This window comes from Bacillus sp. FMQ74 (assembly GCF_001875785.1).
Classification (GTDB): Bacteria; Bacillota; Bacilli; order Bacillales; family Bacillaceae; genus Bacillus; species Bacillus stercoris.
Window position 1 is genome coordinate 1 of the sequence record NZ_MOEO01000009.1, and the last position, 57671, is coordinate 57671.

Below are 57671 nucleotides of genomic sequence, written 5' to 3' on the forward strand. Positions count from 1 at the left end.
CAGAAAGCTGGGCGAGCTGGACTTCGATTTCTGAAAGCTCGATTCGGTAGCCGCGGACCTTGACCTGCTGGTCGATCCGGCCGATGTATTCGATGCCGCCGTTCACCCACTTCACCAAGTCGCCGGTGCGGTACATGCGCTCACCCGGCACAAACGGATCAGCGACAAACCGCTTCGCGGTTTCGTCTTCTCGATTCAGATAGCCTCGCGCCAATCCGCGTCCCGCCACGCAAAGCTCTCCGGCTACGCCTTCCGGCTGCACCTGATTGCCTTCGCCAAGAATGTACACTCTCGTATTGGCGATCGCCCGTCCGATGGAAAGCGAGCCTTCCTCCGGATGGATTTCCGTGCTTGTGGCAACAACCGTGTTTTCTGTCGGCCCGTAGTTGTTGACGAGTGTGTATGGCTGTTTGACTGCGCGCTTCAGCTTGTCTCCGCCTGTGAGCAATACGCGTAGTGATGTGTTCTCAAGCTCCATGAACTGTTCCGCAAGCTGTGTCGGCAGGAACGTGATCGTTACGCCGTTCGTTTCGAAGTAATCATTTAGGCGGACGATATCGAGGCGGATCGCTTCATCAATGACATGAAGCTCGGCGCCGATCGTCCAGGTCGGGAACATCTCCCAAATGGAAGCGTCGAATCCAAAGCCCGCATACTTCGCACTGCGGTCCTCCGCTGTCATGCTGAACGCGTCGTGGTGCCAGAAGCACAGGTTCACAAGCGCACGGTGCTCGACCATGACACCCTTCGGCTGTCCGGTCGTTCCAGACGTGTAAATCATGTACGCCAAGTTCTCCGCGGTTACAGCGGTCTCTGGATTTTCCTCGTCGTTTTCATCAAGCGGCAGGCTTAGAATCGTGCGGTTTCCGTCGAGAAGAATGACATCTCCCGTATAGCTGTCCGGCACTGAAATGCCTTCCTGTTTCAAGAGAAGCTTCGTGCCGCTGTCCTGTAAAATATATTCAATCCGCTGATCAGGGTAGTCAGGATCAATCGGCACAAACGCCGCTCCCGCCTTTAAGACGCCGAGCACCGCGGCGGACATTTCAAGCGACGGCTTCGTGAGAACGCCGACGCGCTCATCCGGGCTGATGCCGCAGTCCATCAGAATCCGCGCGAGACGGTTTGCCTTCGCATTCAGCTCGCCGTACGTCCAAGATTGGCCGTTGTATGTGACAGCCGGGCGGTCTTTGTGGCGCTGAGCAGTTTCTTCAAATAGCTGATGAACCGTTTTGTCTGTCGGCACAGGCAGCGTCTTGCCCTTCCACGCCTCGAGAAGCGCTTGTTTTTCTGTTTCAGTGACGAGTGACAGGCTGGAAAGCGGCTGGTTCGGGTTGCCAATAACAGCATCTAAAAGCTGCATCCAGTATTGCTTCCATCGTTCAATCGTTTTCTGCTTAAACAGAGCTGTATTGTATTCGAGTACGAATGTAAGCCCGCCGTCGGTTTCGTCAGCCGTCAGCGTGAGGTCAAACTTGGCTGTTTTCCGTTCAAACGGATGCGGCTCAAGCTGAATCCCTTTCATTGTTAAATCCTTTATGTTCGCATTTTGCATTGAAAAAACTGCATCGAATAACGGATTTCTGCTTGTGTCACGCTGAACCTGAACATTTCCGATCAAGTCCTCAAGCGGGTAATCCTGCGCATCAAAAGCGCTGAGTGCCGTTTCTTTCACTTCGTTAAGATAGTTGGCAAACGTCTTTTCACCCTTCGGATACGTGCGCAGCGCCAATGTATTGACGAACATTCCGATGACGCGGCTGACGTCCGCTTGAGATCGTCCGGCGACAGGTGAACCGACGATGATATCGTCTTGCCCGCTAAGTTTTGATAAAAACGCACTGTATGAAGCTAGAAGCACCATGTAAAGCGTGGAATCCATTTCTTTTGCAAGCCTGCGCAGAGCATCAGCTTTGCCTGCTTCTAATGAAAATGCAATGCGGTCTCCCTCAAATGTTTGAACGGCAGGCCGGCTGTAATCAGTCGGAAGCGTCAGTACCGGCAGCTCTCCATTCAACTCCTTCAGCCAATGTTCCTCTTGCTTTTTGTAAAGCTCAGACTGAATAAACTGCTGCTGCCACACAGCATAATCCTTATATTGAATACGAAGCGGCTCAAGGTCTTCTCCGTCGTACAGCTTTGAAAGCTCTTCAATCAGCACACCGACAGACGCACCGTCAGAAATAATGTGATGCATATCGAACAGCAGCACATGCTCAGTTTCTGAATGCTTGATCAGCCCTATTCTGAACAGTGGAAGTTGGTCGATTTTGAAAGGCTTAATAAACTCAGAAACGATCCGCTCTGTCTCTTCTTTCGGGGCTTCGAAATAGGCCATCTCACACTCAGCCTCTTCCCAGATCCGCTGCACCGTTTCTCCATCTTTTATTTCAAACGTGGTTCTCAAGGCTTCATGACGCTGCATTAACTGCTGCATGACGCTGTTAAGCCTTTCAATATCAAGCTCACCTGTAAGGCGCAGAACCGCCGGCATGTTATAGCTCGTTTGCGCATCTTCAAGCTGCTGAAGGACATACATCCGTTTTTGCGGTGAAGAAACAGGATACGTATCTTGTTTCTCTGCCGGGCTGATACTGGCGGCTGTCCCTTTTTCAGCAGAGGCAATCACCTGTGCTAAGCCCTCAACCGTCGGTGACTGGAAGAGATCCTTGAGTGACAGCTCAACGCCCAGCTCCTGATGAACCAAGGCAAGCATCTTCATGCCTGCTAATGAATGTCCGCCAATGTCAAAGAAGTGGTCATAAACACCAACTTGTTCAGCCTGAAGCACCTGCGCCCAAATGTCTGCGACTTTTTGTTCCGTTTCATTGCGTGGCGGAACATATGAAACACCTCTTGAAACGTTGGCATCAGGAATCGGCAGCGCTCTCCGGTCAATTTTTCCGTTCCCTGTCAGCGGCAGCTCATCCATTTGGATAAACACCGCAGGAACCATATATGCCGGCAAGTCCTTCGCAGCATGCTCTCTCAGCTCCTGTGATGAGATGTCTCCCTCTCCGACATAGTAAGCGCAAAGCAATTGATCTCCTGCTCCTTGTTCAACAGCAAGCACAACACTCTCCTGAACACGATCATGGGTTTGCAGCTGATGTTCGATTTCTCCAAGCTCGATGCGCTGTCCGCGAATCTTCACCTGATGGTCGATTCGCCCGATAAATTCGATGTCGCCATTCGGCAGCCATCGGGCAAGGTCTCCCGTTTTATACATGCGTTCACCGGATGCAAACGGATGGGGAACAAATTTCTCCTCAGTCAGCTCTGGACGGTTGTAATAGCCTTTCACGAGTCCTTCGCCGCTGACGCAAAGCTCTCCGGCAATCCCGGCAGGCTGCACGTGTCCCGTACGGTCAAGAATATATACTTCCGTATTGCTGACCGGTTTACCAATCGGAACAGACAGCGTGTGCTCCTCTAACTCATCAACCGGATGATACGTCGCGAAAACCGTGCTTTCAGACGGCCCATACATGTGAAGGAGCTTCCCCTTTCCAACCGTTTGCAAAGCTTTTCTGACATGCTCAACCGAAGCCCGTTCCCCGCCAAACATAATCTTGCGCAGCGTTGACAAGCACGCCGGATTCAAGTCCACAAGCAAGTGGAACAAAGCGGTTGTAATCATGAGAATGCTGATGTTCTCTTGTTCAATGACGCGAGACAGGCGAGCCATATCCAAGACGGTTTCCTTCGGTATCAGCACCAGCTTGGCACCGTTTAACAAAGAGCCGAACATATCGAACATAAACGCGTCAAACACGTAATTGGAAAGTCCGAGAATCGTATCCTGTTCTGTAATGCTGAGAAAATTCGTTTTCTTCACCGTACGGAGAATATTGGCATGTGTCACGATATTCCCCTTTGGTGTTCCTGTCGTTCCGGAAGTATACGTCAGGTTGGCCATTGCCGCAGAATCAAGAGGCAGTGCGAGATTTCGCGCTTCGTCATGATAGCTTTCTTCCTCATCTGCGAGCACGATAACGCCGCCAAATTCCGCTTCTTCCGCTAAAGTCTTTAATTTCCTCTGTGTGAGAAGCACCTTTGCGCCGCTGTCACGGAAGAAATGCTGGATTCGCTGAATCGGGTGTTCCGGATCAATCGGAACATAAGCCGAACCTGATTTTAATACTGCCAAGATCGACACAATCATCTCCATTGACCGCTCGCATAAGACAGCCGCAGTTCTGCCTTCGCCAGCTCCAAGAGAAAGAATGCCGTGGGCTAAACGATTGGCCCGTTCATTCAGCTCACGATAAGTGAGTGTTTCACCTTCATATTGAAGCGCCGGATGGTCTGGTGTTTTCACCGCTTGCTCTTCAAACAGCTGAACAATTGTTTTGTCTTTCGGATAAAGTGTTCTGCCCGGGTTAAACTGCTGAATTTGCAAAGCAGCCTCCTCTTCAGAAAGAAGCTTAAACTCGGAAATCCGCTGTTCCGGCTCAGCCGCAGCATCTTCAAGCAAACGCGCAAAATGCGTAAGCAGCCTGTTTGCCGTGCTTTGTTTAAATAGTTTCGTGCTGTAATCCAAATCAAGCTCAATGCCTTCATCGGTTTCTCTCGCCTGCACCGTCAAATCAAATTTGGCAATCTTGAAATTGGTCTCATGAAGAGACAAGGACAGATCGCCGACAGCCGGAATGCCCTCTGTCGCGTTTTGAAGGCTGAACATCGTGTCAAACAGCGGATGCCTGCTTACATCACGCGGGATGTTCAAATCTTCAACAAGCCACTCAAACGGATAGTCCTGATGAGAAAAGGCATCCAGCACCCGTTTGCGGACACGCGAGATCAATTGGGTAAACGTCTCATCCTGCTTGACCTCACTGCGAATCGCAAGCGTATTGACGAACATCCCGACAATGCCCTCTGTATCGGAGTGGTTTCTGCCGGCTGACGGCGTCCCGACAATGATGTCGTCCTGTCCCGTATACTTTGACAAAAGCGTATAGTAAGCGGAAAGCATCACCATATACAAAGTGGCGCCGTTTTGTTCAGCCAAACGATTGAGGCGATCCTTTACCCCCGCATCCAGCTTGATTGACACCCGATCCCCTTCAAAGCTTTGAACAGGCGGTCTCGGGTAATCGGACAGAAGCTGAAGCACCGGGAGTTCGCCTGCAAAGACTTCCTTCCAATAAGCTTGGTCTTTCTTGTACCCTTCAGCAGCCTGCCTGCTTTGCCATACGGCGTAGTCCTTATACTGGAGACGAAGCTCAGGAAGCTGTTCGCCTTTATAAATGCGTGCTAATTCCTCCAATATAATGCCAATGGATACACCGTCAGAAATCAAGTGGTGCATGTCAAACAGCAGCATATGACGGTTCTCTTCAAGCTCCAGCAAACCGATTCTGAACAACGGTGCTTTCGCCAAGTCAAATCTCCGAACGAATGAAGCCATAATTGCCTCATCTGAGCGGCCGCCTCTTTCAATCATCTCAATGTTGAATTCAACGCTGTCGTGAATGTTCTGTCTCGGCGTGCTGTTTTCAAGAACAAATGATGTTCTCAACGACTCGTGGCGTCGGATTAACCCCTGAAATGCGCGCTCCAGCTTTTGAATATCTAAGGGCCCTTCCAGAATTGCTGCTGCCGGCATGTTGTAGCCGACTCCCGCATCCTCGAACTGGCTGACGATATATGTTCGCTGCTGTGCCAGAGAAAGCGGATAATGCTCCTGTTTTTCAGCAGGTTCAATCACCGCAAAAGCTTTGCTTTCTCTGTGATCGGCTTCCTGTGCAAGAGCCGCAATCGTCGGATGCTCAAACAAATATTGAAGCGGAATCTCGGCGCCTGTTTCCTTATGAATCTTCGTTAAAAGGGTCATGGCCTTCAATGAATGTCCGCCCGTTTCAAAGAAATTGTCAAAGATTCCCGCCTTCTCAACGTTCAGCACATCCTGCCAAATGGCTGCGATTGCTTTTTCAGTCTCATTTCGCGGCGCTGTATAGGCCGTGCTGCTGACAGCCTTCACTTCTAGCGCAAACAGCTTGCGGCGGTCGACTTTGCCGCTTGGCGTAAGCGGAATTTCTGTCACGTCTGTAAAGTAAACCGGCACCATATAGTCAGGAAGCTGTCTGGCCGCCTGCTCCCGTAGGCTGGCAGGTGCAAATTCGCTTCCAGGCTTCTGCACAACATATGCGCAAACCTCAAGATTTCTCTGTTCGTCAGGGCGTGCCAAAACAACGGCTTTCGCAACGTCGGGCGCCTGCTGAATCACAGCTTCAATTTCCCCAAGCTCAATCCGGTAGCCGCGGACTTTGACCTGGTCATCCTCTCTGCCTAAATATTCGATTGTTCCATCTGGAAGCCAGCGCACCACATCCCCGGTTCGGTACATGCGCTCGCCCGGCATGAACGGATCTTGTAAAAACTTCTCATCCGTCAATTCAGGCAAATGCAAATAGCCTCGACCCACACCGTCTCCCGCGATATAAAGCTCGCCAGCCACGCCTTCAGGCTGCAGCCGGCCTTTTTGATCCAAAATATATAAGCGATTATTTCCCAGCGCTTTCCCGATCGGCACATACGCTGATTGAACGGGACTCTCCGGGATAACCGGATGAACAGAGGCGTCAACACACGTTTCAGTCGGCCCGTACACATTGGTCAAACGCGGTGCCGCGCCTGTTTCTTTAAACAGCTTCAGCAGTTTATCTGCAACGACAGAGGATAGGCCTTCTCCGCCGATCAGCATATGCTTCAGCTTAAGTCCGCCAAGATCGCCCGCCGCTATCAGCATTTGCAGATGGGCAGGTGTACCATCCGTCGCCTCAATGCTATTTCTCCGATAATACGCAGCAAGGGCGGCCCCGTTCGTCACTGTTTTCTTCGGTACGATATAAAGGGTTTGTCCCAAAAGAAGCGACGCGAAAATCTGCTTCACCGACGCATCAAAGTGGAACGGCGCAAGCAATGCCATCCGCAGGGTTTGGCAGCCGCTTTGATAAATCGTCTGCTGCAGAGATTCAACCAAGTGATGAACCTGGCGATGCTCGATCATAACGCCTTTCGGACGTCCGGTTGTTCCCGATGTGTAAATAATGTAGGCAAGATTCCGTGCGTCCACATCTGCATTCAGGCTTTCTTCTGCACCTTCTGCAATTGCCTGATCTAAGTCAATCAGCTCAGCATCGACTTCAGGCGCCGCAACCTTCGATTCAGTCAGGATGAAGTCCGCCCCGCAATCCTCCAAAATATATTGAATCCGCTCAGCAGGAAAAGCGGGATCAATCGGCACATAGGCTCCACCGGCTTTTAAAATCCCCATGATAGATGTAATCATCCGTTCAGAGCGTTCAATCAGTACCGCGACAGGACTGTCCGGGCCAACCCCTTTTTGTTTCAGCACATTGGCGATGCGTGCAGATTGCTCATGTAACGTTCGATAGGACAATGTGCGATCCTCAAATACAACCGCTGGATGATCTGAAAGCAGCTCAGCCTTTTCTTGGAACAGCTCCGGGATCGTCATGTCCTTGCGGTAGCTGACGGATTTACCGCCAGCCCTCGCAAGTAGCTTCTCTTTCTCCGCTTCAGAAATCATCGTTAATTCATCAATTGTATGTTCTGGATGCGTTAACGCGTTCTCCAGCATGGTAATCATGCGCTCACAAATCATGTTGATTTCTTCACGTGAAAATAAATCAGTGCGGTAATCAAAATCTATGGTGAGTTTCCCAGTATCCCATCGATCCTTTACATGAATCGAGACATCATTTAATCCGCTGCCGCTGAAAATCGGCTCAGTCAAAAAGGCAAGATCCTCTTCTTTCTGCCACTGCATCACTTGATATTCAAGAGAAACCGTGAACAGCTTGGTCAAAGAGCTCTTTGTTTCACGCAAATCGTTGATCAGGAGATTATACGGATACTTTTGGTGGCGAAGTGTCTTCATGAGATCCTTCATCCGGTCTTTGACAAATTCTAAAAACGCTTGCCCGCCGTCAATTTTTGTCCGAAGCGGAACCGTAGAAACAAACATGCCTAACATCTGCTTCTCTTTCGCATTCGTCCGGTTGCCCATAAAGGTTCCCGTCACAACATCATTCTGGCCACTGACCCTGTACAAATAGGCGGCAAGCAACGATTGAAACACCGAAAGAACACTGACTTTGTTTGCCTCACAAAACGATAGAATCTGTTGATGAAGCGCTTCAGACACATCTTTAGAGTACCTCTCAGCATCTAAACTCCCTCCTGCGGAAGCATTCCGTTTCAGGGAAACAAGTTCAGGCACCGATTCAAATTGCTTGTTCCAAAACGCCTTGTCCTTTTCAAACCGCTTCGATTGAGCATAGTCCTGTTCAGATAAAACATGATCGATAAATGAATGCGAGATTCCTTCTTCTGTCTCTGAGCCGCTGGCTAATTCTAAATAAATGTGCATGATCGCATTCCCGAGAATATTCATGGAGATACCATCAGAAATCACGTGATGAACATTTGCGTAAAACCACACTTCATTTTCCTTTATGGTGAACAAGGAAAAACGGAACAAATCACAATCGTACAGCGGCAAAGGTTTCTTCGTTTCCTCCCGGCTCCATTGTGAAATAAACTCTATCGCATTCGGATCTTCAGTAGTGTCAGTATGTTTTATATCAACAGGCCGATACTCGCTAATATATTGAATAGGCTCCCCGTTTTCATCTAGCCGCAACCGAAGGCGCATGGCGTCATTTCTGCGAATAAACTCTTGAATCGCCTGCTCAACAAGCACATAATCAATCGCATCAGCTGAAACCAGCTTACCAATCCCCGCAAGATTTGAAATGCTCGTGTGAGGATAAAATTTTTCTGTGTACCAAATTCGTTTTTGTGCATCCGTTAAAGGGTAAAAAGTTATTTCCATATTGTCATACCTCCCCTAATCTTTATAAGCAGTGAACATGTGCAACGCATTTTCTCTTTCTTATCCATACCAGTTTTTAATTCTTATGAACTAACAACCGAAATAGCCCAAAGTACTACACTTAAAAAGCAGTGCTTCCAATCACTTCCAATCTACCGCTATTAAAACAGGCTGCCGTCAGTCAGCATTGCGGGGTTTAACACAAGCGGATAAAGACCGCAAGACTCTCACCCTAATAAGAAACAATTTTGGCTATTTATTCATTGTTTTCAATATTTTTTATCTTGCTACCGTTCACTTTAAATGAAAAAAATGTTTTTATCACCGAAAAATGGGTGAAAAGTTTCATGCGGGATGCCGAAAGATTCCAGTTTATTTACAGGGATATTTTTGCGGGATGCCGCAATTATTTCCACTAAACATTATTTACAGAAAAATAAAAATTTTTAAAACGAATTACTGCGTTCAATCTTATTTATTGTTGACTGCGATTTACAATCTTTACATGATATATGTTTACCGCGCAAAAACCGAAAAACAGGCAAAAAAAAAGACACCCTTGCGAAGAGCGCCTTACAACGATTCTTTCATGACATTTTTGTCGATATCAATCAATTCCATATAGCCTTTCCCCCACTCATACATGGCATCAAGAATAGGCATGAGGCTTTCTCCTTGCGAGGTCAGAGAATATTCAACCCTCGGCGGGACAACCGGATACACTTCCCTGTGAACAATCATATCCTGCTCAAGCTCTCTCAGCTGATTCGCGAGGATCTTCTGCGTAATATCAGGAATCAATGTTTTTAATTCATTGAACCGTTTTGTTCCCTCTTTTCCCAAATGCCACAAAATGAGCATTTTCCATTTACCGCCAATCACTGCAAGCGTTAATTCCTTCTCACAATTAAACCTTTTTCCGTCCATCCGGCTCAAAAGAAATCCCCCCTTAGTAACCTTTTTATATGTTAGATACGTATCGTCACTTACTTACTTTTTTGCAGACTATTTTTTCATTATACTCACTCATAATACTAAGAGAAAGAAATCTGATTGCCTCTCCTCACAGTATCCTCCAAGTAACTTGTTGACTTCAAAGTGCCTACTTCTCATCAAAAGAGGGAACCTATAGAATGAAAAATAATTCGAAAAAGGGAGTGGATCAACAATGGAATTACAGCTTGCATTAGACCTCGTCAACATCCCAGAAGCCATTGAGCTTGTCAAAGAAGTGGAGCAATATATCGACGTGGTTGAAATCGGAACACCGGTCGTCATTAATGAAGGCCTAAGAGCGGTTAAAGAAATAAAAGACACATTTCCGCAATTGAAAGTTCTTGCAGACCTGAAAATCATGGATGCCGGGGGCTACGAAATCATGAAAGCGTCGGAAGCGGGCGCTGACATCATCACCGTTTTAGGGGCTACAGACGATGCAACGATTAAAGGCGCAGTAGAAGAAGCCAAAAAACAAAAGAAGAAAATCCTAGTGGACATGATTAACGTGAAAGACATCGAATCCCGCGCGAAAGAAATCGACGCACTCGGTGTTGACTACATCTGCGTCCATACTGGCTATGATCTTCAAGCAGAGGGCAAAAACTCTTTCGAAGAATTAACGACAATCAAAAATACCGTAAAAAACGCAAAAACCGCAATCGCGGGCGGCATCAAACTTGATACACTGCCAGAAGTAATTAAACAAAAGCCTGACCTTGTCATTGTTGGAGGCGGAATTACAAGCGCGGCAGACAAAGCCGAAACAGCTTCAAAAATGAAACAGCTAATTGCCCAAGGATAAATCAGATGAAAACGACTGAATACGTAACGGAAATTCTCAATGAGTTACACCGTTCAGCAGCCTATATTTCTGATGAAGAAGCTGACCAGCTTGCCGATCACATTATTTCGTCTAATCAAATTTTCACCGCGGGTGCGGGGCGGTCTGGCCTGATGGCAAAATCCTTCGCGATGAGATTGATGCACATGGGCTTTAACGCCCATATAGTCGGTGAAGTTCTCACTCCGCCGCTCGCCGAAGGAGATCTAGTTATTATCGGCTCAGGCTCAGGCGAGACAAAGAGCTTGATTCATACCGCAGCAAAAGCGAAAAGCTTACACGGAATTGTTGCAACTTTAACTATCAATCCGGAATCAAGTATCGGAAAACAAGCAGACCTGATCATTAGAATGCCTGGTTCTCCTAAAGACCAGTCAAACGGAAGCTATAAAACCATTCAGCCAATGGGATCATTATTTGAACAAACGTTGCTGCTATTCTACGATGCAGTAATTTTAAAACTCATGGAGAAAAAAGATCTCGATTCTGAAACCATGTTCACCCACCACGCGAACCTTGAATAGCCTCACCAACCGGCCTGAAGATCAGGCCGGTTTTATTTTTTCTAAAATAAAACTTTAAACCCAAAAACCCGATAAGTAATATGACCTACTAATCACAAAAGGAGGAGTTATGTTGATAAAACGACTAAAAATGAAGCTAGGAACTAAAATTCTTTTCCTGGTTTTTGTGGTGATTCTTTTATTTTCTGCATCAGTCGGCACTGTGATGCTTAAGGAAATTACAGAAAACATGAAACAAATGGCAACTGAAAAAGCGAAAGGTGATCTCGCATTAAGCAGTGCTTATATTGATGATGCCATTTCAGGGGACTGGCAGGTGAAAAACAATAAGCTCTATAAAGGGCAAACACAAATCAATGGAAATGAAGACATTGTTGATTTGCTTGGCGAAAAAACAGGTGACACCATTACCATTTTCCAAGGCGATACTCGTGTTGCAACCAATGTCATGAAGAATGGAGAAAGAGCTGTTGGCACCCAGGCTTCTTCTGAAGTTACTGACACTGTATTAAAGAACGGAAAACGGTTCTACGGACAAGCAGATGTTGCAGGCTCTTCTTATCAGACGGCATACATGCCGCTAAAAGATCAAAACGGAAACATCATCGGCATGCTTTATACCGGGGCCAATCAAAACATTTTAGCATCACTTACACATTCGCTTTTCACTCAATTCGCTATCGTTCTTGTTATCGTCATTATTGTATCAGTCATCCTTGTCCTGGTTTTCACCAAAAAAATCAATAAGCGGCTGAACGCTTTAAAAAGCGCGTTTGAAAGTGCCGGAAACGGAGACATGACAATAGAGGTGTCAGATAAAACCGGTGACGAGCTATCAGAACTAAGCGTCTATTATAATAAGATGAGACTGAAGCTGAACGATACCATCCAAACCGTACAACAATCAGCCCTTCAGCTTGCATCAGCCTCTCAGCAGCTCTCTGCCGGAGCTGAAGAAACAAATCAAGCTTCAGAAAAGATTACAGAAGCTGTACAGCAGATTGCAAATGGAGCCCAAGATCAGATCACCCGAATTGAAAACAGTGAAAGCTCATTAAAACAAGCTTCAGCAGACATCCGGGATATTTCTGCAAATACTGCCGCTATCGCTGACAAAGGGCAGCTCGCGCAATCAAAAGCAGACATTGGGCAAAAGGAAATTGCAAATGTACAGGCGCAAATGGATGCGATTCACCAGTCAATTCAGAAAAGCGGAGAAATCATACACCAGTTAGACGGCCGCTCTAAACAAATTGAGCAAATTTTATCGGTCATCACCCAAATTGCCGATCAGACAAACTTGCTTGCGCTGAATGCAGCGATCGAAGCTGCCAGAGCCGGTGAACATGGAAAAGGCTTTGCTGTTGTTGCCGATGAGGTACGCAAATTAGCGGAAGAGTCTCAACAGTCTGCTGGACAGATTTCAAAACTGATCAAAGAAATACAAAATGATATGAACCAATCTGCAAGATCTGTTGAGCATGTGAAAACAGAAGCTGCAGAAGGGGTCACCATGATCCAGCGCACCAGAGATGCATTTAAGGAAATTGCAACTGCAACAGGTGAAATCAGCGCCGAGATTAGTGATTTATCAGCATCCGTAACAAACATTTCAGCCAGTGCACATCAAATAAATGATTCCTTTGCAGCCAATACGGCCGACATTAAAGAATCTACTAAAAATACCCGGCAAGCGGCTGCATTAACAGAGGAGCAATTTGCTGCAATGGAGGAGATTACCGCAGCTTCTGAAACGCTTTCTCAATTAGCTGAGGAGCTTACCGGTATCATAAGCCAATTTAAAATGATTAATCAAGCCGAAAAAGGCTGATGACTTACTATCATTATTGTAAATTGGCAATCGTATTTTAATGAAAACAAATATTTCGACCTGCTAAAATTACGATTTCTGCAATAAACTGAACGGAAAACATAAAATTTAAACCTTTACACCAAATGCTTTCTGGATTACTCTTGTGTCAGTTTTAAAAGCGGGAGGTGAACATCACGACGGACATCATAAAAACGATACTTCTCGTCATCGTCGTCATAGCAGCTGCAGCTGTCGGCCTGATAAAAGGAGACTTTTTCTCAGCTGATCAAAAAACGTCTCAAACGAAAGAATATGATGAAACAATCGCCTTCCCTTCTGACCGTTATCCCGAAACAGCCAAGCATATTAAGGATGCGATAAATGAGGGGCACTCAGAGGTGTGCACTATCGACAGAGACGGAGCTGAGGAACGCCGCGAGCAATCATTAAAGGACGTACCTTCCAAAAAGGGGTATGACAGAGATGAATGGCCAATGGCCATGTGCAAAGAAGGCGGTGAGGGAGCTTCTGTAGAATACATTTCTCCCGCTGACAACCGCGGAGCAGGCTCTTGGGTCGGGCATCAGCTTACCGATTACCCAGACGGCACAAAGGTTTTATTCACAATTCAGTAAACAGTACATAGAGGAGGAACAGCACATTGATCAAATCATGGAAGCCGCAAGAACTTTCGATTTCATATCATCAATTTACTGTATTTCAAAAGGATTCTACACCTCCTGTAATGGATTGGACTAACGAAGCAATTGAAAAAGGATATGCTGCGGCAGACGGAGCCATTTCCTTTGAGGCACAACGAAATACAAAGGCCTTTATTCTTTTGCGCCTGAACAGTTCAGAAACAGTAAACTCCTTCGAAAAAAAAGTGACTGTTCCTTTTCATGTCACAGAAAACGGAATTCAAATTGAAAGCATCATGTCTAAAAGACTGTCCTTTGATCTGCCTAAAGGAGACTATCAATTGACATGCTGGACGGTGCCGGCTGAAATGTCAGATTTGCACGCCGACACTTATATTATTGATGCTGTTTCTGTGTAATGAAAAAACCCCTGAGAGAATAACTCTCAGGGACTCTTTATAAACTTTCTCCGTTCGTCTTGATGACATCCTGATACCAATAAAAGCTTTTTTTCTTCAAACGTTTTAAATCATGTGTATTTTCTTCATCGCGATTGACATATACAAATCCGTATCTTTTTTGGTAGCCATTCAGCCAGCTTAACAGATCAGTAAACGACCAGCTGCAATAGCCTATCAAATCGACACCGTCGCTGATGGCTTGTCTGCATTGCTCAAGATGCGAACGCAAATATTCAATTCGATAATCATCCTGTACAGTGCCGTCTTCAACCTTATCAAACTCACCCAAACCGTTTTCTGTGATAAACACTGGAAGCTGATAGCGGCTTGTAATTCGTCGAAGGCCGATACGCAATCCAATTGGGTCAATTGTCCAATCCCAGTTGCTCGTTGTCAGATGCGGATTTTTTTTCGTTTTAAATACTCCGGGTATCCCTGTTTCCTGGTTGGTCCCCTTTTGGCCTGTTGTATTCATTTTTCCTTCTGACACACCATCAAGCGGATTTCGTTCGTAGGTGATGGTCTGATAATAATTGACACCTACAAAATCAGGCTTCCCTTTGGCAAGCAGCTCCATATCTCCCGCTTTGATTGTCGGCGCCCAGCCCTGTTTTTCTAAATAGCGGAAAGGAATTTGCGGGTAGGTTCCCCAGCAATACATGTCAAGCCACCAATTGTTCATAAACTCTTCAGCATTTTCAAAAGCCAGTATGTCTTCTGGATGGCTAGATAAAGGATATGCCGGAGAATAAGCAAAGCTTGGACCTATTTTGCCTTCAGGCACATATTCCCTAAAAGATTCAATGGCCTTCGCATTAGCCAGGAACGCTATATGGTTTGCTTCGTAAAATCGTTTTCTGTCTTTCACTCCAGGCGGATGCATGGCTGTAATAAAGCCGTGATTAGTATTGTAGTTCTGTTCGTTTAACGTAACCCAATATTTCACCCTGTCTCCAAAACGTTTATAAAGAGTAATACAGTAATGATTAAAATCCTCTATGATTTTTCTTGATTCAAACCCGCCGTACTCGTCCATAAGCGCTTGAGGCAAATCCCAGTGATATAAAGTCAAAACCGGCTCGATGTCATGAGAAAGCAATTCATCAATCAGGTTGTCGTAAAACGCTAGACCTGCTTCATTGATCTCTCCTTTTCCTTTTGGAAAAATCCGCGGCCAGCTGACGGAAAATCGATACGCTTTTAATCCCATCTCAGCCATCAGAGCGACATCTTCTTTATATCGGTGATAATGGTCAACCGCAATGTCTCCATTGGTTCCTTTAAACGTTTTGCCCGGTATTTTCGTAAACACATCCCAAACAGAAGGGCCTTTGCCATCTTCATTCCAAGCGCCTTCAATCTGGTACGCTGCAGAAGCAGAGCCCCACAAAAAATGTTTCGGAAAAGATTCTGGATGCTGGTGGATCATAGTGTTTATCACTCCTGAATGATTTGATAAACCCATCATAGGCTATGAAACGCGTTTCAGATCAACTGGATCTTAGTCGCGGAACAGTTCGGCTAATATTGCCTACATGTAAATAACGCAAAAGCACCCAATTCCCATTGGATGCTTACCGTCTTAATGTCTTTTTTCAAATTTATGCGGATGGGGATGGGGCTTTGGAACAAAGCCGTTTTGTTTCATCATTTCAAAGTGTTTGTCCATGTGATTTTTGATATATTCTCCTCTTTCTTTAGGCAGTACGCCATATTGTACATACTTTGAGATCACGTCTTTGCGTTTTTTTAGAATATCTGCTTCCATTTTTTCAATCTCTTTCTTTTGCTGATCTGTCAGTGTAACATTTGCGGGAGGCTGCTGCTGTTTTTCAGCGGCTTCAGCTATACCGGTCAGAGAAATGACAGCCGCGGCAATGAACATTGTGATGATGTTGATGGTTATTCTTTTCATCCAGTTTATTCCTCCAATCCAATTTTTCATATGTTTTGCTGCATTGTATTTTTTATGCATAAAAATAAAAAGAGCGAACATTATTCGCTCTTTCTAATCGCTTCGTCAGTATAAAGTTCTTCTTCATCGGGCGACGCGAACGTGACATATGTTCCCGCGATTAAATCATGCAGGGTTCGTTTGTCTTCTCGTACAGCAATCAGAATCAAGCTAGCGATCAAGCCGAGTCCGAAGGTTATACCGTAAACCAGGCCGGCTACAATAACCCGTAAAAACATTGTTAACAGGCTGACTTGTGATCCGTCTTTTTTTACGATTCTGATTCCGCAGATTCTTTTTCCGATAAGGTAGCCGCGCCAAAACCAGGCAGCAAAAGATGCACCGAGACAATCATGTAATCCAGCAATGAAACTCCTAATCTAATCCAGAATCCGGCTGGTTTATAAATATTCATTTGACTCCCCATATTTCTTCAATATGACTTTGATGTTTCCATCTTCTTTCTTGACGAATATATCATATGCCTTAGGGCCATCAGCAAGACTTAATTTATGTGATAGATCGATTTCATGCTTCTTCCACCATTTCATACAGCATTGGCATTAGATGAATAACGAATACCCGGCCCACTGGTGTAATGGCATCCTGGATCTGGGATCAGCTCAACATGCTCTTTTCCTTGATATGTCAGTGCTTTCATCCTTGGACAACTCCTTTATTGTCACTGGATTCCCTGTATAGCCGCTTTTAAACGCTCACACGCTTTTGTATACACAATTCGAACTTTTTGAAAACGTCATCAACATATTGCAACCCCTTATGTTCAATGCTATCTTTTTAGTTGATTAACAGATTGGGGGAACTATAGGTGAAATCATTCAAGCAATCCAAAGCCGTTATATTCAGTTTCACAATGGCTTTCTTTCTTATATTGGCAGCCTGTTCCGGCAAAAATGAAGCCGATTCCAAGGATACAGGCTGGGAGCAGATTAAGGGTAAAGGGAAAATCGTAGTCGCTACATCAGGCACGCTTTATCCCACTTCTTATCATGATACCGACTCTGGCTCCGATAAGCTGACGGGCTACGAGGTTGAAGTCGTTCGTGAAGCAGCAAAACGCCTGGGACTGAAGGTTGAGTTCAAGGAGATGGGCATTGACGGGATGCTGACAGCGGTGAACAGCGGACAGGTTGACGCAGCCGCGAATGACATCGATGTGACGAAGGACCGCGAGAAGAAGTTCGCATTTTCTACTCCATATAAATATTCATACGGCACGGCAATCGTCCGTAAAGACGATTTATCAGGGATTAAAACGCTTAAGGATTTAAAAGGGAAGAAAGCGGCTGGCGCTGCTACCACCGTCTACATGGATGTCGCGAGAAAATACGGCGCCAAAGAAGTGATTTATGATAATGCGACGAATGAGCAATATTTAAAAGATGTCGCCAACGGACGCACTGATGTCATTTTAAACGACTATTACCTGCAGACACTCGCACTCGCAGCATTCCCGGATCTCAACATTACAATTCATCCTGACATCAAGTACATGCCGAACAAACAGGCGCTTGTCATAAAAAAAAGCAATGCAGCACTTCAGAACAAGATGAATGAAACATTGAAGGAAATGAGCAAGGATGGCACTTTGACAAAGCTGTCGAAACAATTCTTCAATAAAGCAGATGTATCAAAAAAACTTGATGCCGACGTTCAGGACGTTGATTTGTAATCGGACGCCATGATCAATAGCATTCAGTGGGAATATATTTTCAACACGAAGCTGGCCATTGAATCGTTTCCTTATGTCATAAAAGGCATTGGGTATACACTGCTCATCTCTTTTGTAAGCATGTTTGCGGGAACTGTGATCGGCCTGTTCATATCACTCGCCAGAATGTCTAAGCTTGCTTTGTTAAGATGGCCGGCGAAGCTCTATATCTCATTTATGCGGGGCGTTCCGATTTTGGTGATTTTGTTTATCCTTTATTTTGGATTTCCATACATCGGCATTGAATTTTCCGCTGTCACGGCTGCTTTAATCGGCTTTAGCCTTAACAGTGCCGCCTACATTGCGGAAATTAACCGTTCAGCCATTTCATCCGTCGAAAAAGGACAGTGGGAAGCCGCATCCTCGCTGGGCCTTTCCTATTGGCAGACGATGAGGGGCATCATTTTGCCGCAATCGATACGTATTGCGCTGCCTCCGCTTGCCAATGTATTGCTCGACTTAATCAAAGCGTCATCTCTCGCTGCGATGATTACAGTGCCGGAATTGCTCCAGCATGCGAAAATCATCGGGGGCAGAGAGTTTGATTACATGACCATGTATATTCTGACCGCTCTAATTTATTGGGCCATCTGCTCTATTGCCGCAACCTTTCAGAATATCCTTGAGAAAAAATACGCTCATTATGTTTAAACAAACGTTTCATTAAAAAAGCCGCTCCCCAGGGGACGGCTTTTTTTCTATTGATTCAGCTTCCATTTAAACGGGTCTTCAAACAGCGACCAGTCGGAATCAAATTCATACTCAGTCAGCAGGCAATGATCAAGCTCTTTCGTGATCGTTTCTTCATCCAGGTCAGTTCCGATAAACACTAGCTGCGTTAGGCGGTCGCCGAACTCCGGGTCCCACTCCTCCAGGATTTCCGGCTCCTGCTGTTTGACTTTCTCCTGCTCAAGCTTCGGCAGCGCCGCCACCCAATATGATACAGGCTCAATCGTAACCGACGGACCTGCTTGCGACATCAGTAAAGCAAGGTTGTTATGAGATGCGCACCAGACGATTCCTTTGGCACGTACCACGTTCTTCGGCATTTGATCCAGCCAACGATAAAAACGTGTAGAATGAAACGGCAAACGTCTCTTATATACAAATGAAGAAATACCGTATTCTACTGTTTCCGGGGTGTGTTCTGCATGGCCTGCCGTCAGCTCTTGAATCCAGCCGGCCGATCCGCTCGCTTCCTCGAAGTTAAATAACCCTGTATGCAAAATCTCCTGCGGTTTTACATTTCCTTTGACGGAACGAATGAACTTGGCTCTTGGCTGCAGTTTACGAAGAACTTTTTCAAGCTGTTCAAGCTCTTGCTCGCTGACCAAGTCACATTTATTTAAGATCAGTACATCGCAAAACTCAATTTGATCGATCAAGAGGTCGGCAATTTCTCTTTCGTCCTCTTCCCCCAATGCTTCTTTGCGGTCCAAAAGGCTTTCGCCTGACTGATAATCATGCCAAAAACGGTTGGCATCCACCACTGTCACCATCGTATCCAGCTGACAGAATTTTGCAAGGTCGATTCCCATCTCTTCATCGATATAAGAGAAAGTCTGGGCCACCGGGATCGGTTCGCTGATTCCTGTCGATTCGATGACGATATAATCAAACCGTCCGTCTTTTGCCAGCTTCTCAACTTCAATTAATAAGTCTTCGCGAAGCGTGCAGCAAATGCAGCCGTTTGACATTTCCACAAGCTTTTCATCTGTTCTGGAAAGGCCCCCTTCCTGCTTAACCAAGCCCGCGTCAATGTTCACCTCGCTCATATCGTTTACGATAACCGCTATTTTCAAGCCTTCACGATTTTGCAGAATGCTGTTCAGCAATGTTGTTTTTCCCGCACCTAGATAACCGCTCAGTACGGTAACCGGAATTTTTTTCATATTAACGCCTCCATTAAAATAGAATGATTACGATTTAAATTGTATACTTCGCCGTATGTACAATGGTGTATAGCAGCTTTTCGCGCTCCAAAAACATTTCTCGCTGCCGCCCGATTTCTAAATCAGCAAAGGCTTCAATCGCGTTTAATCCTTTTCCCCATTGCAAATCCTTGCCGACAATCGGAAAACCGCAGCTTCATAGGGCAATTGCTCCACTTGCGTTGCTGAACCGATGGAAAGCGCAAATATCTCATCAGAAAGAGGCTTGTGTTTCGTTTCCAGCACTCAAGAGCCCTTCACGGGGATCAATGACAGCAAGATCCTTAGCCTTTCCGCTTTTCACAGATGCACAGCCAATGATAAGCCATTTATCACAAAACGTAATTGTTACGATTTGAATTGTATGGTCTTTTTTCCTTTTTGTCAATGGCTTTCAATTCAGCTGATCACCACTTTTGTATGTTCAGGGATATTTTCATATACCCATTTCGCATCTGGAATGGTCAGCCTGATACATCCGTGAGATGCTTTCGTTCCTAGTTTTTCTGCTTCCGTTTTGATGACTTTTTGATCCTTTGTCATTGGCACACTATGAAATAGAAATTCACCGTGACTTTTCCATGATACCCAGTATTCTGCGCCTTCCTGGTATCCTTCGGAGAAAAACCATTCTCCCCGTTCAGGCTCTACATAAAAGGTGCCCTTTGGCGTATCATCATCTTTTGTTTGATCAAGACCAGAAGAGATCAACATTGTATAGATGGTGTTGCTTCCTTCTTTGATGTAAGCCTTCTGCTCCTTCACATTCACATCAATCCAGACATGCTTCTGTTTAATATCCGGGTATTCTCCGCCCGAAGGCTTTGTCCAATCAATGCTTGTTTTTGCTGTTTTTCGAACGTCCGTTATGCGCTCGACTGTTTTCTTTGTATTGATACTTGCGTGTTCTTCTGCATGACCGGAGCAGGCTGACATCAGGCTGGCTGGCAGAAGAACGGCAACAATGAATAATGAGAGTTTCATATTCTATCCACTTCCTTCGAAAAACACAGCTTCGCATAGGCATCGTGGAGATGGATCGATTCTTCATTGCGACATTCAATATCAAAGGCTGACACCCATTCAAGCTCAAACAAATCCGCAGCAATCAGCCGGGCGAGATCCTCAACAAATCTCGGGTTTTCATAGGCCGTTTCTGTCACATCTTTTTCATCTGGCCGCTTCAATACCGGATGCAGTCTCGCAGAGGCATTTGATTCTGCGGAGAGAAGCAAATCAGCTTTAAAATCACTTGGCAGCGATACAGCCGGGTGAATATCCGCCCAAATGCTGACCGTTCCCCTCTGATTATGGGCACTGTATTCGCTGATTTCCTTGGAGCAGGGGCACAGAGTCGTTACCTTTGCTGAGATGCCGGCACGCTGTTTAAACGGCTGATCTTCACGATACGTGACAGACATGAATATGTCAGCATGCATTAGCCCCGCTTTCTTAAGCTTCGGACTTTTCCGTTCGAAAAACCATGGAAACCGTACTTCGACTGAAGCAGAGGATAAGTCCATGTTTTCTGCAAGCTCCTTCGTAAATTGCTGAAGGGAGGAAAATGAGAGATTCCAGCCGTTTTGATGATAGACTTGCAGCAGCTCTGTTAACCGGCTCATGTTAATCCCCTTCTGATTTCTCGGCAAATCACAAGTCATTATAAAGTTCGCGGCCGTTGTTTGCTCGGCAGGCATCATGGCAGAAGTGATTGTGACTGGATGGGACACATTAGCGACACCTACATGCTGAATGTCAAAAAAAATAATCCTTCCTGATATTTTGCAGATCCTTCATTTTCTCTTTTTCTACAGGTTTCTCACCCTTAGCCGGACTAACCGATCCAAAGTATTGAAGACGCTCCGGTTTTTTCGGGAGCAGCGTATGTTCATTCATTCAGAAAACTCCTCTCACTAACAAATCGTAATAATTACTATTTATTTTGATCGGTTCACTGATGAAAATCAAGAGAAAATAAAAAAGACACGCACAAGCGCGTGTCCGTCAAAAACCTAAACATCCGCCGGGCTGCTTTCCGCGCTCCAGCTTTTTCTCCAGTAATAACCTGCGGCGAGCACAAGTGCAAACGCCAGCAGCGCGATACAGGAAAACGTGATAAAACCGATAGCATATGTGCCTGTCATCTGTTTGAGAGATCCTAGGATGTTCGGCAGGAAAAACCCTCCGATTCCTCCGGCCGCACCGACGATTCCCGTCACCATGCCAATTTCTTTGCGAAAACGCTGCGGCACGAGCTGGAATACTGCACCGTTGCCCATTCCGAGCCCCATCATTCCGACAAACAATAGAACAATAACCATTGAAAGCGATGGCAGGCTGCTGACTCCGGCCATACACAGTGCCACGATGACAAACAGTACAGAAAGAACTTTCGTGCCGCCGACACGATCCGAAATCAAGCCCCCGACAGGCCGGAAAAAGCTCCCCGCCGCCACACATAATGTAACGAAGTCGCCCGCGTGAATTTTTGACAGCTGGTATTGATCAACAAAGAAAATAGATAAAAAGCTTGAGAGCCCGACAAATCCGCCAAACGTGACGCTGTACAGCATGCAGAAAAACCATGTTTCCTTTTGCCCGAACACATGCAGATAGCTTTTGAGCGGCTGCGGAGCCGGCTGTGCAGGAGAATCCTTTGCCATGGATACAAAAAGAATAAAGACGATCAATAATGGAATCAGCGCAATTCCCATGACAATGTGCCAGCCGAACTGCTCTGCCAGACGAGGGCCAAACAGGGTTGCAAACAACGTGCCGCTGTTCCCCGCTCCGGCGATCCCCATTGCAAGTCCCTGCAAATGAGGCGGGTACCAGCGGCTTGCCATAGGCAGCGCAACGGCAAAGCTTGCCCCGGCTACGCCAAGCAGAATCCCGATGGCATACAGCTCAGTCAGCGAACGGCCGCCAAATGTCCCCCACAGCAGCGGAATCATTGTCACCAGCATCCCGATCACTGCCGTTTTTTTCGGTCCGATTCTGTCCGTTAGAATACCCAGTATGATACGAAACACAGATCCAGATAAAATCGGTACAGCCACGACAAGCCCTTTCTCAAAAGGAGACAGGCCAAAATCCTGAGAAATATAAACACCGAGCGCCCCAAGCATTACCCATATCATAAAACTGACATCAAAATATAAAAAGGAACAGAGCAAAGTGAGTGGATGACCGCTAGTTTTCAGTTCCGACAGCTTCATAAGATTCCCCTTTCTTGACCCTCATTATTTTACATTTTCTGAATCAAGGATATATGACCATTATTTTCTGGAAAAGACATGTGTTAGTTTTTGTGACACGTTTAATGCGTTTACAATGCATTGTGACATAATTTTTAATAGGAGAAAACTTACAAGCTGCGTCAAAGGAGGTCTGATACATGAAGAAACAAAGATTGGTGTTAGCAGGAAACGGCATGGCCGGTATTCGCTGTATTGAAGAAATATTAAAGCTGAATCGCCAAATGTTTGAGATTGTCATTTTCGGAAGCGAAACGCATCCCAACTACAATCGCATTCTCTTATCCTCTGTATTGCAGGGTGAAGCGTCACTCGATGACATTACACTGAACAGCAAGGATTGGTACGACAAGCACGGGATTACGCTTTACACAGGCGAAACGGTTATTCAAATTGATAAAGATCAGCAGCGCATCGTCACGGATCGCAAGCGCATCCTGTCTTATGACAAACTCATTGTCGCAACAGGCTCCTCCCCTTATATTCTCCCTATCCCCGGGGCAGACAAAGAAGGCGTCTATGGATTTCGGACAATAGAAGACTGCCAAGCGCTGATGAGCATGGCCGAGCACTATCAAAAGGCGGCGGTGATCGGAGCCGGCTTATTAGGGTTGGAAGCTGCAATCGGTTTACAGCGGCTCGGCATGGATGTCAGCGTCATTCACCACTCCGCCGGCATTATGCAAAAACAGCTCGATCAAACAGCGTCGCGGCTGCTGCAAACGGAGCTGGAACAAAAAGGCCTAACCTTTCTTTTGGAGAAAGACACCGTCTCCATTTCCGGCACCACACGGGCAGACCGAATCCATTTTAAAGATGGCTCTTCACTAAAAGCAGACCTGATTGTGATGGCGGCTGGCGTTAGACCGAATATTGAATTGGCTGTATCCGCTGGAATTGATGTGAACCACGGGATCATCGTGAATGACTGCATGCAGACAAGCGAACCGAATATCTACGCCGTTGGCGAATGCGCCGAGCATAACGGAACGGTGTACGGATTGGTGGCACCGCTTTATGAGCAGGGAAACGTTATCGCCAAACATATTTGCGGCGTTCCATGTGAGGGATATCAAGGCTCAGCCCCAGCTGCGGCATTAAAAATAGCTGGAATCGATGTGTGGTCAGCAGGAAAAATTCAAGAGAATGAACACACGACGAGCATCAATATTTACGACAAACAAGCAGGCATTTACAAAAAAGCACTTTTTGAGGATGACAAGCTGGCCGGCATTATTTTATTCGGAGATGCCCGCGATAAGCAGCGGCTTCTCGACAGCTTACTGAAACAACGAGACATCTCCATTGTCAAAAAGCAGATCATCGAACCGGAGAAAAGCGGCACTTTATTTGAATCCATGCCTTCCAGTGAAACGATTTGCCAATGCAACTCAGTGACAAAAGGCGCGATTGAAGGCGCGGTGCATATGAAAAAATTAACAACTCTTGAGGAAATCAAGCACTGTACCAAAGCATCAGGCTCCTGCGGAGGGTGCAAACCGCTCGTTGAAGAACTCTTGAGATATATGGCCAGCAGTGAATATACGGAGCCCGCAGGCACACCTTCATTTTGTGGCTGCACCGATTTTACAGAAGACGACATCATCGCTGAGCTTCAGCGCAGGCCATTCACTGATCCGGCAGAAGCAATGAACAAGCTTGGTTGGAAAACGAAAAACGGATGCGGTACTTGTCTTCCTGCGATTCAATACTACCTGGAAATGCTGTACCCCGGGTTTGTCCAGCCTGAACCAGCCGCTGAAGACACATGCATCCTGATCCCGCAAATGTATGGCGGGCGGACAAACGCGGAGCAGCTAAGAAACATCGCCAACACCATCGAAGCATACAGCATCCCTGACGTATCCATCACTCACGGCCAAAGACTGAAGCTTTCGGGGATCAAGCCTGCGGATCTCCCGAATATAAAAAAAGACCTAAAAATGCCCGTTTACACCAATGAACACCGGCACACGCTGCAAAGCATCAAAGCATGTACATGCGGGCAAAATCGATTGATTCAGCAGCTGGCAGCCCAAATCGAAAGACACCTTGAGACGCTTTCCTTACCCGCTCCCATTTCTATCAGCTTATCGTGTGAAACAGACTGCACCGGTGCCGCCCTGCAGGATGTCGGCGCGATTCGGACACAAGCTGGCTGGGACATTTACATCGGCGGCGTCCGGGGAACCCACGCCCGTTCAGGAGCTCTGTTTTGCGTGACTGACAACGAAGACAGCACTGCCGGCATGATCAAAGGACTGATCCAGTATTATCGGGAAACGGCTCATTACTTAGAAGCTGTTCATCAGTGGATAGACCGTCTCGAGATCGTTCATGTCAGAGAAGTGCTATTCGAAGAAGACCTAAGGACACAGCTGCTGGAAAGCCTCCAAACAGACCTGTCGCTGATCAAACCCCGACTGTAGAGGCGGGCTCATATAAGAAAGGATGAGACATTTTGACTGAACGACTGCTTAGATATTTTCGTGATAAACAACAAGACGTCCAATCAGAAAAAACGTATCACACCCAATGCCCGTTCTGCAGCATGCAGTGCAAAATGCAGCTCGTGGAACAAACCATCGTCACACGGAAAAAGTACACAGCGGTTGGGATTGACAATCCTACGACACAGGGCCGTCTCTGCATGAAGGGCATGAATGCTCACCAACATGTATTGAACTCCTCCCGCATCACACGCCCGCTGCTAAAGAAAAACGGCGAGTTTATGCCTGTTTCTTGGGGAGAAGCACTGAATTACATCAAAGACCAAGTGACGATGATCCAAGCAGAACACGGCCATGACGCCATGGCTGTATACGGAAGCGCCTCGATAACAAATGAAGAGGCGTATTTGTTGGGGAAATTCGCACGAGTGGGCTTACAGACAAAATACATTGACTACAATGGGAGGCTTTGTATGTCCGCTGCCGCAACCGCAGCCAACCAAACATTCGGCGCGGACAGAGGCTTAACGAACCCCTTATCAGACATTCCCCACACCCGTGTGATCATTCTGGCCGGCACCAATATTGCGGAATGCCAGCCTACAATTATGCCGTATTTTGAAAAGGCGAAAGAAAATGGAGCTTACATCATTGCCATTGATCCGCGTGAAACAGCGACAACAAAAATTGCCGATCTTCATCTGAAAATCAAACCCGGCACAGACGCCGCCCTTGCCAACGGCCTCGTCAAAATCATCATTGACGAGCAGCTCATAAACGAGGATTTCATTCAATCACGAACAAATGGATTCAAGGAGCTGAAGCAGCATACTGACTCGTTAAACCTGAATGACATCGCCGAACAGACGAGTGTCCCGCTGGCGCATATAAGAAAAGCTGCTGTAAAGTTTGCCAAGGAAACGTCCGGCATGTTGTTTACAGCCCGCGGAATTGAACAGCAAACCGATGGAACAGCGGCTGTGAAAGGCTTCTTAAACATGGTGCTGATCACAGGAAAAATCGGCAAGCCTTACTCAGGATACGGGGCGATCACCGGACAAGGCAACGGGCAAGGTGCAAGAGAGCATGGCCAAAAAGCCGATCAGCTTCCGGGCTATCGATCTATTGAAAACGAACAACACCGGGCACATGTTGCGAAATTGTGGGGAATCCATCAGGATGATCTGCCGCGAAAAGGTGTGTCAGCCTATGAAATGATGGAAAAAATCAATGACGGCGACATTAAAGGACTGTTCCTCATGTGCTCCAATCCTGCTGTCTCCAGCCCAAATGCGAATCTTGTAAAAAAAGCCTTAAGAAAACTAACATTTTTTGTCGCAATCGATTTGTTTATTTCAGAGACCGCGACATACGCAGATGTGATTTTACCCGCATCCTCTTATTTAGAAGACGAAGGCACCATGACAAATGTAGAAGGCCGCGTGACACTAAGAGAAGCAAGCCGGCCCTGTCCCGGCGAAGCAAAGCATGATTGGCAGATCATTTGTGATCTCGCATCCGTTCTCGGCAAGGGCCGCTACTTTTCTTACACGTCAGCGGAGGATATTTTTAATGAATTAAGAGAAGCGAGCCGAGGAGGGATTGCCGATTATTCAGGCATCACATATGAGAGGCTAAGACGTGAAGGCGGCATTCACTGGCCGTGTCCGGAATCTGATCATCCCGGAATTGGGCGCTTGTTTACAGAATCATTTGCTCATCCGGATCAAAAAGCGGCATTAAGTGTAATTCCAAATGAACCGCCTGTTCCAAAAGAGAAGCCGACAGCCGATTATCCGCTTTATTTAACGACAGGCCGCGTCATGTCTCATTACTTAACAGGCGTCCAAACAAGAAAAAGCGCCGCCCTTGCCGCGAGACATTTTGAATCGTTTATGGAAATCCATCCGCAAACAGCAGCGACCTACAATATTGAGGACCGTGTACTGGTAAAAATAGAATCTCCGCGGGGAAGCATCACCGTCCGCAGCAAATTATCAAAACAAATCAGAAAAGATACCGTTTTTGTTCCCATCCATTGGGCAGACGCTCAAAATGTGAATGATTTAATCGGGGAAGCCTTAGATCCAGCCTGTAAAATGCCCGGTTTTAAGGTATGCGCCGTCCGAATCAGACCTATTTAAATTTTTCATAAAATTTTTAGAACTTTTCGTATATTTTGTTACATTTTATAACATGTATCTTAAATATTCCTTTTTGCTGTGCTACGCTGGAAAAAACATTGATAAGGAGCGGATCATCTGATGGGAAAAAAACAGCTAGTTCTTGTTGGTAATGGAATGGCCGGGGTAAGGGCCATTGAAGAGATACTGAGTGTTGCTAAAGACGAGTTTCAGATCACAATTTTCGGTGCCGAACCGCATCCCAACTATAATCGAATCCTTTTGTCAAAAGTGCTTCAAGGCGATACAGATATTAAAGATATTACGTTAAACGATTGGAACTGGTACGAAGAAAACAACATTCAATTGTATACAAATGAAACAGTCATCAAAGTGGATACGGAAAACAAAACAGTCTTCACAGACGCAGACAGAATCCAGCCTTACGACGAATTGATCCTGGCGACAGGCTCGGTCCCTTTTATCCTTCCGATTCCGGGCGCAGACAAAAAAGGCGTCACAGCTTTCCGGGATATAAAAGATACAGACACAATGCTCGCCGCGTCAAAACAATATAAAAAAGCAGCCGTCATCGGCGGAGGACTTCTTGGTTTGGAAGCAGCTCGCGGACTGCTGAACCTCGGCATGGAAGTATCCGTCATCCACCTCGCTCCATTCCTGATGGAGCGCCAGCTTGATGCAACGGCAGGACGTCTGCTGCAAAACGAGTTAGAAAAACAAGGTATGACCTTTTTACTTGAAAAGCAAACCGAAGAAATTGTTGGTGACGGTCGTGTCGAAGGCCTCCGTTTCAAGGATGGCACAAGCATTGAAGCTGATTTAGTCGTCATGGCTGTCGGCATCCGCCCAAACACAACGCTCGGAGCCGAGAGCGGCATTCCGGTTAACCGCGGCATCATCGTCAACGATTATATGCAGACGGAAATCCCGCACATTTACGCGGTCGGCGAATGTGCCGAGCACCGCGGAATCGCCTACGGGCTTGTGGCGCCGCTTTATGAACAGGCAAAAGTGCTGGCGAAGCATATTTGCGGCATCGAAACAAAGCCGTATGAAGGTTCTGTTCTCTCCACACAGTTAAAGGTATCAGGCGTCGAGGTCTTCTCTGCCGGTGACTTTAACGAATCAGAGGAGAAAAAAGCGATTAAAGTCTTCGATGAGCAGGACGGCATCTATAAAAAAATCGTCTTGAGAGGCAACCAAATTGTCGGTGCTGTTTTATTCGGCGACAGCAGCGAGGGCAACCGCCTGTTTTCTATGATTCAAAAAGAAGCCGATATCTCTGAAACCTCAAAAATATCAATCTTACAGCCTCTCGACCAAGAAGCAGGCACAAGCATTACCGCAGCGATGAGCGACGATGAAATCATCTGCGGCTGCAACGGCGTGTCAAAAGGTGCGATTATTCAAGCCATACAGGAAAAGGGCTGCTCGTCAACGGACGAGATCAAAGCATGCACCGGCGCATCCCGTTCATGCGGAGGCTGTAAGCCGCTCGTAGAAGAAATCCTCCAGCATACACTCGGATCAGACTTTGATGCGTCAGCGCAAAAAGAAGCCATTTGCGGCTGCACCACATTGTCAAGAGATGAGGTCGTAGAAGAAATCAAAGCCAAAGGGCTGTCACATACAAAAGAAATCATGAACGTGCTCAGCTGGAAAACGCCAGAAGGCTGTTCCAAATGCCGTCCGGCTCTGAACTACTACTTAGGCATGATCAATCCAACCAAATACGAGGATGAACGGACATCCCGCTTTGTTAATGAACGAATGCACGCCAATATTCAAAAAGACGGAACATACTCAGTCGTTCCCCGGATGTACGGCGGCGTGACCAACTCTACAGATTTGCGCAAAATCGCCGATGTTGTCGACAAATATGAGATCCCACTCGTGAAAATGACAGGCGGCCAGCGAATTGATCTTATCGGTGTGAAAAAAGAAGACCTTCTGAAGGTATGGGAAGATCTTGATATGCCATCAGGCTACGCGTACGGAAAGACACTTCGGACAGTAAAAACATGCGTAGGCGAGCAATTCTGCCGCTTCGGCACACAAGACTCCATGGCACTGGGCATTGCACTTGAGAAAAAATTCGAAGGGCTGAACACGCCTCATAAAGTCAAAATGGCCGTGTCTGCCTGCCCGCGAAACTGTGCGGAATCCGGTATTAAGGACCTTGGTGTAGTTGGCATCGACGGAGGCTGGGAGCTTTATGTCGGCGGAAATGGCGGAACCCATTTGCGCGCCGGCGATTTGCTGATGAAAGTAAAAACAAATGAAGAAGTGTTAGAATACGCAGGCGCTTACCTCCAATATTACCGGGAAACCGCAAACTATCTGGAGCGTACATCCGCATGGCTTGAGCGCGTCGGTTTATCCCATGTCCAGTCCGTGTTAAACGATCCGGAAAAGCGGCAGGAGCTGAACGACCGAATGAATGAAACACTCTCTGTCCACAAGGATCCTTGGAAGAGCTTCCTGGAAAACAAACAAACCTCTAAAGAATTATTTGAAAATGTTGTAACCACATCATAATGACAAAAACAAACATTAAGGAGGAATGGACATGGTAAACAAAGACGTAACAAAAGTATGCATCGGAAAAATTGGAGAATTGCCTGAACAATTAGGCAAAACAGTGTATATTGAAGATAAGGAGCTTGCAGTCTTCAAGCTTTCAAACGGAAGCATCCGCGCCATCGAAAACCGCTGTCCGCATAAGGGCGGCGTTCTGGCAGAAGGCATCGTCAGCGGCGAATATGTTTTTTGCCCAATGCACGACTGGAAAATCTCCTTAGAAGACGGAATCGTTCAAGAACCTGACCACGGATGCGTCAAAACATATGAAACGCTGATCGAAGGAGAACATGTTTATCTCGTATATTGATCAAAAGACCGGATCACTTTTCTAGTGGTCCTTCATTTTTTACAGTGACGGAAGGATGACATGATTATGAAGAACGGAATCGTATATTTCGTGGGAGCCGGACCCGGTGACCCAGGGCTGCTCACCATCAAAGGAAAACAGGCGCTCGAGGAAGCAGATGTGATTTTATATGACCGGCTCGCCAACCCGAAGCTGCTCGAATTTGCATCACCGGACTGCCAGTTTATTTATTGCGGAAAACTGCCGGACCGCCATTTTATGAAACAAAAAGAAATTAACGCCCTGCTGGTTGAAAAAGCATTAAATGGGTCAACCGTCGTTCGCTTGAAGGGCGGAGATCCGAGTGTATTCGGCAGAGTCGGCGAGGAAGCAGATGCTCTTCATGAGCACGGCATTCGCTATGAAATGGTGCCGGGAATCACCTCTGGAATTGCAGCGCCGCTATATGCAGGCATCCCCGTCACGCATCGGGATTTCGCATCATCTTTTGCCATGATTACAGCGCATGATAAATCATTAAAAGGCACGCCGAACCTTGACTGGGAAGGACTTGCCCGAAGCGTTCAAACCCTTGTTTTTTACATGGGTGTCAAGAACTTGTCTTATATTTGCCAGCAGCTCATTTCATACGGAAAATCGCCTTCTGTCCCTGTCATTGTCATCCAATGGGGAACGTGGGGCCGCCAGCGAAGTGTGAAAGGAACGCTTGAGAACATTCAGCAAAAAGTTCAGGAACACCAGATTACAAACCCTGCGATTATCGTCATCGGAGATATCGTTAACTTTCAAACACACAGCTGGTTTGAAAGCAAACCACTTATCGGCCGGCATATGATGGTAGTCACTCATGGCGACGATGAAGACCCGCTAGCAGACAGGCTGCGCGATTCCGGCGCCGATGTCATCGAATGGCCCAAGTGGCGGACTGAAAATATGCCCGTCAATGAAAAAATTCTTCGAAAGATCGGCAGCTTTGAAGACATACTTTTCACATCGCGCCGGGCGGTTTGTGAATTTTTCAGAGCACTGGCTTCTCAGAAAATCGACATCCGCCAGCTGACAGCCCGACTGAGTGCAGCAACTGAGCAAGCAAAGACGGAGCTTGAAAAACGGGGGTTTCTTGTCACAGCCATTCAGCCTGATTCAGAAAAACGCCTTGTTGTCGGGAGCCGCCCTGCAGTGAAAAATGTCCAGAAGCATGAGTCCAGTTCGTTTTATATCACTCATGAAAACGTTATAGACGACCGGTTCACCCACATGATTCAGCGTACCATCAGTGAATCCCCGTTGCACATGGTCATTTGCCCGAACAAGCTGTCCGTTCAGCAATTGATCAGTGATGGCGAACAAGTTGGCATTTCGCCGGAACCGTCAGCAAGCCGGCCTCCTATCGTCTGTATAGGCGATGACTCAGCTGCCGGGGCTTATGGATTCACAGCCGTCCAAGAACAGGATGAATTGTTTGCTTTCATCCAAAATCAACAAGCGGAAAAAAAACTCCTTCACAGCTGATGGCAAACAGCCCTTTCCCCCAAGGGCTGTTTTATTTATGTACCAATTTTTTATGATGGGTTGAATACATCGCCATATTCTCAGCCTTAGGATCCAAATAAGCCTTCGCGCTGTTGACCGCTGTCGGGCCTTCGGTAAAGCCGCCGGCAATCAATCTCAGCTTGCTTTCATAAAAAGCCGCGTCTCCCGCCACAAACACGCCCGGAAGATTCGTACGCATGTGTCTGTCCGCTTTCACCCTGCCTTCTTCAATCTCTAGCCCCCACTCCTTCATCGGCCCGAGATCAATTTTGAAGCCATGATTAATGATCAGTTCATCAACCGCTATCTCTTCCCTCTGGCCAGACTCCGTATGGCAAATCGTCACTTTTTGGATGCGCTCCTCATTGCCGCTCAGCTGCTCCAGACGATAAGGCGTAAACACCCGCACCGATGATTGCTTCATTTTCGTCACACTGCTTTCCATTCCGCCGAATTCCTCGCGGCGATGAACGACAGTCACAGACGCCGCAATCGGTTCCAGCTCATTGGCCCAATCGACGGCAGTATCTCCGCCGCCTGATATCACCACGCGCTTCCCTTTAAACGCATCAAGCTTCTCCACTCCATAATGAAGATTTTTGCCCGCGTACCGAGTTGCATCCTCGCTGTCAAACTCATTGACCTCAAGCGTTCCCATGCCGCAAGCCAAAATCACAGTTCTTGTATAGTGCTTTTCCCCTTCAGAACCTGTCAATACAATGGTGCCGTCATTCAGGCGTTCTAACCCGGTCACACGCTGATTCAGCACGATATCAGGATCAAACGTCGCCGCCTGCTCCTTCAGCTGCTCGATCAGCTGCTTTCCCGCAATCCCCGGTATGCCGCCGATATCACGGATGATTTTCTCAGGAAAAAATAAAGACACTTTCCCTCCGAGCTTCGGCAAAAATTCGATTACCTTTGTTTTCAGCTCCCGCATTCCGCAGTAAAAAGCTGTAAACAGCCCAATCGGCCCCCCGCCTATAATCGTAACGTCATATACCTCTTGATTCTCAGCCATCCGTCCTGCCTCCCGTTCACATCTATATCAACAACTTTAATTGAGAATGAATATCAATAAAAAGTATACCATATTTCAAGGGCCTTTGTTTATTCATTTCTTCTCCTTGTGGTCAATTGCTGAAAACCCTATAATAGGCAAAAAACAAATGGGTGAAACAGATGAAAAGACGAGTCGAAACGATCACCTTCGATGGCAGCACACTAGAATATTCTGTGACAGGCAAGGGAACTCCGATCCTTGTCATGCATGGCGGGCATTCAAATTGTTACGAGGAATTCGGATACACAGCGTTGATTGAGCAAGGGTATTCCATCATTACGCCTTCAAGGCCCGGCTACGGACGAACGTCAAAAGAGATTGGAAAAAGCCTTGCCAATGCCTGCTGTTTCTATGTGAAATTATTAGATCATTTACAAATCGACAGTGTCCATGTGATCGCCATCTCAGCAGGAGGGACGAGCGGCATATGCTTTGCCTCACATTATCCGGAAAGAGTAAATACATTGACCCTGCAATCCGCAGTCACCAAAGAGTGGCTCACCCCAAAAGACACTGAATATAAAATGGGGAGAATTCTCTTCCGCCCGCCGCTGGAAAAGTGGATATGGAAGCTGATTTCTTCTTTGAATAACGCCTTTCCGCGTTTGATGTTTCGAGCTATGAGCCCGCAATTCAGCACGCTTCCGTTTCAGCGAATCAAGTCCTTAATGGATGAAAACGACATAGAAGCTTTTCGAAAAATGAACAGCCGGCAGCGCTCTGGTGAAGGATTTCTGCTTGACTTGTCACAAACAACCGCTGTCCCTTCGAAAGAACTGCAGGCCATCTCATGTCCCGTGCTGATTATGCAAAGTGTTTATGATGGATTTGTCGACTTGTCACATGCACATCATGCAAAAGAGCACATTCATGGCGCCGCCCTCTGTTTGCTTCACTCATGGGGGCACCTGATTTGGCTCGGAAAAGAAGCTGCTGAAACAGACAGTATCCTACTCGGCTTTTTGGATTCCTAACCAAAGTGAAACGATCCTTTCCCCTCCTCCGTCAAACAAGCAGTGCCTTTTTTTCTGGTATCATAAGAGAGGCAGCTTACCATGAGCGGAGGTTTTATTGTGACAGCACAATCATCTTTTCTTCAGCTGAATTCTATTTTTATCAGTATTTTAATAGAAGCCATTCCGTTTATTCTGATTGGCGTCATACTTTCCGGAATCATTCAAATGTTTGTTTCTGAAGAAATGATTGCAAGAATCATGCCGAAAAACCGCTTTCTCGCCGTTTTATTCGGTGCGCTGGCCGGCGTTTTATTTCCCGCCTGCGAATGCGGCATCATTCCGATTACAAGGCGGCTTCTATTAAAGGGAGTCCCTTTGCATGCGGGCGTAGCTTTCATGCTGACCGCGCCTATCATTAATCCTATCGTTTTATTTTCGACCTATATTGCGTTCGGGAATAGATGGAGCGTGGTCTTTTACAGAGGCGGACTGGCTCTCGCCGTTTCGCTGATCATCGGGGTCATCTTATCCTATCAATTTAAGGATAACCAGCTTTTAAAGACTGACGAACCCGGACACCATCATCATCACGGCACCTTGCTCCAAAAGCTGGGCGGGACCTTGCGTCATGCCATTGATGAATTTTTCTCCGTGGGGAAATATTTAATCATCGGCGCCTTTATCGCAGCCGCTATGCAGACGTATGTCAAAACATCCACTTTGCTTGCGATCGGGCAGAATGATGTATCCTCTTCCCTCGTGATGATGGGTCTTGCGTTTGTCTTGTCGCTTTGTTCAGAGGTTGATGCATTCATCGCGTCTTCCTTCAGCAGCACATTTTCATTAGGATCGTTAATCGCCTTTCTCGTCTTTGGGGCAATGGTGGATATTAAGAATCTATTGATGATGCTTGCGGCCTTCAAAAAACGATTTGTTTTCCTGCTGATTACATACATTGTCGTGATTGTTTTAGCGGGTTCACTACTGGTAAAGGGGTGATTGGATGTTTCGTCTATTGGTGCTGATGGGATTTACGTTTTTCTTTTATCATCTGCATGCCTCGGGAAATCTAACAAAATATATTAATATGAAATATGCCTATCTTTCCTTTATTGCGATCTTCCTGCTGGCCATTCTGACCGCCGTCCAAGCATATCTATTTATCAAGTCGCCTGAAAAAGACGGGCATCCCCATGACCATGATTGCGGGTGCGGCCATGATCACGAACATGAGCATGAACAAAACAAGCCATTTTATCAGCGTTATTTGATTTATGTAGTTTTCCTTTTTCCTTTGGTGTCAGGCATTTTCTTCCCGATTGCAACGCTTGACTCATCGATTGTCAAAACAAAAGGGTTCTCGTTTAAGGCAATGGAGAGCGGAGATCACTACTCCCAAACACAGTATTTGCGGCCTGATGCCAGCCTTTATTACGCGCAAGACAGCTATGACAAACAAATGAAACAGCTGTTTAATAAGTATTCCAGCAAAAAAGAGATTTCTCTGACCGATGACGATTTCCTAAAAGGAATGGAAACCATCTATAACTATCCGGGTGAATTTCTCGGACGGACGATTGAATTTCATGGATTTGCGTACAAAGGCAACGCGATTAACAAAAATCAGCTGTTCGTGTTGAGGTTTGGCATCATTCACTGTATCGCTGATTCCGGTGTGTACGGGATGCTTGTGGAATTTCCGAAGGACATGGAGATCAAGGATGATGAATGGATTCACATTAAGGGCACTCTGGCCTCAGAATATTACCAGCCATTCAAGTCAACTCTCCCTGTCGTGAAAGTAACTGACTGGAATACCATTAAAAAACCTGATGATCCGTATGTTTACAGAGGATTTTAAATGAAGACGAAACCAGTACAAGTACTGGTTTCTTTTTTATTTCTTTTTCATCAGCATCAAATCAAGATAGAGCTGGCATCGCGTTCTGAAATCGCTTAAATCGATCGACGTCATCTCAGTAATCTGTTTGATGCGGTAATTCAATGTATTTTGGTGAATAAACAGCTGTTCTGCCGCTGGTTTTGTTTTGCAGTTGTTGAGGAGATAGATTTCCAAGGTTTTGAGCAGCTCAGTGCTGCTTTCTTCGTCTTTCGCTTTTAATAAAGCCAAATCCTTATTCTCGTATTCTAAAAATTCGTTTTTCTGTTCAATGCTTTCTAAATAGCGATAAATGCCGAGTTTGGCATATTCATATGGAATGTTTTCCTGATTGCCAGTGATTTCTGCGGCTTTGATGACTTCGAGTGCTTCTGTGTAGCTCTTGCCAAGTTTTAAAAGGTGATTATATTCGTTTCCGATACCGATATAAATAGGGGTAGGTATTTTTTGAAAGTGAAAATGTGTTAACAGCTTATTAATAAATTCAGAAGCTGCTGAGGAGACGGAGCTTTTTTGGGAAAAACTCGCTACGACGATGACAATATTTGATTCGATCGTTAAGACATGACTGACTTTATCCCGTAAATTCAGGTACGACCTGATATTTTCCTTTAAATCCTCAACCGCTTCCCCATCCCCATTTGCGGCGTGCAGGATAACAACTGAAAACATGGAAGGCAGCACTGTGTTGATTTTTTCAGCTTCTCGTCTGAGTTCCTTCTCAGAGGTGAATTGCTGATAGATCGCCCGTTTGATGAGATCCTCTGCTTTTTCTTCCTTTTCCTGTTTCAATTTGTTCGTTTTATAAATGATTTTCCCGACATGAAAAGAGGTCTCATACAAAAAGTCGAGCTCTTCTTCCGTCAGATTTTGGTCCAGCTCCTGGACCCAGATGTAGCCCATGACTTCCCCTTTGTGCTTTGCACTCACGACCACCCTCTGGTTTAACCCAATGCTTTCAATTTTGTTGACGCGAAAAGGCTCAGGTTCTGTTTTCAGTTTTTCAATGATTCCGTCCTTCAAAAACCTCTCAAAAATCTGAACCGGACATTTTTTTGAAAAAATAGTCTGCTGGTTGGCAGAGTCAAAATGGTTAATATAGTAAGAATTATAGGCTAATAAAAAGAAATCCGCGCTTTCCAGGATGACTGGTTTTTGCAGTTCATAACTGATAAAATCAATCAGCTTATCAACATCTGAAAATGAAAAAACTCTCTCTAAAAGCTCTTCCATACCTTTTTCTCCTATACTTTTTTTACTTTAATCATATCCATACGGGGGCTTTTTGTATAGAAAAAAATACGTTTGTTTCCAAAAGAAAAAAATGGCCGCTTAAAAGGAGAAAAGAGGAAAAAGGGACAGCCCCTTCCTCCTCCTTTCGATCTTTATTGTGACATTGTATCTTGGTAGTCTTTAAACTGGTCTTCGACAGTTTGTGACGGAGCCTGCGTCAATACACTGACGATAAAGACAGATAATAGACTCGCAGCAAAACCAGGTATGATTTCATACAGAAAGTCCGAAAGACCGGCATTCGCCCAAATGATTACAGTTGCTGCTCCCACAATCATGCCGGCGAGTGCCCCCCATTTGGTCATTCGTTTCCAAAACAGACTGAGCAGCACAACCGGCCCGAATGATGCACCGAAGCCCGCCCACGCATAGCTTACCAATCCAAGGATTGTATTATTTTTCTCCCAAGCCAGGAATAATGCGATGACAGAAATCACAAGCACAGCCATACGGCCCAAAAACACCAGCTCTTTATCAGAAGCTGAGCGTCTGAACATCGACTTATACAAATCTTCTACCAGAGAGCTCGATGTCACAAGCAGCTGGGAAGAAATTGTACTCATAATCGCGGCCAAAATAGCTGAAATCAGAAAACCTGTGATAATCGGATGGAACAAAATATTCCCTAATTGAATAAAAATTGTCTCAGGATCCTTCAGTGTCATGCCATTCTGATGGTAATAAGCGATTCCGCCCAAACCGGTCAGCACAGCGCCGACTGCCGACAAAATCATCCAGCCCATCCCGATTCTGCGCGCTCTTTTGATCTCTTTTACGGACGTTATCGCCATAAAACGCACAATGATATGCGGCTGACCAAAGTAGCCCAAACCCCAGGCAAACAAAGAAATAATGCCAAGGACGCTTGTTCCTTTGAAAATATTAAACATATCTGGATCAACAGAGCGGATTTCAGTAACTGTTTCACTTGCTCCTCCCGTATGGAAAAACGTAACGATCGGAACAAGGATGAGTGCGGCAAACATAATGATCCCCTGAACAAAATCTGTCCAGCTGACTGCCAAAAAGCCGCCAAACAGGGTATACGCCACAACAACACCAGTCACAACCCACAAGCCTGTATGATAATCCATCCCCAAAATACTGTTAAATAAAACGCCGCCGGATACCATTCCAGACGAAACATAAAATGTGAAGAAGACTAAAATCACAATCCCTGAAAATAGTCTCAGCAGCTTCGAATGGTCTCCGAAGCGATTTTCAAGGAACCCGGGAATTGTGATGGAATTCCCCGCTTGTTCAGTATAGGTTCTCAGCCGTGGCGCAACGTAAAGCCAGTTCGCCCATGCCCCAAGGCAAAGTCCGAACACAATCCAAATACCGCTCAGACCTGTTGAAAACATGGCGCCCGGGAGACCCATCAGCAGCCAGCCACTCATATCGGCAGCGCCGGCACTGAGAGCCGTTACGGCCGGACCCAAAGAGCGTCCTCCAAGCATGTAATCCGTCAGATTCGACGTGCGCTTGTAAGCAAAGTAGCCGATCAGCATCATCCCCGCCATATAAATACAAATCGAAATAATCAGCTGTGTGTTTTCTATGGCACTTCCTCCTCTTTTTTATGGTATATGGATGAAATGGACATCCCCGCAGGGAGGATGCCCATTTAGTCCCGCTTTAGAACATTTCACTGATTGTTTTTGCTTGCATATGCAGTGCCAAGTAATCCGGTCCGCCTGCTTTTGAATCCGTTCCGGACATTTTGAAGCCGCCAAACGGATGGTAGCCGACGATAGCACCTGTACAGTTGCGGTTGAAGTATAGGTTTCCAACATGGAATTCCTGTTTCGCACGCTCAATGTGCTTGCGGTTGTTTGTGATCACCGCGCCTGTCAAACCATATTCAGTATTGTTTGCCACTTCTAAAGCTTCATCAAAGTCTGACACTTTACAAAATGCAACGACAGGTCCGAAAATTTCTTCCTGCATGAGTCTTGCTTTCGGATCAAGGTCAGCGAAGATCGTCGGTTTGATGAAGTATCCTTTCGAATCATCACCAGTGCCGCCGCTTACTAAACGCCCTTCCTGTTTTCCGATCTCAATATAGCTCATAATTTTATCATAAGAACCTTGGTCAATGACAGGTCCCATATAAACATCTGCACTGTCAGGTTTAGCAGTTACTTTTGATTCCGTAATTTCAATGACACGCTCTAACACTTGATCATACACTTTTTCATGGACAACTGCACGTGAACCTGCAGAACATTTTTGTCCGGCAAAGCCGAATGCAGATGTGAAGATCGATTGAGCCGCTAATTCAATGTCCGCATCCTCGTCGACAACAACCGTATCTTTACCGCCCATTTCAGCGATGACACGTTTTAAATGCTGCTGGCCCGGCTGAACCTTCGCCGCGCGTTCGAAAATTCTCGTACCAACTTCTCTTGATCCCGTAAATGTGATAAGGCTTGTTTTCGGATGGTCAACAAGATAGTCGCCTACTTCTGCTCCGCTTCCTGGAACAAAGTTGACTACGCCTTTTGGCAATCCGGACTCTTCAAGCACCTCAACAAATTTTGCTGCAATAACAGGTGTAGCACTCGCAGGTTTTAGAACCACTGTGTTTCCAGTAACGATCGGTGCCACTGTTGTTCCTGCCATGATCGCAAACAAGAAGTTCCACGGCGGAATAACAACTGTCACTCCAGTCGGCGTGTATACATATTGGTTTTTCTCGCCTTCACGGCTGTTGACCGGTTTGCCTTTTGCCAGTTCGATCATTTGGCGTGCATAATACTCCATGAAGTCAATCGCTTCAGCCGTATCTGCATCCGCCTCGTTCCAAGGCTTTCCTGCTTCTTTTACAAGCAAAGCGGAAAATTCATGTTTTCTTCTGCGGACTTTGGCAGCAGCGCGGAACAGGACAGCCGCTCTCTCTTCAGGGGATGTGTATCTCCACTCTTCGAATGCTTTCGCAGCCGCTTGAATCGCTTGCTCAGCGTGCTCTTGAGAAGCTTTTGACACTCGGCCGACGACTTCTTCTTTATCAGCCGGGTTGATTGAAACGATTTTCGCTTCTGTTTCTACCCTCTCGCCGTTAATGACAAGCGGATAGTCTTTTCCTAAATATTCGCTTACTGTCGCAAGCGCTTTTTTAAACGCCTCCACGTTGTTTTGGTCTTGGAAATTTGTGAATGGCTCGTGTTTGTAAGGTGTTGTCATGATAATCTCTCCTTTTTTACTTCTTTGTCATTCCTTTGAAAGCGAATGCAATGTTTGACGGACGTTCTGCAAGGCGTCTCATAAAGTAGCCGTACCAATCCTCGCCGTATGGCAGGTAGACTCTCATGTTATAACCTTCTTTTACAAGGCTGAGCTGGGTTTGCGACCGCATGCCGTACAGCATCTGAAATTCAAACTTGTCATTGGCAATGCCATGTTCCTTGGCAAGCTGCTTTGTAAAGTCGATCATTTTGTCGTCATGTGTGGCAATCGCTGTATAGTGACCGTTTAAGAGCTGCTTTCGGATGATTTTTTTGTAATTTTCATCGACATCGCTTTTCTCCGGGTAAGCTACTTTTTCCGATTCTTTATAAGCTCCTTTTACAAGGCGAAGGAACGGGTTTAAAGAATCTAAATCGTCAATGTCTTTTTCCGTCCGGTACAGATAGGCTTGCAGCACTGTGCTTACATACTCGTATTTCCTTCTGAAATCTTTGAAAATATCAAGCGTTTTCTGGCATCTGACTTCATCTTCCATGTCGATGGTGACCATGATTTTATGCTTCTCAGCCGTCTGAAGGATTTTCGTCATATTTTCATACACCAGATCCATATCTATATCCAGACCTAAAGACGTCATTTTTAAAGAAACGTGTGAGTTCAGCTCCTGATCCGCAATGGTCGCAATGGTTTGAATGCACTCTTCCGTACGCTCCCGTGCAACCTCAGCACTGTTCACAAACTCGCCTAAATGATCGACAGTAACTGACAAACCTTGGCTGTTAAGCTGTCGAATGGTCGGGATTGAACTGTTAAAGTCATTCCCGCCGATAATTTTACCCGCTGCTACTCTGCTTCCCCAGTTCTTTGCCATTTTATTGAGAAAGCCGCTTTTGGATAAAAATAAGAAAAAATCTCTTGTGATCACTTCCAACCTCAACACCCCGCAATCTAAGAAGTATTTGTATGAGTTTATTGTAAATGGACAAAACCGTCGTTCACAATATTCTCAAAATACAAAGATTCTGATTATTTTTGTGGGTTTGCCACAATCAGATAGTTAGAAAGTCGGGGGACATTCTGTCGAATAAAGGGGAAAAGGAAGCGACAAAAAACATCAGCTTCCTCCATCCTTCCACACTTCTTCAACCGTATTCAAAAGCAAACGGTTCAATTCAGGTGTGATATCCTTTTGCTCTGCTTTCAGCGTTTTTGCCGCTTCCATGATTCTTTCGATTTCCGTTTCAATGAATTGGTGAATAACATCGATTCTTGCTTCGAGATCAAGTTCTTCCCCTCTTTTTTTCCGTTCAAGCAAGGTCTCCATTTCAGCCTTCAGCTCGGGTTCACGGACAAGCTCATTCATCAAAACAGTAAAGTCCATTGGCGGAATGGTTCCGTGCTTTTCAATCCACTTGCAGGCCAAAATAGGCCGAAGCACGTAGAAGTACTTTTTGATTTTGACCTCTTGTCCTTGTAGATAATCCTTGACGTTCCTTCTCGCCATATTGATATAGTGATACACGCTTGCTTCAGGCTTAAATGCCTCCGTGCGCAGTTTTCTTAACTGCTCTGCGGTCGTAAATGCTTCGTAATACACAATGTCTGAGGACAGCCATTCGAGGAGCGGCGGGTTTGACTTTTTGAAAAGCCGAAGCGTCTTTCTCAGCTCCCAGCCGCTGATATCCAGCAAATCGTGAATCGGTTCCTCAATGACATCACGCTCCTGCTCAATTGAAAAATACCACTCCTTTTTCGGCACATAAATAAAGCGGACATCGTAATCACTATCCTGCGACGGGAATCCCCATGCGCGGCTTCCTGACTCGACGGCATACACGATTTTAACCCCGTATGACTGCTCGATTCGTTTTAATTCATCAATGATTCTTTGTTTCATATCTATTCGTCTCCAGTCTGTTCTCATTCCGGCAGTTTACAGAAAAAAACCGCCTGAAAATATTTGGCGGCTTTTCACATTTATCAGCCTTTAAGATGCTGCTTAAAGAAAGCGAGTTTTTCCGTTTGAAAAGCAGGGATATACTCATGTCCGAAGTAACGGTACACCTTCAGCTCTTTCTCTGTTTCCAAATGATTGTAGGCGGCAAATACGGTGGAGGGCGGCGTGACCTTGTCAATCAGACCGATCGACATCAGGACAGGCACCTTTACTCGGTCAGCGAGATTCATAATATCGAAATATGAAAGTGTCTTCATCGCCTGCACTTCTGTTTCCGGGCTGCCATTTCTTCTAAAGAAAGAATTGATTTCAAGGTACGGCTGTTCAAGCGCCACATCAATGGCCCGTTCGAAGTTGCTTAAATAAGGATAATCGGCAACGGCGGCTTTTGGAATGTCTGACAGAGCTGCGGCGGCAATGGTTAATCCTCCGCCTTGGCTTCCGCCTGTCACGCCGATCCTTGTTTCGTCAACCTCGTCAAAGCTGCTGATCACTTCAAGCGCGCGGACGGCGTCCAAATAAACACCGCGGTAATAGTATGTATCTTTATCAAGAATGCCTTTCGTCATCCAGCCCAAAGCATGACCGTGCGGTGAAATACTCGTATCCTCGCTGCTCTGCTGGCCGCGGACAAGCATGCCGAATGCGGCGTAGCCATGAAGTGCCCAGTTTACCATTTCGTGAATTTCACCGTCATAGCTTGCATTGTAGCCATGATATTTCACGATCGCCGGATGCGGGCCTTCCTTGTCAGGCACCGCGTACCATCCGGCAATGCGGGCGTTTCCGAAGCTTTTATATGTGAGACGGTACACTTTTACTCCGTCAGCAGGATAGTCAACCGGCTGTAAATCAGGTTCAGCTTGGACTTTTGCAAGTTCATCCAAAGACAATTTCCAAAACTCAGAAAAATCTTTCGGTGCTGTTTTTTCAGGCTTATATGTTTGCAATTGGTCGAGCGGCAGGTCGAATAGTTGCATTTCCGATTATTCCCCTTTGTTTTATAAGATTTAGTTTGTATTCCTATACTACCACGTTTCGGATTTGTTTTCTAAATATTTTCATCTTTGTTTCCCAGACAGCCTTCATCAAACGTTTGTTTAAGGCCTTCCCTGCTCAGTTCCATAAAGGCCCGGGCGGTCAGACTGACATAGCGGTTCTTTAAAAAGACAAAGACGAGGGTTCGTGATGGCGCGGATTGAATCGATAAATAGATCACACCCGGATCTTTATCCCTTCTGACCATATTCGGTGCCATTGTCACACCTAATCCGTTAGCCACAAGAGATTGGGCGGTTTCAATATGGCTCGTCTTAAAGGCAGCATTCGGCTTAAAGCCACTTTCCGCACAGAGATCGAGAACTGTCCTGCGAAAGCCGAAGCCTTCTTTTAACAGAATAAAGGGCACGTTCCTTACCATGTCAAGCGGCACACACGGCTGGCGGCCCTCCTTACCTTCCAGCGCTTTCTCAATCAGCGCGATCATTTCCGGCGGCATCCATCTTTGTTTTTCCTTCGGCACTGCGAGAACAATCGGTTCCGTAAGCAAAGGTGTAATGGAGAGCCGTTCATCTTCGATCGGCAAAGATAAAACAGAAAGGTCAACTTCTCCCTTTGCCGTCATCTCCTCTAATGACACCGGATCTTTTTCAACAAGCTGAACCTTCACATGAGGATAGCGCGCCAAAAACTGCTTCAGCAGTGGGGGAAAGAGATATCTCCCTGTTACAGCAGGAATCCCAATCGAAAGCTTTTGCCCCAGTCCTTGCGAGCGCTCTTGCATCTCCCGGAGCAAGTCATCTCTGGAACGAATGATGTCCTCGGCTTTTTCAATGAAACGCCTGCCGTGGGGTGTCAGTGTAACAGAGCCATGGGATCTGTGAAAAAGAGTAAGCCCCAGCTCAGCCTCAAGCTTTTTGATTTGCTGGCTGAGAGACGGCTGAGCGATATGAAGATGCTCCGCCGCTTTTGTAAAGCTTTGGCGCCGGGCGATTTCCGCTGCGTATTCCATCACTTTAATATCCATTTCAGCCTCCATAGGTTGAACCTATCGTTTTTATCATTTTTATATCTTGGACGAATCATAACAGAAATTGCTAACATAATCCATATCATGATTAAACAAAAGAAGGAGATGGTTCAAATGACAAATGAAACACCGTTTTCTACAAACGCCGAGATGTATCGGGATGAGAAGGTATTTGCCGAGGGGGAAGATTTGGGACTGATGATCAAAACGGCGGAATGCCGGGCAGAGCATCGGGTGCTGGATATCGGAGCGGGTGCCGGCCATACGGCGCTGGCATTTTCTCCTTATGTACAGGAGTGCGTCGGTATTGATGCGACGAAAGAGATGGTAGAAGTTGCGTCCTCCTTCGCGCAAGAAAAAGGAGCTGAAAACGTACGCTTTCAGCTAGGAACGGCAGAGTCACTTCCCTTCCCTGACGATTCATTTGATATCATCACCTGCCGATACGCAGCCCACCATTTTTCTTATGTCCGCAAAGCCGTCAGCGAAGTTGCACGCGTACTGAAACAGGGCGGACATTTTCTTTTAGTGGATCATTACGCGCCTGAAGATCCCGTTCTTGATGAGTTTGTCAATCATTTGAACCGGCTTCGAGACCCTTCCCATGTTCGAGAAAGCTCATTATCAGAATGGCAGGCGATGTTCAGCGCCAACCAACTCGCCTATCAAGACATCAAAAAATGGAATTTGCCGATTCAATATGATAGCTGGATCAAACGAGGCGGAACCCCCGCCGACCGGGAAAAACAAATCATTAGCCACTTGAATCACGCAACAGACGAAGCACAAGACACGTTCTGTATTACATTAAACCAAAACGGACAGCCCGACTCCTTTTGTTTAAAAGCGATTTTGATACAAGGGATAAAACGATAAAAAAAGCCGTGCGCAGTGCACGGCTTTTTACATCGGCTGATAAAGATCCCAGCCAATTTTTAATGTCTCTACAATGTAATCGGCAACCTCTTCCGGGGAAAGGTTGTCTGTTGCCACTTTTGAATTGTGCTTGTCATAAATGACTTTTCTCTCGTTAAACAGCTGTTCCATTTCATCCATTGAACGGTTATGCAGCACCGGGCGGCTTTCGATCAATAAATCCGCGCGCTGCTTCCAGTTCTCCCATGACAGGTCCAAATGGAGCACGAGACAGTTTTCCAGACAGCAATTTCTGATTTCCTCTTGTTTAAAAGACCCCCCGCCCAAAGAAACGATTTTGAACCGTTTATTTTGGCAGATGTCTAAAATATATTCCTTCTCCGTTTTCCGGAAAAAGTCTTCTCCCTTTTCCTCAAACATCTCAGGGATTGACATGTTGAAATCCTTTTCGATCTCTTGGTCAATATCGATAAAATCTCTATATAATTTTTTAGCGACCAATTGGCCGATTGTTGTTTTTCCTACACCCATGAATCCGATCAGGACGATATTTCTTTCTCTTACTGGGATGGCTCGTTTAGCGTTCATCTTCGGCGAAATCCTCCTAAGGAATGAAATTTTATTTTCATTATATGCTTATTTAGCGAATATTTATATAGATGCCGGCTTGCCCGTCCTTTTCCGTTCAAACGTTTTTGCCTGAATGACATTCATTGTACACCATTTCTGCAGATATTTTAATACTTCGACGCAAAAAAGCATTAAAACCTTCTGTGTTTTTCCAGCTGATTCTTCGATCGAAGGGTCTTTTTTTGTATGATAAATAAGAAGGGAGAAATGGCGATGATCATTTGGATAAACGGGGCATTCGGTTCCGGAAAAACACAAACAGCCTTCGAACTGCACAGAAGGCTGAACCCATCTTACGTGTATGATCCCGAGAAAATGGGCTTTGCGCTCCGCTCAATGGTGCCGCAGGAGATCGCAAAGGACGATTTTCAAAGCTATCCCTTATGGCGGGCGTTCAATTACAGTTTGCTAGCTTCTCTGACAGATACATACCACGGCATCATTATTGTGCCTATGACGATTGTACATCCTGAATACTTCAATGAGATCATCGGCAGGCTCAGACATGAAGGCAGGATCGTTCACCACTTTACACTAATGGCTTCAAAGGAAACCTTGTTAAAACGGCTGCGTACCAGAGCAGAGGGAAAAAACTCATGGGCCGCCAAACAAATCGACCGCTGCATTGAAGGATTATCATCACCATTTTTTGAGGGCCACATTCAAACAGACAACCTGTCGATTCAGGATGTGGCAGAAACCATTGCCGCGAGAGCCAATCTTCCATTAGAGCCTGATACAAGAGGCAGTCTCCGAAGGTTCACCGACAGATTAAGGGTTAAGCTGAACCATATCCGCATCAAATAAAGCGCCTGTTCACGACAAAAGCCCGCTCCAAGAGCGGGCTTTCTTCAACTTATTTCCACCAGTCATCAAACATTGACGCCGGAACCTGACGTTTATGTTCAGTCATGCTGTAGCGTTTTTCCAATGCTTCTGATACTTTCGCTGATACTTGTTTTCCTTCGAGATAATCGTCAATCTCCTCGTAGGAAATGCCAAGCTCTGTTTCATCCGACTGCTGCGGTTTTTCATCGAGCAGATCGGCAGTTGGTTCTTTTAAGTATAAGCGTTCCGGTGCACCCAGCTCTTTCAGCAGGCTTCTCCCCTGGCGCTTCGTCAAGCCTGTCAGCGGCAGGAGGTCTGCTCCGCCGTCACCGTACTTCGTAAAGAAACCAGTCACTGCTTCAGCAGCATGGTCTGTTCCTAACACAAGAAGGCCTTCCTGGCCGCCGATCGCGTATTGCGCAATCATTCTTGTTCTTGCTTTTACGTTTCCTTTATTAAAGTCAGTCAGCTGGTCGCCGGTTTCCTGCTGATACTGATCCGAAAACGCGCTGACTGTCGATTTAATATCAAACTTCCATGATTTATCCGGTTTAATAAACTTCAAAGCAAGCTGGGCATCATCTTCATCCTGCTGTGTGCCATGCGGAAGACGGACCGCGATAAATTGAGCGTCTCCGCCCTCCTCGCGAATGCTCTCCACCGCAAGCTGAGCGAGTCTTCCCGCAAGCGTTGAATCCTGTCCGCCGCTGATTCCCAATACAAATCCTTTAGCACCGGTTTTCTTTACATATTGTTTTAAAAAATTGACTCGGTCCTCAATTTCTTGCTTTGGATCAATTGAGGGCTTCACATGTAACTCACGCATAATCTTTTCCTGCATGCTCATCCCAATCATTCCTCCTGTACATTTTCCCTTGTTACTGATCATTTCCCCAAATCAATGAAAATGAATCATGACTGTTATGTATCCCTCTTAAATATAGCACAGGTCTTCATTCACAGTGAACAAGAGAGATCAGCTGACTTCAACCCGTATGGATGTCACACTGTCGCCATTGCATTTCCCTTTTTCAATCGGGCAGGAAGAAAACGCGACAATTAAATCCATCTCCGCCCTGAGCCTTACATAATCTCCGGCATTCGAAAGCGGCGTTTCCACAGACAGATTCCCTTTCTCATCAAGGACAGTATTCATAAAAATCGCAAATGGGTAATGCATGTGAGGCTTCGGCACGCCAAACTGCTCAAGCGCACGGTTCATATTGTCATAGCACGTATCCTGAAACTCATCCTTTTGCTTCCCATATAAGAGCCTGTTCATATCAGGACGGCAGGCGGGCAGCAGCAGATCATGCTTGCCGACCGTATCTTCAATCAGGGTTAACATCGGCTTATACAGGTTGGAGTACAGATGGTCGTTGACCTTCACATGAATGGAATGATTGGCGTCTATCGTCGCTCCCTGATCAAGGTGTTCATAAAAATCCTTGGCATGGTATGCGACAAAGTCAGCCACCTGCTGCCCTTCTACATCAACCACCTTCAAAATCTGCCCCTTCTTCAGCTTCAGCCCAAGCCCTTTCTTCGGCTCCACAATATATTGCTGTGTCATTGGTTTGCTCCTTTTTTCATTAGTATGAACGTCCGCTTCCTTCTCCATGTAAAAAGAGGCAAAAATCCGATGTATATAAGCTTCGGACAGGTCGCAATCTAACCTTAGATAAAAGGGGTTGAATAAATAATGAGCCAAACAAAAAAAGACCAGCCAAAAGGGAATCTGGCTTGGTGGCAGCTGTCACTGATCGGAGTCGGCTGCACGATTGGAACAGGCTTTTTTCTCGGTTCCAGCATCGCAATTGTAAAAAGCGGTTTTTCCGTTCTCCTTTCATTTCTGATCGCAGGGATCGGTACGTATTTTGTCTTTGAACAGCTCGCCAAGCTGTCGGCGAAGCAGCCGGAAAAGGGCTCGTTCTGTGCGTATGCCCGAAAAGCATTCGGCAAATGGGCTGGCTTCAGCAACGGCTGGGTGTACTGGTCGTCAGAAATGCTGATTACCGGTAGCCAGCTGACAGCCATTTCGTTATTTACGAAGCATTGGTTTCCTCAAGTGCCGCTATGGGTGTTTGCCTCAATCTACGCGGTACTGGGGCTTCTTATTATTTTCACCGGCCTGTCTGTCTTTGAAAAAACAGAAAACGTGCTGGCAGTGATTAAAACAGCCGCTATTTTTATGTTTATTGTCATTGCCATTCTGGCTTTATGCGGTATCCTGTCAGGCGGAAATCATGGCATACATGTTCCAAATAAGACGAGTGAGTTTTTCCCATATGGCGCCATGGGGCTGTGGACAGGTTTAATCTACGCGTTTTACGCCTTTGGCGGAATTGAAGTCATGGGGTTGATGGCGGTTCACTTAAAAAAACCTGAGGAAGCGTCTAAATCAGGGAAACTGATGCTGGCGACACTGGCGATTGTTTATATCATTTCAATCGGGCTGGCTCTGCTTTTGGTTCCGTTACACGCGTTTACTGAACAGGACAGTCCGTTCATTACGTCATTAAAAGGATATAACCTTGAGATCATCCTTGATATATTTAACGGGATTTTCATCATCGCCGGGTTCTCGACCCTTGTCGCTTCGCTTTTTGCGGTTACGACATTGCTTTGTACGATGGCTGATGACGGTGACGCGCCGAAATGCTTTACTCTAAAGGAAGGCAAAAAAATATGCTGGCCGGCACTGGGGCTTACGTTTGCGGGGCTTGTCCTCTCCATTATTTTGTCGTTAGTGCTGCCTAAAAACATTTATGAGCATATGACAACAGCTGCGGGGCTTATGCTTTTATACACTTGGCTGTTTATCCTGTTCTCCAGTAAAAAGCTGACTGATCCTGAGGGCATGGGAAAAACGCAAATTTATTTAGCGATGATTCTGATTGCTGCGGCTGTGTCCGGAACATTGTTTGAAAAATCAAGCCGGCCCGGTTTTTTTGTGAGCATAGGTTTTCTTGTGATCATCGCCATCGTGACCATGATCTATCAAAAAAAGCAGGGTCATAAAGACCGCCCTGCAAGTCCGTGATTTATTTCATTTTGTTGAACATGTTCTTTAAATAAGAAAATGGGCACTTTGATACCTGTTTTTCGTCATCACGGAGGAAATACTGCTTCCATTCACGATTATCCTTTCCTCCGTACCAGCCTAATTGCGGGTGAATCGGAGCCTGATCATAGGCCTCTAAACGAGATCGGATCAGCCTGCTCATGTTACGGCCAAATGCAGTTGATCCATTTAGGTCATCAAACACCCACCTTGGCTGAAACGTGATCATAAAAAAAGGAAAGCTCCGGCTTCTTCTTGCCTCGTGCCCCGGTGTAGCGCACAGAATGAAATACGGCTCGCCGTCAAAACAAAACTCCCATTTATAATGCTCGGGATCGGCCGGAATGTCTTCCGGCCATTCTTTTTCGTCTTGATGACCCAGTCTATTTAAAAAGCGCCAAAACAGCTCTTCATACGCTTCAATCGAATAATGCTCCGCCAAATCTTCCGGTGTATCAAACAACACAACGAGAGATGCGTATTTTCCAGTGTCCCGCGATATCTTTCCGTACTCCGCAAGCAACGGAGCCAGTTCCTCCGCTGTACGGCTTTCCCGCGGATCTCCGGCAAAAGCAATGCGAAGCTGATCAGTCAGAAACGCCTGGCGTCCGGGAATGCACGGAAACGTATCCGCATCATCCGCCACAGTTTCTGCCAGCAGCTCAAAAGCGATTCTTTGCCATTCAGGAAGCTCTTCTTGAATACGTTCCAGAAAACTTTTGGTGTAAATCCCACTCACCATTGATCCACCTCCAGTATCATCTGGATACTATATTAAAACTGGAAGCGGCGGGTGACTGTCCTTTATGAATCAGCCCAATAACTGTTTGATGCCCTGATAACCAAAGTAAAGGCCAAACACGAGGAGTGATACACCGGCAATTCCGGTCAATCCTCTCAATAGCTTTTCATGAAGCAGGTTTCTGAATGTACTGGCTGTAATCGCCATGCAGAAATCCCAGATTAAAATGCCGATCATGATGCCGGAGCTATAGATCAGGAGCTGATTCATATTGTAGGCCTCTGCTGTTTTCGCAAGAATGCTTCCGTAAATTCCAAGCCAAAAAAGGATGCTCAATGGATTTGAGAGTGAAATGAGAAAACCTGAAGCGAACGTTTTCCTGTATGACGGTTTCCCCCGCGAGCTTCGCACATCCATCGGCTCTCTGACGTTTTTCAGCGTTTCAATTCCAGTATAGGTCAGCACAAAAAAGCCGAAGAGCCACAAAAACGTTTTCACAAATGGGGCGGTCAAAAACTGTGACAGCCCGAAATAGATAAAAAGCATGTATAGCCCATCCGCTGTCATGGCGCCTAAACCGAATATCCATGCATGCCAAAAACCGTTTTTAATTCCTTTGTCTATTTGCGCCGCATTCACTGGCCCCACAGGCGCAGACAAGGACAATCCCAGCACAATATAGCTCAAAAAAATGTTCACCGGCCCGTACTCCCTTCTCTTATGTAACTTGTACAATTTATTCGGGAACGGGCCAAGCTATGCACAAATTCACTTACTGTTTCAGACGTTCAAGCTCTTCCTCCATAATATCGGCGGCTTTGCCTACAAAACTGAAAATGAGTTCCAGCTCCTCTTCCGTATATTCGCAGCACAAATCCATCGTCGACTCAGACAGAGGACGGAACAAATCCTTTATATGTTTTTTCGAAGCAGTCAAAGGGACGATTACGACTCTCCTGCGATCGTTCGGGTCCTTTTCACGAGCCACATACCCCGCTTTTTCCAGCCGGTCAACAAGCGCCGTGACTGACCCCGTGCTGAGTCCGGTTTTTTTTCCCAGTTCCCCGGCCGTCATCGGACCTGCTTCATTTAAGATGTCAGCTGATTTCAAATCGGTGGGAAACAGACCGAGAGCTTGAGCGGCTGCCTGATGAAACAGGACCGTTCTTGTGCCCAGTTTTCGAAAAAGCTGAACAGCAGTCTTTTCCAACTCACTTCTGGAATTTCTTGTTGACAACTGACAGTCCTCCCTATAAAATCGAGTTTATCTTGATAATCGAGATATTCAATGATCAAACTATTATCATGATATCAGAACTTACATAGAAAAGTAAGAGGAGGTAGAACAAATGGACACAACAACAGCAAAACAGGCTTCCACCAAATTTGTTGTGCTCGGTCTCCTGCTGGGCATCTTGATGTCCGCGATGGACAATACGATTGTTGCCACCGCAATGGGCAACATCGTAGCCGACCTTGGAAGCTTCGATAAATTTGCCTGGGTAACGGCATCTTATATGGTGGCGGTTATGGCTGGCATGCCGATTTACGGCAAGCTTTCCGATATGTACGGCCGAAAACGTTTTTTCCTGTTTGGACTCATTTTTTTCTTAATCGGTTCGGCTTTATGCGGAATTGCCCAGACGATGAATCAGCTGATCATCTTCCGGGCAATTCAAGGAATCGGAGGCGGCGCGCTTCTGCCGATTGCCTTTACCATTATCTTTGATTTGTTTCCGCCGGAAAAACGCGGAAAAATGTCCGGCATGTTCGGCGCCGTATTCGGATTATCCAGTGTTCTTGGTCCGCTTTTAGGCGCAATCATTACAGATTCGATCAGCTGGCACTGGGTGTTTTACATCAATGTGCCGATCGGCGCATTGTCATTGTTTTTCATTATTCGCTACTACAAAGAATCTCTGGAGCACAGAAAGCAGAAAATAGACTGGGGCGGCGCGATTACATTAGTCGTATCCATTGTATGTCTGATGTTCGCCCTTGAGCTTGGCGGCAAAACATACGATTGGAACTCCATTCAGATCATTGGGCTGTTTATTGTATTCGCCGTTTTCTTCATTGCCTTTTTTATTGTGGAGAGAAAAGCGGAAGAGCCGATTATTTCTTTCTGGATGTTTAAGAACCGCTTGTTTGCCACAGCACAGATTCTCGCTTTCCTGTATGGCGGAACATTTATTATTTTAGCGGTATTTATTCCGATTTTCGTTCAGGCGGTCTACGGCAGCTCAGCGACAAGCGCGGGCTTCATTCTGACGCCGATGATGATTGGATCAGTCATCGGAAGCATGATCGGCGGGATCTTCCAAACGAAGGCAAGCTTCCGCAATTTGATGCTGATATCTGTTATAGCTTTCTTTATCGGCATGCTGCTTCTTTCCAATATGACGCCTGACACAGCACGGGTATGGCTGACAGTCTTTATGATGATTTCAGGCTTTGGTGTAGGCTTTAACTTCTCCCTGCTGCCGGCGGCATCGATGAATGATCTTGAACCTCGCTTTCGGGGAACTGCAAACTCTACAAATTCGTTTTTGCGATCATTGGGCATGACCCTGGGCGTCACCATTTTTGGAACGGTGCAAACAAACGTATTCACAAACAAGCTGAGCGACGCCTTCAGCGGCATGAAAGGCTCTGCGGGATCAGGCGCTGCGCAAAATATCGGCGACCCGCAGGAGATTTTCCAAGCGGGAACGCGTTCCCAAATTCCTGACGCGATCCTGAATCGCATTATTGACGCGATGTCATCAAGTATCACGTATGTCTTTTTGCTCGCTTTGATTCCAATTGTCCTCGCGGCGATTACCATTTTGTTTATGGGAAAAGCCAGAGTGAAGACAACGGCCGAAATGACAAAGAAAGCAAATTAACATAAAAAAGCAGTACATGCTGGGCATGTACTGCTTTTTTCTATTACACTCCTAATCTTGCAAGAATAAACGTCCATATACATATGCCCAATAACAGAATCAGGCTGTACGCCACTGTCCGTTTAAACAGTTTAGATTCCTTGCCTGTTTGGCCGACCGCTGCGGCAGCGATGGCGATAGATTGAGGAGAAACAAGTTTCGCCATGACACCGCCCGCCGTATTTGCGGCTAACAGCAAGTCAGAACCCGCACCGATCTGCGCTCCGGTGACAACCTGCAAATGTCCGAACAAAGCGTTATTGCTGACAACAGAACCGGTAATGAACACGCCGATCCAGCCGAGCACGGGACTGACAAATGGGAACAGGTCTCCTGTTTTCGCCAGTGCTAACCCAATTGAAGAGCTGAGCCCTGCGAAGTTGGCCAGATTGGCAAACCCCATCACGAAGCAGATCGTCATAATCGGCACCCACAGCTCTTTTCCTGTCTCCTTCAAGGAAGCAAAAGCATCTCGAGAGGAGAAATTTTTGCTGAACAGTCCTGTCACGATGACTGCGGCTAAAATCGCTGTACCAGTCGCTGACAGCAGATCAACTTTCAAGACTGCATCTAACGGCATGGCAGATGACGCAATCGGCGGCATTTTCATAATTTGCTGGTGCAGAAAAGGCATTTTAAACAGGAGCGTTGTTTGATATAACAGTCCGCCTTCTTGGAAAAGCGCTTTGAAGGCGGGAAGGCTCCAGATGGTGATCGCCGCAGTTAAAATGTAGAAAGGAGACCATGCTTTCGCAATGTCAACGGCACGGTATGTCTTTTGCTCATCAGCATCGCCGGCTCCTTCCTCCCGGTAAATCTCTTTCGGCTGCCATTTGCGGAGGAAGAGGGCAAGCCCGCCCATGCTGAACAAGGCCGCCAAAATGTTAGCTAATTCCGGCCCGAGCACCGCCATTGTCAGTGTCTGAACCGCTGTATACCCACCGCTCACAACCAGGAGGGCAGGCCATGTCTGTTTGATTCCTTTCATTCGGTCTAATAGGAATACAAGCAGGAACGGTATGAAAAATGAGATCATCGGCAGTGTCCACATCAATGTCCGTGACAGCTCAAGAGCTGACAAATCACCAATCTGCGCCCCTGTGATGACAGGAATTCCGATCGCTCCAAAAGCTCCGGAGGCTGCATTTGCAATCAAGCAGAGCGCTGCCGCTTTTAACGGTTTAAAACCAAGTTCGACGAGCAGCGCCGCACTAATCGCAATCGGAACACCAAAACCGGCCGCGCCTTCCAAAAACGCGTTAAAACAAAAACCAATTAATAATAGCTGTAATCGTTGGTCAGGCGAAATGCCGGCAATGCTCGACCGAATAATAGTAAATTTCCCGGTTTTCACCGCGATTTTATACAGCCACACCGCCATCAGGACGATGTAGCCAATGGGCCACAGCCCGCTCCCGATTCCTAGCAAAACAGAAGAAATCGCTTTTTCAACCGGCATATGAAATGCCAAAACGGAGACGAAGAAACTGACGGCTAGGGTAAGAAACGCCGCAAGTATGCCTTTCATTTTCAAAACAGTTAAAGCCAAGAGAAAAAAGAGAATCGGAGTGAGCGCCACAAGTGCGCTCACATACTCGTTTCCAAACGGATCATACAACTGCTCCCACATTGACAATCAGCCCTTTACTCTAAAGTTGCGGTTAGTTGACTTTTTGTTCTGCAAAATAAGGCTTTAAGATGTTTTTAAGGACGCCGGCGCTGTGAAGGAACTGTTCTTTTTCTTTCTCATTCAAGTTCAGCTCAGTGATACCTGCGATCCCTCCACGGTTCACGACAGCCGGAACACCGATGTACACGTCATCTGCACCGTATTGCCCGTCCACATATGTGCTGACAGTTAATATGCTGTTTTCATTATGAAGAATCGCTTTTGTAATGCGGGCAAGACTCATCGCAACTCCATAATAAGTCGCTCCTTTTTTCTCAATGATATGGTAAGCTGCGTTTTTCACGTCATCTACGATTTGGTCCAGCTCCTCTTGTTTGTACGCATCGTTTTTCTCAACGAGTTCACTAACCGGTACACCGCCGACATTCGCATGGCTCCAGACAGGAAGCTCCGTATCACCGTGCTCTCCGATAATATGCGCGTGCACGTTTTGAGGAGCTACGCCAAAGTATTCGCTCAGCATGTAACGGAATCTCGCAGAATCTAGTGTTGTGCCGCTTCCGATCACCCGCTCTTTTGGCAGGCCGCTGAATTTCCATGTAGCGTAAGTCAGGATATCAACCGGATTTGTAGCGATTAAGAAAATGCCGTCAAATCCGCTCGCCATGACTTCACCGACGATGCCTTTGAAAATCTTTAAGTTCTTTTCTACTAATTCAAGGCGTGTCTCACCAGGTTTTTGGTTTGCTCCTGCGCAAATGCAGACAATATCAGCATCCTTGCAGTCTTCATATGTTCCGAAAGATGTTTTGACCGGTTGCGGCGCAAACGCCTTTCCATGGTTTAAATCCATCACATCGCCCATTGCTTTTTCTTTATTTACATCAATGACCACAAGCTCATCTGTGATCCCTTGGTTAATTAACGCAAATGCATAACTGCTTCCAACAAAACCCGCTCCGATTAAAGCTACTTTATTTACATGTTTGTTCATCATTAATCATCCTTCCAGGGTATGTTTCTCTTTGGTGTTTTTTGTTTGTGAAGTATTTCACATTTATATTGTGCAACACTTCACAAACTTTTGCAAGAGAAAAGTTTTGTCTGATTTATGAACAAAAAAGAAACCATCATAGATGGTTTCTTTCGGTAAGTCCCGTCTAGCCTTGTCCTCAATGAGGAAGAGAACCGCTTAAGCCCGCGTCATTATATAAACCATTTTGCACGTAATCAAAGCCAGGCTGATTCTGGCCGGGCACTTGGGCGCTGCCATTATTAAAAATCACTTTGGCGTTGGTTGTATCCGTATCCGCAGGCAGCGTCAGCGTGTAAATTCCGTCTGCATTTTTAGTCATTGGTTTTCCAGGCCAAGATCCGGTCAATTCAATTGCCCGGCCCCCATCATGTTTATAGATATAAGCATTTACCTGGCTCCAATGATTCGGATTTTGATAGCCGATGGTTTTGGCCGAAGCTGGATCTCTTTTAACAAAACTGTATTCCTCGGTCCTCGTTACACCATCACTGTTCGTTCCTTTTAACATGATGGTGTATGTTTTGCCAAATGGATCTCCTTTTCCGAATGTGAATTGATCTCCATCTTTAAACGCTGTCTCTTGTCCATTATTGATTTGATAAACAGCTTTTGTTGTGTTCGCATCTGCACGCAGGGTAATCGTCAGTTGATCATTGAAAGAATGTGTTACACCTGCTTTGTAATTCTCAAGGAAAACATGAGGCGCATTTGCAATATCGTCAGGGTAAAGCACAGCCACAGATCTGGCATTGATCGTGCCTGTCAGTTTACCATCGTTCACTTGAAATGAACCCGCCCCAGCTTTATTGTCATACCTGCCATTAGGCAATTTTGTTGGCGTATTGATAGAAACAGAGGATGAACCTGCATTTGCCAGCACAACGCCATATGAGCCTCGCTGATTCATAAAGATCTGGTTGTTTCCATTCGGGTTCGAGAGTTCCTCAGGCTGTCCAGCCATCACATTGTGAAATCTATTGACCGCAGTGATAGCCTGATCTTCAAATAAAGCACTCCCGCGATCGCCTATTTGGCTTTTCCCCGGGAATCTCACACCATTTCCGCCTCCCTCAGGTCTGGAAAAGAAAAGAGGCGTACTGCCTGAACGAGAAGCTATCACCGCCCAGCCTAAACGGATATCATCATCGTTCATCCATGTCGACTCTTCATCATCATTGGCATACGTATCATGCGACTCCACCCATGTCACTAACTTGTCCGCAGACACATCAGAAGCATAGCGGGAGAGATTCGACACACTCAGATTGCGATTCTTTAAAGCGGACCTTATGGAATGCCCATAGTTAGACGCTGTCACATTCATATAATTCGCATATGCAGCATCCCTGGAAGCACTATCCTGCAGGATTTCTCCGTATTGAAACTCTGCAGATGTGTTTGTGATATTCGGCCAAAATTGACTGCCGTAATTCCCATCATCCGGAAGCTCTATATGTTTGGCGGCATCAAAGCGAAATCCATCTGCCCCGTCATTCAATGCTCTTTCTAAGAAAC

The 57671-nt window shown here is 46.1% G+C and carries 43 protein-coding genes and 5 pseudogenes (1 of these 48 running past the window's edge); 19 read left to right on the top strand and 29 right to left on the bottom strand.

Annotated elements, in window-relative coordinates:
* Both srfAA and hxlR read right to left on the bottom strand, forming a co-directional pair.
* A partial coding sequence (srfAA, locus tag BLL41_RS16420) for a surfactin non-ribosomal peptide synthetase SrfAA (RefSeq protein ID WP_071578669.1) occupies nt 1-8866 on the bottom strand: 8866 nt, incomplete at its 3' end.
* 573 nt (nt 8867-9439) lie between these two features.
* Nucleotides 9440-9802: a transcriptional activator HxlR gene (gene hxlR / locus BLL41_RS16430; protein WP_071578670.1), complete on the bottom strand. Its 363-nt coding sequence runs from the start codon at nt 9800-9802 to the stop codon at nt 9440-9442.
* A 232-nt stretch (nt 9803-10034) separates the two neighbouring features.
* On the opposite strand from hxlR, the gene hxlA reads away from it, so the two are divergent.
* The 5 genes from hxlA (at nt 10035) to nin (ending at nt 14103) form a co-directional block, all read left to right on the top strand.
* Nucleotides 10035-10667, top strand: coding sequence for a 3-hexulose-6-phosphate synthase (gene hxlA, locus BLL41_RS16435; protein ID WP_071578671.1), 633 nt, complete (start codon nt 10035-10037; stop codon nt 10665-10667).
* A 5-nt stretch (nt 10668-10672) separates the two neighbouring features.
* The gene (gene hxlB / locus BLL41_RS16440; RefSeq protein ID WP_071578672.1) at nt 10673-11230 is read left to right on the top strand and encodes a 6-phospho-3-hexuloisomerase; all 558 of its coding nucleotides are present in this window, start codon (nt 10673-10675) and stop codon (nt 11228-11230) included.
* Between the two features lie 109 nt (nt 11231-11339).
* Complete coding sequence (gene tlpC / locus BLL41_RS16445) at nt 11340-13061, top strand: methyl-accepting chemotaxis protein TlpC (protein ID WP_071578673.1); 1722 nt, start codon at nt 11340-11342, stop codon at nt 13059-13061.
* Nucleotides 13062-13228: 167 nt separating this feature from the next.
* Nucleotides 13229-13678 carry a DNA-entry nuclease gene (gene nucA / locus BLL41_RS16450; RefSeq protein ID WP_071578674.1) on the top strand — a complete coding sequence of 150 codons (450 nt, stop codon included), beginning with the start codon at nt 13229-13231 and terminating at the stop codon, nt 13676-13678.
* Between the two features lie 26 nt (nt 13679-13704).
* Nucleotides 13705-14103 carry a DNA-entry nuclease inhibitor gene (nin, locus tag BLL41_RS16455; RefSeq protein ID WP_071578675.1) on the top strand — a complete coding sequence of 133 codons (399 nt, stop codon included), beginning with the start codon at nt 13705-13707 and terminating at the stop codon, nt 14101-14103.
* Between the two features lie 37 nt (nt 14104-14140).
* Here the strand turns inward: nin and bglC are convergent, their stop codons facing one another.
* From bglC to BLL41_RS23350, 4 genes and pseudogenes are all read right to left on the bottom strand, one after another.
* On the bottom strand, nt 14141-15574 hold the full coding sequence (bglC, locus tag BLL41_RS16460) for a 6-phospho-beta-glucosidase (RefSeq protein ID WP_071578676.1): 1434 nt from the start codon (nt 15572-15574) through the stop codon (nt 14141-14143).
* 153 nt (nt 15575-15727) lie between these two features.
* Nucleotides 15728-16060 (bottom strand): YckD family protein, encoded by a 333-nt coding sequence (locus BLL41_RS16465; protein WP_071578807.1) that lies wholly within the window; start codon nt 16058-16060, stop codon nt 15728-15730.
* Nucleotides 16061-16140: 80 nt separating this feature from the next.
* Nucleotides 16141-16514 (bottom strand): annotated as a pseudogene (locus BLL41_RS16470) (RDD family protein).
* Nucleotides 16501-16690, bottom strand: a pseudogene (locus BLL41_RS23350) (hypothetical protein); the annotation flags it as partial. The pseudogenes BLL41_RS23350 and BLL41_RS16470, both read right to left, overlap by 14 nt.
* 238 nt (nt 16691-16928) lie before the next feature.
* Here BLL41_RS23350 and BLL41_RS16480 point away from each other — a divergent pair.
* Together BLL41_RS16480 and BLL41_RS16485 are read left to right on the top strand one after the other, a co-directional pair.
* On the top strand, nt 16929-17792 hold the full coding sequence (locus BLL41_RS16480) for a transporter substrate-binding domain-containing protein (protein ID WP_083428057.1): 864 nt from the start codon (nt 16929-16931) through the stop codon (nt 17790-17792).
* A gap of 9 nt (nt 17793-17801) precedes the next feature.
* Complete coding sequence (locus BLL41_RS16485; RefSeq protein WP_071578677.1) at nt 17802-18482, top strand: amino acid ABC transporter permease; 681 nt, start codon at nt 17802-17804, stop codon at nt 18480-18482.
* Between the two features lie 47 nt (nt 18483-18529).
* On the opposite strand, the gene zinU is transcribed toward BLL41_RS16485, so the two are convergent.
* The 6 genes and pseudogenes from zinU to BLL41_RS16510 form a co-directional block, all read right to left on the bottom strand.
* Nucleotides 18530-19723 carry a zinc metallochaperone ZinU gene (zinU, locus tag BLL41_RS16490; protein WP_071578678.1) on the bottom strand — a complete coding sequence of 398 codons (1194 nt, stop codon included), beginning with the start codon at nt 19721-19723 and terminating at the stop codon, nt 18530-18532.
* Between the two features lie 27 nt (nt 19724-19750).
* Nucleotides 19751-19904 (bottom strand): annotated as a pseudogene (locus BLL41_RS16495) (hypothetical protein).
* Nucleotides 19868-20008, bottom strand: a complete 141-nt coding sequence (locus BLL41_RS22830; protein ID WP_177230640.1) for a hypothetical protein — start codon at nt 20006-20008, stop codon at nt 19868-19870. Before BLL41_RS22830 ends, BLL41_RS16495 begins: the two are co-directional and overlap by 37 nt.
* A 153-nt stretch (nt 20009-20161) precedes the next feature.
* Complete coding sequence (locus tag BLL41_RS16500) at nt 20162-20746, bottom strand: L,D-transpeptidase (protein ID WP_071578679.1); 585 nt, start codon at nt 20744-20746, stop codon at nt 20162-20164.
* Nucleotides 20743-21658 (bottom strand): annotated as a pseudogene (gene folE2, locus BLL41_RS16505) (GTP cyclohydrolase FolE2). The gene BLL41_RS16500 and the pseudogene folE2 overlap by 4 nt, the downstream one beginning before the upstream one ends.
* Nucleotides 21659-21774: 116 nt before the next feature.
* Nucleotides 21775-22980, bottom strand: a complete 1206-nt coding sequence (locus BLL41_RS16510) for an MFS transporter (RefSeq protein WP_071578680.1) — start codon at nt 22978-22980, stop codon at nt 21775-21777.
* Between the two features lie 179 nt (nt 22981-23159).
* Here BLL41_RS16510 and nirB point away from each other — a divergent pair.
* The 5 genes and pseudogenes from nirB (at nt 23160) to cobA (ending at nt 32015) form a co-directional block, all read left to right on the top strand.
* Nucleotides 23160-25474, top strand: a pseudogene (gene nirB / locus BLL41_RS16515) (nitrite reductase large subunit NirB).
* Between the two features lie 6 nt (nt 25475-25480).
* Nucleotides 25481-27613, top strand: coding sequence for an assimilatory nitrate reductase catalytic subunit NasC (gene nasC, locus BLL41_RS16520; protein ID WP_071578682.1), 2133 nt, complete (start codon nt 25481-25483; stop codon nt 27611-27613).
* 120 nt (nt 27614-27733) lie between these two features.
* Entirely contained in the window at nt 27734-30151 is a 2418-nt protein-coding gene (gene nasD, locus BLL41_RS16525) for an NADPH-nitrite reductase (RefSeq protein WP_071578683.1), read from the top strand.
* Between the two features lie 31 nt (nt 30152-30182).
* Entirely contained in the window at nt 30183-30503 is a 321-nt protein-coding gene (gene nirD, locus BLL41_RS16530) for a nitrite reductase small subunit NirD (RefSeq protein WP_014662717.1), read from the top strand.
* 60 nt (nt 30504-30563) lie between these two features.
* The gene (cobA, locus tag BLL41_RS16535; RefSeq protein ID WP_083428058.1) at nt 30564-32015 is read left to right on the top strand and encodes a uroporphyrinogen-III C-methyltransferase; all 1452 of its coding nucleotides are present in this window, start codon (nt 30564-30566) and stop codon (nt 32013-32015) included.
* A 31-nt stretch (nt 32016-32046) separates the two neighbouring features.
* Here the strand turns inward: cobA and ffoR are convergent, their stop codons facing one another.
* Complete coding sequence (ffoR, locus tag BLL41_RS16540) at nt 32047-33057, bottom strand: ferredoxin--NADP(+) reductase (RefSeq protein WP_071578685.1); 1011 nt, start codon at nt 33055-33057, stop codon at nt 32047-32049.
* Nucleotides 33058-33218: 161 nt separating this feature from the next.
* Between ffoR and BLL41_RS16545 the strand changes: the two genes are divergently transcribed.
* The 3 genes from BLL41_RS16545 to BLL41_RS16555 all read left to right on the top strand — a co-directional run bounded on the left by BLL41_RS16545 (nt 33219) and on the right by BLL41_RS16555 (nt 35916).
* Nucleotides 33219-34073, top strand: a complete 855-nt coding sequence (locus BLL41_RS16545; RefSeq protein WP_071578686.1) for an alpha/beta fold hydrolase — start codon at nt 33219-33221, stop codon at nt 34071-34073.
* A 99-nt stretch (nt 34074-34172) separates the two neighbouring features.
* Complete coding sequence (locus BLL41_RS16550) at nt 34173-35054, top strand: permease (protein ID WP_083428062.1); 882 nt, start codon at nt 34173-34175, stop codon at nt 35052-35054.
* 4 nt (nt 35055-35058) lie between these two features.
* Nucleotides 35059-35916 carry a TIGR03943 family putative permease subunit gene (locus tag BLL41_RS16555; RefSeq protein ID WP_071578688.1) on the top strand — a complete coding sequence of 286 codons (858 nt, stop codon included), beginning with the start codon at nt 35059-35061 and terminating at the stop codon, nt 35914-35916.
* A 36-nt stretch (nt 35917-35952) separates the two neighbouring features.
* Here BLL41_RS16555 and putR read toward each other — a convergent pair whose 3' ends face one another.
* The 7 genes from putR to BLL41_RS16590 form a co-directional block, all read right to left on the bottom strand.
* Nucleotides 35953-37188, bottom strand: a complete 1236-nt coding sequence (gene putR / locus BLL41_RS16560; RefSeq protein ID WP_071578689.1) for a proline utilization transcriptional regulator PutR — start codon at nt 37186-37188, stop codon at nt 35953-35955.
* A gap of 152 nt (nt 37189-37340) precedes the next feature.
* A complete protein-coding gene (gene putP, locus BLL41_RS16565; protein ID WP_071578690.1) occupies nt 37341-38795 on the bottom strand; it encodes a sodium/proline symporter PutP in 1455 nt (484 codons plus the stop codon).
* A gap of 91 nt (nt 38796-38886) precedes the next feature.
* Entirely contained in the window at nt 38887-40434 is a 1548-nt protein-coding gene (gene pruA / locus BLL41_RS16570) for an L-glutamate gamma-semialdehyde dehydrogenase (protein ID WP_003234655.1), read from the bottom strand.
* Nucleotides 40435-40450: 16 nt separating this feature from the next.
* Complete coding sequence (putB, locus tag BLL41_RS16575; RefSeq protein WP_080478302.1) at nt 40451-41362, bottom strand: proline dehydrogenase PutB; 912 nt, start codon at nt 41360-41362, stop codon at nt 40451-40453.
* Nucleotides 41363-41551: 189 nt separating this feature from the next.
* Nucleotides 41552-42334: a nucleotidyltransferase domain-containing protein gene (locus tag BLL41_RS16580; RefSeq protein ID WP_071578691.1), complete on the bottom strand. Its 783-nt coding sequence runs from the start codon at nt 42332-42334 to the stop codon at nt 41552-41554.
* A gap of 83 nt (nt 42335-42417) precedes the next feature.
* The gene (gene cah / locus BLL41_RS16585) at nt 42418-43374 is read right to left on the bottom strand and encodes a cephalosporin C deacetylase (RefSeq protein WP_071578692.1); all 957 of its coding nucleotides are present in this window, start codon (nt 43372-43374) and stop codon (nt 42418-42420) included.
* Nucleotides 43375-43445: 71 nt separating this feature from the next.
* Entirely contained in the window at nt 43446-44420 is a 975-nt protein-coding gene (locus BLL41_RS16590) for a LysR family transcriptional regulator (protein ID WP_071578693.1), read from the bottom strand.
* A gap of 117 nt (nt 44421-44537) precedes the next feature.
* Here BLL41_RS16590 and BLL41_RS16595 point away from each other — a divergent pair, with 117 nt between their 5' ends.
* Nucleotides 44538-45299 carry a class I SAM-dependent methyltransferase gene (locus BLL41_RS16595; RefSeq protein WP_071578694.1) on the top strand — a complete coding sequence of 254 codons (762 nt, stop codon included), beginning with the start codon at nt 44538-44540 and terminating at the stop codon, nt 45297-45299.
* Between the two features lie 27 nt (nt 45300-45326).
* Here BLL41_RS16595 and BLL41_RS16600 read toward each other — a convergent pair whose 3' ends face one another.
* Nucleotides 45327-45887, bottom strand: a complete 561-nt coding sequence (locus BLL41_RS16600; RefSeq protein ID WP_071578695.1) for a shikimate kinase — start codon at nt 45885-45887, stop codon at nt 45327-45329.
* A 255-nt stretch (nt 45888-46142) separates the two neighbouring features.
* Here BLL41_RS16600 and tmrB point away from each other — a divergent pair, with 255 nt between their 5' ends.
* Entirely contained in the window at nt 46143-46736 is a 594-nt protein-coding gene (gene tmrB / locus BLL41_RS16605) for a tunicamycin resistance ATP-binding TmrB (RefSeq protein ID WP_071578696.1), read from the top strand.
* Nucleotides 46737-46785: 49 nt separating this feature from the next.
* Here tmrB and nadE read toward each other — a convergent pair whose 3' ends face one another.
* On the bottom strand, nt 46786-47604 hold the full coding sequence (gene nadE, locus BLL41_RS16610; protein ID WP_071578697.1) for an ammonia-dependent NAD(+) synthetase: 819 nt from the start codon (nt 47602-47604) through the stop codon (nt 46786-46788).
* 129 nt (nt 47605-47733) lie between these two features.
* A complete protein-coding gene (locus BLL41_RS16615; protein ID WP_003246345.1) occupies nt 47734-48330 on the bottom strand; it encodes a DUF1989 domain-containing protein in 597 nt (198 codons plus the stop codon).
* 129 nt (nt 48331-48459) lie between these two features.
* Here BLL41_RS16615 and BLL41_RS16620 point away from each other — a divergent pair, with 129 nt between their 5' ends.
* On the top strand, nt 48460-49800 hold the full coding sequence (locus tag BLL41_RS16620) for an amino acid permease (protein ID WP_071578698.1): 1341 nt from the start codon (nt 48460-48462) through the stop codon (nt 49798-49800).
* Between the two features lies 1 nt (nt 49801).
* On the opposite strand, the gene BLL41_RS16625 is transcribed toward BLL41_RS16620, so the two are convergent.
* From BLL41_RS16625 to BLL41_RS16635, 3 genes are all read right to left on the bottom strand, one after another.
* Nucleotides 49802-50563 (bottom strand): YqcI/YcgG family protein, encoded by a 762-nt coding sequence (locus BLL41_RS16625; protein ID WP_071578699.1) that lies wholly within the window; start codon nt 50561-50563, stop codon nt 49802-49804.
* Nucleotides 50564-50632: 69 nt separating this feature from the next.
* On the bottom strand, nt 50633-51262 hold the full coding sequence (locus BLL41_RS16630) for a LysE family translocator (protein ID WP_071578700.1): 630 nt from the start codon (nt 51260-51262) through the stop codon (nt 50633-50635).
* A 73-nt stretch (nt 51263-51335) separates the two neighbouring features.
* The gene (locus tag BLL41_RS16635; protein ID WP_071578701.1) at nt 51336-51800 is read right to left on the bottom strand and encodes a MarR family transcriptional regulator; all 465 of its coding nucleotides are present in this window, start codon (nt 51798-51800) and stop codon (nt 51336-51338) included.
* Nucleotides 51801-51912: 112 nt separating this feature from the next.
* Between BLL41_RS16635 and bmr3 the strand changes: the two genes are divergently transcribed.
* Nucleotides 51913-53451 carry a multidrug efflux MFS transporter Bmr3 gene (bmr3, locus tag BLL41_RS16640; protein WP_071578702.1) on the top strand — a complete coding sequence of 513 codons (1539 nt, stop codon included), beginning with the start codon at nt 51913-51915 and terminating at the stop codon, nt 53449-53451.
* A 43-nt stretch (nt 53452-53494) separates the two neighbouring features.
* Here bmr3 and BLL41_RS16645 read toward each other — a convergent pair whose 3' ends face one another.
* From BLL41_RS16645 to amyE, 3 genes are all read right to left on the bottom strand, one after another.
* Nucleotides 53495-55120, bottom strand: coding sequence for an L-lactate permease (locus BLL41_RS16645; protein ID WP_071578703.1), 1626 nt, complete (start codon nt 55118-55120; stop codon nt 53495-53497).
* Nucleotides 55121-55151: 31 nt separating this feature from the next.
* A complete protein-coding gene (locus BLL41_RS16650) occupies nt 55152-56117 on the bottom strand; it encodes an L-lactate dehydrogenase (protein WP_071578704.1) in 966 nt (321 codons plus the stop codon).
* A 175-nt stretch (nt 56118-56292) separates the two neighbouring features.
* Nucleotides 56293-57671, bottom strand: partial view of an alpha-amylase gene (gene amyE / locus BLL41_RS16655; RefSeq protein ID WP_071578705.1) — the 3' portion only. 601 nt of this gene lie beyond the right edge of the window; 1379 of the gene's 1980 nt are visible here — the last part of the coding sequence; its start codon lies off the right edge, out of view; its stop codon occupies nt 56293-56295.

Coding starts and splice junctions, on each gene's coding strand:
- BLL41_RS16545 (WP_071578686.1), top strand. CDS start 33,219: ATGAAAAGACGAGTCGAAACGATCACCTTCGATGGCAGCACACTAGAA.
- cobA (WP_083428058.1), top strand. CDS start 30,564: ATGATTATGAAGAACGGAATCGTATATTTCGTGGGAGCCGGACCCGGT.
- BLL41_RS16485 (WP_071578677.1), top strand. CDS start 17,802: ATGATCAATAGCATTCAGTGGGAATATATTTTCAACACGAAGCTGGCC.
- BLL41_RS16625 (WP_071578699.1), bottom strand. CDS start 50,563: ATGGTGAGTGGGATTTACACCAAAAGTTTTCTGGAACGTATTCAAGAA.
- bmr3 (WP_071578702.1), top strand. CDS start 51,913: ATGGACACAACAACAGCAAAACAGGCTTCCACCAAATTTGTTGTGCTC.
- nirD (WP_014662717.1), top strand. CDS start 30,183: ATGGTAAACAAAGACGTAACAAAAGTATGCATCGGAAAAATTGGAGAA.
- BLL41_RS16555 (WP_071578688.1), top strand. CDS start 35,059: ATGTTTCGTCTATTGGTGCTGATGGGATTTACGTTTTTCTTTTATCAT.
- BLL41_RS16595 (WP_071578694.1), top strand. CDS start 44,538: ATGACAAATGAAACACCGTTTTCTACAAACGCCGAGATGTATCGGGAT.
- tlpC (WP_071578673.1), top strand. CDS start 11,340: ATGTTGATAAAACGACTAAAAATGAAGCTAGGAACTAAAATTCTTTTC.
- BLL41_RS16645 (WP_071578703.1), bottom strand. CDS start 55,120: ATGTGGGAGCAGTTGTATGATCCGTTTGGAAACGAGTATGTGAGCGCA.
- BLL41_RS16510 (WP_071578680.1), bottom strand. CDS start 22,980: ATGAAGCTGTCGGAACTGAAAACTAGCGGTCATCCACTCACTTTGCTC.
- nadE (WP_071578697.1), bottom strand. CDS start 47,604: ATGAGCATGCAGGAAAAGATTATGCGTGAGTTACATGTGAAGCCCTCA.
- bglC (WP_071578676.1), bottom strand. CDS start 15,574: ATGATCCACCAGCATCCAGAATCTTTTCCGAAACATTTTTTGTGGGGC.
- nasD (WP_071578683.1), top strand. CDS start 27,734: ATGGGAAAAAAACAGCTAGTTCTTGTTGGTAATGGAATGGCCGGGGTA.
- cah (WP_071578692.1), bottom strand. CDS start 43,374: ATGCAACTATTCGACCTGCCGCTCGACCAATTGCAAACATATAAGCCT.
- ffoR (WP_071578685.1), bottom strand. CDS start 33,057: ATGGCTGAGAATCAAGAGGTATATGACGTTACGATTATAGGCGGGGGG.
- BLL41_RS16465 (WP_071578807.1), bottom strand. CDS start 16,060: ATGAAAAGAATAACCATCAACATCATCACAATGTTCATTGCCGCGGCT.
- tmrB (WP_071578696.1), top strand. CDS start 46,143: ATGATCATTTGGATAAACGGGGCATTCGGTTCCGGAAAAACACAAACA.
- BLL41_RS16620 (WP_071578698.1), top strand. CDS start 48,460: ATGAGCCAAACAAAAAAAGACCAGCCAAAAGGGAATCTGGCTTGGTGG.
- pruA (WP_003234655.1), bottom strand. CDS start 40,434: ATGACAACACCTTACAAACACGAGCCATTCACAAATTTCCAAGACCAA.
- BLL41_RS16650 (WP_071578704.1), bottom strand. CDS start 56,117: ATGATGAACAAACATGTAAATAAAGTAGCTTTAATCGGAGCGGGTTTT.
- BLL41_RS16500 (WP_071578679.1), bottom strand. CDS start 20,746: ATGAAACTCTCATTATTCATTGTTGCCGTTCTTCTGCCAGCCAGCCTG.
- putR (WP_071578689.1), bottom strand. CDS start 37,188: ATGGAAGAGCTTTTAGAGAGAGTTTTTTCATTTTCAGATGTTGATAAG.
- hxlA (WP_071578671.1), top strand. CDS start 10,035: ATGGAATTACAGCTTGCATTAGACCTCGTCAACATCCCAGAAGCCATT.
- hxlB (WP_071578672.1), top strand. CDS start 10,673: ATGAAAACGACTGAATACGTAACGGAAATTCTCAATGAGTTACACCGT.
- BLL41_RS16615 (WP_003246345.1), bottom strand. CDS start 48,330: ATGACACAGCAATATATTGTGGAGCCGAAGAAAGGGCTTGGGCTGAAG.
- BLL41_RS16590 (WP_071578693.1), bottom strand. CDS start 44,420: ATGGATATTAAAGTGATGGAATACGCAGCGGAAATCGCCCGGCGCCAA.
- BLL41_RS16600 (WP_071578695.1), bottom strand. CDS start 45,887: ATGAACGCTAAACGAGCCATCCCAGTAAGAGAAAGAAATATCGTCCTG.
- BLL41_RS16580 (WP_071578691.1), bottom strand. CDS start 42,334: ATGAAACAAAGAATCATTGATGAATTAAAACGAATCGAGCAGTCATAC.
- zinU (WP_071578678.1), bottom strand. CDS start 19,723: ATGAAAAAAATTCCGGTTACCGTACTGAGCGGTTATCTAGGTGCGGGA.